Annotated in this window: 69 protein-coding genes (2 of these 69 cut by a window edge); 33 read left to right on the top strand and 36 right to left on the bottom strand. The window is 58.2% G+C overall.

Annotated features, from left to right (window positions below):
• The 7 genes from acpS to folK form a co-directional block, all read right to left on the bottom strand.
• Positions 1-252: the 5' portion of a holo-ACP synthase gene (gene acpS, locus AC2FJF_RS21190; protein ID WP_496727062.1), read on the bottom strand. 168 nt of this gene lie to the left of the window's left edge; the window shows 252 of its 420 coding nt (coding positions 1-252); its start codon is at positions 250-252; the stop codon falls past the left edge of the window.
• A complete protein-coding gene (locus AC2FJF_RS21185) occupies positions 249-872 on the bottom strand; it encodes a LysE family translocator (RefSeq protein WP_496727061.1) in 624 nt (207 codons plus the stop codon). Before AC2FJF_RS21185 ends, acpS begins: the two co-directional genes overlap by 4 nt.
• Positions 869-1,615, bottom strand: a complete 747-nt coding sequence (locus AC2FJF_RS21180; protein ID WP_496727060.1) for a pyridoxine 5'-phosphate synthase — start codon at positions 1,613-1,615, stop codon at positions 869-871. Before AC2FJF_RS21180 ends, AC2FJF_RS21185 begins: the two co-directional genes overlap by 4 nt.
• Positions 1,608-2,306: a DUF2062 domain-containing protein gene (locus AC2FJF_RS21175; protein ID WP_058273282.1), complete on the bottom strand. Its 699-nt coding sequence runs from the start codon at positions 2,304-2,306 to the stop codon at positions 1,608-1,610. The genes AC2FJF_RS21180 and AC2FJF_RS21175 overlap by 8 nt, the downstream gene beginning before the upstream one ends.
• A gap of 16 nt (positions 2,307-2,322) precedes the next feature.
• Positions 2,323-4,455, bottom strand: coding sequence for a RelA/SpoT family protein (locus AC2FJF_RS21170; protein ID WP_170561209.1), 2,133 nt, complete (start codon positions 4,453-4,455; stop codon positions 2,323-2,325).
• A 26-nt stretch (positions 4,456-4,481) separates the two neighbouring features.
• Entirely contained in the window at positions 4,482-4,835 is a 354-nt protein-coding gene (rpoZ, locus tag AC2FJF_RS21165; protein WP_010437681.1) for a DNA-directed RNA polymerase subunit omega, read from the bottom strand.
• Positions 4,836-4,929: 94 nt separating this feature from the next.
• Complete coding sequence (gene folK / locus AC2FJF_RS21160; RefSeq protein WP_496727059.1) at positions 4,930-5,487, bottom strand: 2-amino-4-hydroxy-6-hydroxymethyldihydropteridine diphosphokinase; 558 nt, start codon at positions 5,485-5,487, stop codon at positions 4,930-4,932.
• A gap of 154 nt (positions 5,488-5,641) precedes the next feature.
• On the opposite strand from folK, the gene AC2FJF_RS21155 reads away from it, so the two are divergent.
• The 7 genes from AC2FJF_RS21155 (at position 5,642) to AC2FJF_RS21125 (ending at position 10,128) form a co-directional block, all read left to right on the top strand.
• Positions 5,642-6,214: a LabA-like NYN domain-containing protein gene (locus AC2FJF_RS21155; RefSeq protein WP_058278950.1), complete on the top strand. Its 573-nt coding sequence runs from the start codon at positions 5,642-5,644 to the stop codon at positions 6,212-6,214.
• A 193-nt stretch (positions 6,215-6,407) separates the two neighbouring features.
• Positions 6,408-7,358, top strand: a complete 951-nt coding sequence (gene ispH, locus AC2FJF_RS21150; RefSeq protein WP_496723282.1) for a 4-hydroxy-3-methylbut-2-enyl diphosphate reductase — start codon at positions 6,408-6,410, stop codon at positions 7,356-7,358.
• Entirely contained in the window at positions 7,355-7,807 is a 453-nt protein-coding gene (locus AC2FJF_RS21145) for a DUF3429 domain-containing protein (RefSeq protein WP_496723284.1), read from the top strand. The genes ispH and AC2FJF_RS21145 overlap by 4 nt, the downstream gene beginning before the upstream one ends.
• Positions 7,804-8,391: a class I SAM-dependent methyltransferase gene (locus AC2FJF_RS21140; protein ID WP_496727058.1), complete on the top strand. Its 588-nt coding sequence runs from the start codon at positions 7,804-7,806 to the stop codon at positions 8,389-8,391. The genes AC2FJF_RS21145 and AC2FJF_RS21140 overlap by 4 nt, the downstream gene beginning before the upstream one ends.
• Positions 8,384-8,851, top strand: a complete 468-nt coding sequence (gene rnhA / locus AC2FJF_RS21135; RefSeq protein ID WP_496727057.1) for a ribonuclease HI — start codon at positions 8,384-8,386, stop codon at positions 8,849-8,851. The genes AC2FJF_RS21140 and rnhA overlap by 8 nt, the downstream gene beginning before the upstream one ends.
• On the top strand, positions 8,848-9,471 hold the full coding sequence (locus AC2FJF_RS21130) for a trimeric intracellular cation channel family protein (RefSeq protein WP_058273289.1): 624 nt from the start codon (positions 8,848-8,850) through the stop codon (positions 9,469-9,471). The genes rnhA and AC2FJF_RS21130 overlap by 4 nt, the downstream gene beginning before the upstream one ends.
• A 54-nt stretch (positions 9,472-9,525) precedes the next feature.
• Positions 9,526-10,128, top strand: coding sequence for a COG3904 family protein (locus tag AC2FJF_RS21125; RefSeq protein WP_496727056.1), 603 nt, complete (start codon positions 9,526-9,528; stop codon positions 10,126-10,128).
• 6 nt (positions 10,129-10,134) lie between these two features.
• Here AC2FJF_RS21125 and AC2FJF_RS21120 read toward each other — a convergent pair whose 3' ends face one another.
• Genes AC2FJF_RS21120 through def (AC2FJF_RS21100) form a run of 5 tightly spaced genes read right to left on the bottom strand, consistent with a single transcriptional unit; the run spans position 10,135 to position 12,559 of the window.
• Positions 10,135-10,371: a GlsB/YeaQ/YmgE family stress response membrane protein gene (locus tag AC2FJF_RS21120; RefSeq protein ID WP_058273291.1), complete on the bottom strand. Its 237-nt coding sequence runs from the start codon at positions 10,369-10,371 to the stop codon at positions 10,135-10,137.
• Position 10,372: 1 nt separating this feature from the next.
• Positions 10,373-10,627: a hypothetical protein gene (locus tag AC2FJF_RS21115; RefSeq protein WP_058278955.1), complete on the bottom strand. Its 255-nt coding sequence runs from the start codon at positions 10,625-10,627 to the stop codon at positions 10,373-10,375.
• Positions 10,628-10,641: 14 nt separating this feature from the next.
• The gene (fmt, locus tag AC2FJF_RS21110; protein WP_496727054.1) at positions 10,642-11,547 is read right to left on the bottom strand and encodes a methionyl-tRNA formyltransferase; all 906 of its coding nucleotides are present in this window, start codon (positions 11,545-11,547) and stop codon (positions 10,642-10,644) included.
• A gap of 2 nt (positions 11,548-11,549) precedes the next feature.
• Positions 11,550-12,044 (bottom strand): peptide deformylase, encoded by a 495-nt coding sequence (def, locus tag AC2FJF_RS21105; RefSeq protein WP_496727053.1) that lies wholly within the window; start codon positions 12,042-12,044, stop codon positions 11,550-11,552.
• Positions 12,041-12,559 (bottom strand): peptide deformylase, encoded by a 519-nt coding sequence (gene def, locus AC2FJF_RS21100; RefSeq protein ID WP_496727052.1) that lies wholly within the window; start codon positions 12,557-12,559, stop codon positions 12,041-12,043. Before def (AC2FJF_RS21100) ends, def (AC2FJF_RS21105) begins: the two co-directional genes overlap by 4 nt.
• A gap of 94 nt (positions 12,560-12,653) precedes the next feature.
• On the opposite strand from def (AC2FJF_RS21100), the gene AC2FJF_RS21095 reads away from it, so the two are divergent.
• Positions 12,654-13,826 (top strand): MalY/PatB family protein, encoded by a 1,173-nt coding sequence (locus AC2FJF_RS21095; protein ID WP_496727051.1) that lies wholly within the window; start codon positions 12,654-12,656, stop codon positions 13,824-13,826.
• 36 nt (positions 13,827-13,862) lie between these two features.
• Here AC2FJF_RS21095 and AC2FJF_RS21090 read toward each other — a convergent pair whose 3' ends face one another.
• The gene (locus AC2FJF_RS21090) at positions 13,863-14,216 is read right to left on the bottom strand and encodes a hypothetical protein (RefSeq protein WP_496727050.1); all 354 of its coding nucleotides are present in this window, start codon (positions 14,214-14,216) and stop codon (positions 13,863-13,865) included.
• 211 nt (positions 14,217-14,427) lie between these two features.
• On the opposite strand from AC2FJF_RS21090, the gene AC2FJF_RS21085 reads away from it, so the two are divergent.
• Positions 14,428-15,417 carry a glutathione S-transferase family protein gene (locus AC2FJF_RS21085; protein ID WP_496727093.1) on the top strand — a complete coding sequence of 330 codons (990 nt, stop codon included), beginning with the start codon at positions 14,428-14,430 and terminating at the stop codon, positions 15,415-15,417.
• Here AC2FJF_RS21085 and AC2FJF_RS21080 read toward each other — a convergent pair.
• Positions 15,399-15,761, bottom strand: coding sequence for a response regulator transcription factor (locus tag AC2FJF_RS21080; protein WP_108861296.1), 363 nt, complete (start codon positions 15,759-15,761; stop codon positions 15,399-15,401). The two genes, AC2FJF_RS21085 and AC2FJF_RS21080, sit on opposite strands and share 19 nt — an antisense overlap.
• 182 nt (positions 15,762-15,943) lie before the next feature.
• On the opposite strand from AC2FJF_RS21080, the gene AC2FJF_RS21075 reads away from it, so the two are divergent.
• Genes AC2FJF_RS21075 through AC2FJF_RS21065 form a run of 3 tightly spaced genes read left to right on the top strand, consistent with a single transcriptional unit; the run spans position 15,944 to position 19,001 of the window.
• Positions 15,944-16,909 (top strand): threonine-phosphate decarboxylase, encoded by a 966-nt coding sequence (locus tag AC2FJF_RS21075; protein ID WP_496727048.1) that lies wholly within the window; start codon positions 15,944-15,946, stop codon positions 16,907-16,909.
• Positions 16,906-17,826, top strand: a complete 921-nt coding sequence (gene cbiB / locus AC2FJF_RS21070; RefSeq protein ID WP_496727047.1) for an adenosylcobinamide-phosphate synthase CbiB — start codon at positions 16,906-16,908, stop codon at positions 17,824-17,826. Before AC2FJF_RS21075 ends, cbiB begins: the two co-directional genes overlap by 4 nt.
• 11 nt (positions 17,827-17,837) lie before the next feature.
• Entirely contained in the window at positions 17,838-19,001 is a 1,164-nt protein-coding gene (locus tag AC2FJF_RS21065; protein WP_496727046.1) for a lytic murein transglycosylase, read from the top strand.
• 45 nt (positions 19,002-19,046) lie between these two features.
• On the opposite strand, the gene AC2FJF_RS21060 is transcribed toward AC2FJF_RS21065, so the two are convergent.
• The 5 genes from AC2FJF_RS21060 to AC2FJF_RS21040 form a co-directional block, all read right to left on the bottom strand.
• Positions 19,047-19,385, bottom strand: a complete 339-nt coding sequence (locus AC2FJF_RS21060; RefSeq protein WP_113791500.1) for an acyl-CoA thioesterase — start codon at positions 19,383-19,385, stop codon at positions 19,047-19,049.
• Between the two features lie 224 nt (positions 19,386-19,609).
• On the bottom strand, positions 19,610-19,960 hold the full coding sequence (locus AC2FJF_RS21055) for a hypothetical protein (protein WP_496727045.1): 351 nt from the start codon (positions 19,958-19,960) through the stop codon (positions 19,610-19,612).
• Between the two features lie 54 nt (positions 19,961-20,014).
• Positions 20,015-23,470 (bottom strand): chromosome segregation SMC family protein, encoded by a 3,456-nt coding sequence (locus tag AC2FJF_RS21050; RefSeq protein ID WP_496727044.1) that lies wholly within the window; start codon positions 23,468-23,470, stop codon positions 20,015-20,017.
• A gap of 139 nt (positions 23,471-23,609) precedes the next feature.
• Entirely contained in the window at positions 23,610-24,005 is a 396-nt protein-coding gene (locus AC2FJF_RS21045) for a hypothetical protein (RefSeq protein ID WP_496727043.1), read from the bottom strand.
• A gap of 45 nt (positions 24,006-24,050) precedes the next feature.
• Complete coding sequence (locus AC2FJF_RS21040; RefSeq protein ID WP_496727042.1) at positions 24,051-25,250, bottom strand: aminotransferase-like domain-containing protein; 1,200 nt, start codon at positions 25,248-25,250, stop codon at positions 24,051-24,053.
• A 156-nt stretch (positions 25,251-25,406) separates the two neighbouring features.
• On the opposite strand from AC2FJF_RS21040, the gene AC2FJF_RS21035 reads away from it, so the two are divergent.
• Positions 25,407-26,177, top strand: coding sequence for a FadR/GntR family transcriptional regulator (locus AC2FJF_RS21035; protein ID WP_496727041.1), 771 nt, complete (start codon positions 25,407-25,409; stop codon positions 26,175-26,177).
• A gap of 200 nt (positions 26,178-26,377) precedes the next feature.
• On the opposite strand, the gene AC2FJF_RS21030 is transcribed toward AC2FJF_RS21035, so the two are convergent.
• The 7 genes from AC2FJF_RS21030 to AC2FJF_RS21000 all read right to left on the bottom strand — a co-directional run bounded on the left by AC2FJF_RS21030 (position 26,378) and on the right by AC2FJF_RS21000 (position 30,145).
• A complete protein-coding gene (locus tag AC2FJF_RS21030; RefSeq protein WP_496727040.1) occupies positions 26,378-27,235 on the bottom strand; it encodes a glycosyltransferase family 2 protein in 858 nt (285 codons plus the stop codon).
• Between the two features lie 29 nt (positions 27,236-27,264).
• Positions 27,265-27,483 (bottom strand): hypothetical protein, encoded by a 219-nt coding sequence (locus tag AC2FJF_RS21025; protein WP_496727039.1) that lies wholly within the window; start codon positions 27,481-27,483, stop codon positions 27,265-27,267.
• A gap of 91 nt (positions 27,484-27,574) precedes the next feature.
• The gene (locus AC2FJF_RS21020) at positions 27,575-28,135 is read right to left on the bottom strand and encodes a F0F1 ATP synthase subunit B (protein WP_496727038.1); all 561 of its coding nucleotides are present in this window, start codon (positions 28,133-28,135) and stop codon (positions 27,575-27,577) included.
• 5 nt (positions 28,136-28,140) lie between these two features.
• The gene (locus AC2FJF_RS21015) at positions 28,141-28,692 is read right to left on the bottom strand and encodes a F0F1 ATP synthase subunit B' (RefSeq protein ID WP_496727037.1); all 552 of its coding nucleotides are present in this window, start codon (positions 28,690-28,692) and stop codon (positions 28,141-28,143) included.
• 86 nt (positions 28,693-28,778) lie between these two features.
• Entirely contained in the window at positions 28,779-29,003 is a 225-nt protein-coding gene (locus AC2FJF_RS21010; RefSeq protein WP_005981269.1) for a F0F1 ATP synthase subunit C, read from the bottom strand.
• A gap of 48 nt (positions 29,004-29,051) precedes the next feature.
• Positions 29,052-29,810 (bottom strand): F0F1 ATP synthase subunit A, encoded by a 759-nt coding sequence (locus AC2FJF_RS21005; protein ID WP_496727036.1) that lies wholly within the window; start codon positions 29,808-29,810, stop codon positions 29,052-29,054.
• Positions 29,811-29,812: 2 nt separating this feature from the next.
• Positions 29,813-30,145 (bottom strand): AtpZ/AtpI family protein, encoded by a 333-nt coding sequence (locus AC2FJF_RS21000; RefSeq protein ID WP_496727035.1) that lies wholly within the window; start codon positions 30,143-30,145, stop codon positions 29,813-29,815.
• Positions 30,146-30,376: 231 nt separating this feature from the next.
• Here AC2FJF_RS21000 and AC2FJF_RS20995 point away from each other — a divergent pair, with 231 nt between their 5' ends.
• Positions 30,377-30,712 (top strand): ArsR/SmtB family transcription factor, encoded by a 336-nt coding sequence (locus AC2FJF_RS20995; protein WP_058273314.1) that lies wholly within the window; start codon positions 30,377-30,379, stop codon positions 30,710-30,712.
• 2 nt (positions 30,713-30,714) lie between these two features.
• On the opposite strand, the gene AC2FJF_RS20990 is transcribed toward AC2FJF_RS20995, so the two are convergent.
• The 4 genes from AC2FJF_RS20990 to AC2FJF_RS20975 all read right to left on the bottom strand — a co-directional run bounded on the left by AC2FJF_RS20990 (position 30,715) and on the right by AC2FJF_RS20975 (position 33,365).
• Positions 30,715-31,128, bottom strand: coding sequence for a universal stress protein (locus AC2FJF_RS20990; RefSeq protein ID WP_496727034.1), 414 nt, complete (start codon positions 31,126-31,128; stop codon positions 30,715-30,717).
• Positions 31,129-31,234: 106 nt separating this feature from the next.
• Positions 31,235-31,513, bottom strand: a complete 279-nt coding sequence (locus AC2FJF_RS20985) for a hypothetical protein (RefSeq protein ID WP_496727033.1) — start codon at positions 31,511-31,513, stop codon at positions 31,235-31,237.
• Positions 31,514-31,575: 62 nt separating this feature from the next.
• On the bottom strand, positions 31,576-32,490 hold the full coding sequence (locus tag AC2FJF_RS20980; RefSeq protein WP_496727092.1) for a DMT family transporter: 915 nt from the start codon (positions 32,488-32,490) through the stop codon (positions 31,576-31,578).
• On the bottom strand, positions 32,487-33,365 hold the full coding sequence (locus AC2FJF_RS20975; protein WP_058273318.1) for a LysR family transcriptional regulator: 879 nt from the start codon (positions 33,363-33,365) through the stop codon (positions 32,487-32,489). Before AC2FJF_RS20975 ends, AC2FJF_RS20980 begins: the two co-directional genes overlap by 4 nt.
• Positions 33,366-33,483: 118 nt before the next feature.
• On the opposite strand from AC2FJF_RS20975, the gene AC2FJF_RS20970 reads away from it, so the two are divergent.
• Positions 33,484-34,065, top strand: a complete 582-nt coding sequence (locus AC2FJF_RS20970) for an FMN-dependent NADH-azoreductase (protein ID WP_496727032.1) — start codon at positions 33,484-33,486, stop codon at positions 34,063-34,065.
• Positions 34,066-34,136: 71 nt separating this feature from the next.
• The gene (locus AC2FJF_RS20965) at positions 34,137-34,877 is read left to right on the top strand and encodes an aspartate/glutamate racemase family protein (RefSeq protein ID WP_496727031.1); all 741 of its coding nucleotides are present in this window, start codon (positions 34,137-34,139) and stop codon (positions 34,875-34,877) included.
• On the opposite strand, the gene AC2FJF_RS20960 is transcribed toward AC2FJF_RS20965, so the two are convergent.
• Positions 34,878-35,408 carry a prolyl-tRNA synthetase associated domain-containing protein gene (locus AC2FJF_RS20960; RefSeq protein WP_496727030.1) on the bottom strand — a complete coding sequence of 177 codons (531 nt, stop codon included), beginning with the start codon at positions 35,406-35,408 and terminating at the stop codon, positions 34,878-34,880.
• An 89-nt stretch (positions 35,409-35,497) separates the two neighbouring features.
• Here AC2FJF_RS20960 and AC2FJF_RS20955 point away from each other — a divergent pair, with 89 nt between their 5' ends.
• The 13 genes from AC2FJF_RS20955 to AC2FJF_RS20895 all read left to right on the top strand — a co-directional run bounded on the left by AC2FJF_RS20955 (position 35,498) and on the right by AC2FJF_RS20895 (position 43,537).
• Positions 35,498-36,016, top strand: coding sequence for a hypothetical protein (locus tag AC2FJF_RS20955; protein ID WP_496727029.1), 519 nt, complete (start codon positions 35,498-35,500; stop codon positions 36,014-36,016).
• Between the two features lie 161 nt (positions 36,017-36,177).
• Complete coding sequence (gene ffh, locus AC2FJF_RS20950; protein ID WP_496727028.1) at positions 36,178-37,683, top strand: signal recognition particle protein; 1,506 nt, start codon at positions 36,178-36,180, stop codon at positions 37,681-37,683.
• Positions 37,684-37,724: 41 nt separating this feature from the next.
• Positions 37,725-38,237, top strand: a complete 513-nt coding sequence (locus AC2FJF_RS20945; protein ID WP_496727027.1) for a GNAT family N-acetyltransferase — start codon at positions 37,725-37,727, stop codon at positions 38,235-38,237.
• Positions 38,234-38,785, top strand: a complete 552-nt coding sequence (locus AC2FJF_RS20940) for a GNAT family N-acetyltransferase (protein ID WP_496727026.1) — start codon at positions 38,234-38,236, stop codon at positions 38,783-38,785. The genes AC2FJF_RS20945 and AC2FJF_RS20940 overlap by 4 nt, the downstream gene beginning before the upstream one ends.
• A complete protein-coding gene (locus tag AC2FJF_RS20935) occupies positions 38,782-39,333 on the top strand; it encodes a GNAT family N-acetyltransferase (RefSeq protein WP_496727025.1) in 552 nt (183 codons plus the stop codon). The genes AC2FJF_RS20940 and AC2FJF_RS20935 overlap by 4 nt, the downstream gene beginning before the upstream one ends.
• The gene (locus AC2FJF_RS20930) at positions 39,330-39,626 is read left to right on the top strand and encodes a chorismate mutase (protein ID WP_170561253.1); all 297 of its coding nucleotides are present in this window, start codon (positions 39,330-39,332) and stop codon (positions 39,624-39,626) included. Before AC2FJF_RS20935 ends, AC2FJF_RS20930 begins: the two co-directional genes overlap by 4 nt.
• Positions 39,627-39,668: 42 nt before the next feature.
• On the top strand, positions 39,669-40,055 hold the full coding sequence (gene rpsP, locus AC2FJF_RS20925; RefSeq protein WP_496727024.1) for a 30S ribosomal protein S16: 387 nt from the start codon (positions 39,669-39,671) through the stop codon (positions 40,053-40,055).
• A gap of 12 nt (positions 40,056-40,067) precedes the next feature.
• The gene (gene bluB, locus AC2FJF_RS20920) at positions 40,068-40,703 is read left to right on the top strand and encodes a 5,6-dimethylbenzimidazole synthase (protein ID WP_496727023.1); all 636 of its coding nucleotides are present in this window, start codon (positions 40,068-40,070) and stop codon (positions 40,701-40,703) included.
• Positions 40,704-40,709: 6 nt separating this feature from the next.
• On the top strand, positions 40,710-40,859 hold the full coding sequence (locus AC2FJF_RS20915; protein WP_496727021.1) for a hypothetical protein: 150 nt from the start codon (positions 40,710-40,712) through the stop codon (positions 40,857-40,859).
• Positions 40,852-41,355: a ribosome maturation factor RimM gene (gene rimM / locus AC2FJF_RS20910; RefSeq protein ID WP_496727020.1), complete on the top strand. Its 504-nt coding sequence runs from the start codon at positions 40,852-40,854 to the stop codon at positions 41,353-41,355. Before AC2FJF_RS20915 ends, rimM begins: the two co-directional genes overlap by 8 nt.
• Positions 41,355-42,170 (top strand): hypothetical protein, encoded by an 816-nt coding sequence (locus AC2FJF_RS20905; protein ID WP_496727019.1) that lies wholly within the window; start codon positions 41,355-41,357, stop codon positions 42,168-42,170. Before rimM ends, AC2FJF_RS20905 begins: the two co-directional genes overlap by 1 nt.
• Positions 42,167-42,976, top strand: a complete 810-nt coding sequence (gene trmD, locus AC2FJF_RS20900) for a tRNA (guanosine(37)-N1)-methyltransferase TrmD (RefSeq protein WP_496727018.1) — start codon at positions 42,167-42,169, stop codon at positions 42,974-42,976. Before AC2FJF_RS20905 ends, trmD begins: the two co-directional genes overlap by 4 nt.
• Positions 42,977-43,174: 198 nt before the next feature.
• Entirely contained in the window at positions 43,175-43,537 is a 363-nt protein-coding gene (locus tag AC2FJF_RS20895; RefSeq protein ID WP_147235301.1) for a hypothetical protein, read from the top strand.
• Here the strand turns inward: AC2FJF_RS20895 and AC2FJF_RS20890 are convergent.
• Positions 43,534-44,337, bottom strand: a complete 804-nt coding sequence (locus AC2FJF_RS20890; RefSeq protein ID WP_496727017.1) for a glycoside hydrolase family 25 protein — start codon at positions 44,335-44,337, stop codon at positions 43,534-43,536. The genes AC2FJF_RS20895 and AC2FJF_RS20890 overlap by 4 nt on opposite strands.
• Before the next feature lie 378 nt (positions 44,338-44,715).
• Between AC2FJF_RS20890 and rplS the strand changes: the two genes are divergently transcribed.
• Together rplS and rpmE are read left to right on the top strand one after the other, a co-directional pair.
• Positions 44,716-45,099, top strand: a complete 384-nt coding sequence (gene rplS / locus AC2FJF_RS20885) for a 50S ribosomal protein L19 (RefSeq protein ID WP_058273331.1) — start codon at positions 44,716-44,718, stop codon at positions 45,097-45,099.
• Between the two features lie 11 nt (positions 45,100-45,110).
• A complete protein-coding gene (gene rpmE, locus AC2FJF_RS20880) occupies positions 45,111-45,332 on the top strand; it encodes a 50S ribosomal protein L31 (RefSeq protein ID WP_010437577.1) in 222 nt (73 codons plus the stop codon).
• 79 nt (positions 45,333-45,411) lie between these two features.
• Here rpmE and AC2FJF_RS20875 read toward each other — a convergent pair whose 3' ends face one another.
• The 3 genes from AC2FJF_RS20875 to AC2FJF_RS20865 form a co-directional block, all read right to left on the bottom strand.
• A complete protein-coding gene (locus AC2FJF_RS20875; protein WP_496727016.1) occupies positions 45,412-45,819 on the bottom strand; it encodes a GNAT family N-acetyltransferase in 408 nt (135 codons plus the stop codon).
• A gap of 116 nt (positions 45,820-45,935) precedes the next feature.
• Entirely contained in the window at positions 45,936-47,531 is a 1,596-nt protein-coding gene (locus tag AC2FJF_RS20870) for an MFS transporter (RefSeq protein ID WP_496727015.1), read from the bottom strand.
• A gap of 81 nt (positions 47,532-47,612) precedes the next feature.
• Positions 47,613-48,500, bottom strand: coding sequence for an AEC family transporter (locus AC2FJF_RS20865; protein WP_496727014.1), 888 nt, complete (start codon positions 48,498-48,500; stop codon positions 47,613-47,615).
• Positions 48,501-48,717: 217 nt separating this feature from the next.
• On the opposite strand from AC2FJF_RS20865, the gene AC2FJF_RS20860 reads away from it, so the two are divergent.
• Positions 48,718-49,527, top strand: coding sequence for a division plane positioning ATPase MipZ (locus AC2FJF_RS20860; protein WP_496727013.1), 810 nt, complete (start codon positions 48,718-48,720; stop codon positions 49,525-49,527).
• Positions 49,528-49,848: 321 nt separating this feature from the next.
• Complete coding sequence (locus tag AC2FJF_RS20855; protein ID WP_108861328.1) at positions 49,849-51,315, top strand: uracil-xanthine permease family protein; 1,467 nt, start codon at positions 49,849-49,851, stop codon at positions 51,313-51,315.
• 77 nt (positions 51,316-51,392) lie between these two features.
• On the opposite strand, the gene AC2FJF_RS20850 is transcribed toward AC2FJF_RS20855, so the two are convergent.
• Positions 51,393-52,284, bottom strand: partial view of an adenylate/guanylate cyclase domain-containing protein gene (locus AC2FJF_RS20850; protein WP_496727012.1) — the 3' portion only. 353 nt of this gene lie beyond the right edge of the window; 892 of the gene's 1,245 nt are visible here — the last part of the coding sequence; the start codon falls outside the window, past its right edge — the gene reads right to left on this strand; it ends in the stop codon at positions 51,393-51,395.

Raw genomic sequence — 52,284 nt, 5'->3', positions numbered from 1 at the left:
ACCCGTGCGCAGATTGGTCACCGACATGTCCTTCCAGGCGATGCCCATGGCCAAACCGGTGCCCAGCGCCTTGGAGCAAGCCTCTTTCGCGGCCCAGCGTTTGGCGTATGTTCCCGCAACATCAGCGCGACGTTCCGCTTTGCTCTGTTCGATTTCGGTGAAGACACGATTGCGGAATCGATCTCCGAACCGGTCCAATGTGCCCTGAATGCGGTCGATATTTGCAAGATCTGTGCCGATGCCGAGTATCATGACAGCCGCACAGTCAAAATCTTGTAACTCGCGACCCCAAAGAACCCGGCAAAGGCGAAGTCGAACCACCGGCGAGCGCGGCGGTAGGCCTGCACCATACGCTCAGAGGAAAAGAGGAAGGCGTAGCCGATGAAGATCAACAACGATCCGGCGTAAAGCATGGCGAAACAGCCCAGCAACATCGAAAGGCTGGCATCATTCGGGGCGACGATGGCATAGATCGAGCCCCAGCTCAGAATCGCCTTGGGGTTGGTCAGGTGGATAGTTGCGCCCTTTGCAAAGATTGTGCGTAGTAAGCCGGTCACCGGGTTGCCGATAGCAACCTCATCAGACGTCAGTGCTCGGCGCAGCGCTTTGAACGCCAACCAACCCAGATAGGCCACACCAACATAGCGGATGACCTCGAACACCCAGACATTGGCCAGCATGATTGCTGATAGGCCCAGCGTTGCGGCGATGCCCCAAGCGGCAGAACCAGCGCAAATGCCCAAAGCAAACACCAGACCAGCGCGGCGACCTTCGTTCATTGCCGTTCCGGCAATCCCCATTGTTGCAGGCCCCGGAGAGCCACCGGCCATCAGCCAGGCAAACCAGATCGCAACAAATCCGGGTGTGATCATCCGCGCGCCTCATCCATTAGACGCCGCATCTCGGCCATGGCAGGTGTGAGGCCGCGAAAGATGGCCTCGCCAATAAGGAAATGGCCGATATTCAGCTCGCGCACTTCTGGGAACGCCGCAATTGGTTGTACGGTGTCATAGGTCAGGCCGTGGCCCGCGTGGACCTCAAGGCCCAGTGAATGGGCAAATGCAGACATTTCGCGCAGGGCTTCCAACTCACTGTTGGCCTTGTCCGCGTGGCCTTCGGCCATGGCATCGCAATATGCACCGGTGTGCAGCTCGATCACTTCGGCGCCGATACGGTGCGCGGCCTCGATCTGGCGCTGATCAGCAGCGATAAAGATCGACACACGACACCCGGCATCGCGCAGCGGCGCGATAAAATGAGCCAGCTTGTTTTCCTCGCGCGCGACCTCCAGCCCGCCTTCGGTGGTGCGTTCTTCGCGCTTTTCAGGGACGATACAAACGGCATGCGGCTTATGGCGCAAAGCAATTTTCTGCATCTCAGGCGTCGCAGCCATCTCAAAGTTCAACGGCACCGACAGGACCTCCATCAGGCCATCGATATCGGCGTCCGAGATATGGCGACGGTCTTCGCGCAGATGCGCGGTAATCCCGTCAGCCCCAGCCTCTTCTGCCAACTTGGCGGCACGCAGCGGATCAGGATAGGCCCCGCCCCGCGCGTTGCGAACCGTGGCCACGTGGTCGATATTCACGCCAAGACGCAGGTGGTTGTCAGACATCGCTCGAATCCTTCTTAAGGCCTTGATCTGAACCTAGGGCATTCATCAATGGAACGGCAGGCTTTGTTTCGGCCAAGCGTTTGATTTCGTCAAACTTTGCCTTGATCTTGTCGCGACGGCGTTGCTGATAGGTGCGGATCAGCGGCAAACTGAGATAGGAGCAGATTACACCCGCCAGAATGCCCGGAAGAACGCCGCCAATCATGTAGGGAAAGAACACTTCGTTATAGAAGATGCTGAGCCCATGCCAGTCCGCGACACGGTCGGTGAACATGGCAATAAAATTGTTCTTCAGATCACCCATTGCATCTGTGAACTTGCCCATCAGCCCATGTGTATCACCCTTGTGGAATTTGGTTCCCAGCAGGAAATGCCCGGTCTGCAGGCAAACCACGCCGATTGGCACATAGGTGAGTGGGTTGCCGAAGAATGTTCCACTCAGAGCCGCCAGAATATTGCCGTTCAGCAGGCGCGCCACCACGGCAGCGACAAGAAAATGCAATCCGTAGAACGGAGTGAATGAGGCAAAGACGCCTGCCCCGATGCCACGCGCAATGCGCTCGGGGGAATCCGGCAGCCTACGAACACGATGCTTGACGTAGTGAAAGGCCCGCGTCCATCCACCACGGGGATAGACGAATTCAGACGCGATCTGGACAGGCGAGCGTCGGTCTCGGCGCTTAAATACCACTCCTGATCACCCCTTCTCAGCCAGCCGCAACTGCGGTTTTTGCCCTGTCCCGATACCGCTCCACAGCCGCCACGTCGCTTTCGGCCTCGAGCATCAGCATGAGCGAATGCAGCTGCTCCAGGTCACGCAGTTCGACATTGATCAGCAAGCGGTAAAAATCCGGTTTGCGGTCGACGAATTCGAGGTTCGAGATATTGGCCTTTTTCTCGCCGATCAACGTGCAAATGCGTCCCAGAACACCGGCATCGTTGCCAATGGTCATATCCAGCGTCGCACCATAGACAGCCGGGTGCGTTCCCGAGTGCCAGTGCAAATCGACCCAACGATCGGGCTCACTTTCGAACTCGGACAGGCGGTCGCAGTCGATGGCATGCACGACAACGCCTTTACCACGATAGGTGATGCCGACGATGCGTTCACCCGGCAAAGGCTGGCAACAGGGGGCGCGGTCGAATTTCTGTCCCGGCTCAAGGCCGATCACCGCGCGGCGTGGGGAAATGGCATCCCCTTCATCCTGAGTCAGTTCAGGATACACAGCGCTGACCACATCATGGGCTGTCAGCTCGGCACTGCCGAGACGCGCCAACAATTCGTGACGATCCTTCAGACGCAGGTGTTTTGCGGCTGTATCCAAGGCCTTCTCTGTGGCCTTTCGACCAACATGTTCAAACCCAGAACGCGCAAGTTCCTTGCCCAGCTTAATAAACCGCTCGCGGTCGACCTCACGCAGCGCCCGCCGGATCGCGGTGCGGGCCTTGCCTGTCACTGCAATCTCAAGCCACGTAACCTGAGGCGTCTGACCGTCAGCGGTGATCACATCCACCGACTGACCGTTCTTGATCCGTGTCCACAATGGCACGCGGATACCGTCCACCTTGGCGCCAACGCAGGCATGGCCAATACGGGTGTGGATGGCATAGGCGAAATCAATCGGCGTGGCCCCGCGCGGTAGCTTGACCACGTCACCTTTGGGCGTGAAGCAAAACACTTGGTCCGAGTACATTTCCAGTTTGACCGCTTCGAGGAAATCCTCGTGATCCTCCTCGCTGTCGAACTGTTCAGTCAGGTTTGCAATCCACTTCGCCGGATCAACGGCAAAAGGGTTTTCCGAGCGGACACCGTCGCGGTACGACCAATGCGCCGCAACGCCGGTTTCAGCCACATCATGCATCTGACGGGTGCGGATCTGAACCTCGACCCGTTTCCCGTCGCGCCCCGAAACTGTAGTGTGGATCGAGCGATAGCCGTTTGATTTCGGCTGACTGATGTAATCCTTGAACCGTCCCGGCACCGCGCGCCAGCGCTGGTGAATGGCACCCAGCGTGCGATAACAATCTTCCTCGGACCGGGTGATGATGCGGAAACCATATATGTCGGACAGGCGCGAAAAGCCCTGATCCTTTTCCTGCATCTTGCGCCAGATCGAGTAAGGCTTTTTGGCACGCCCAAACACTTCGGCCTCGATGCCCGCCTTTTCCAGCTCGTGCCGCATGTCGCCAGTGATCCGGTGGATCACGTCGCCGGTTTCGCGCTGCAAGGTGATAAAGCGGCGAATGATCGACTGGCGACCTTCGGAATTCAGAACGCGGAAAGCAAGATCCTCAAGCTCTTCGCGCATCCACTGCATACCCATGCGACCTGCGAGCGGCGCATAAATATCCATCGTCTCGCGTGCCTTCTGCACCTGCTTTTCCGGGCGCATTGCCTTGATCGTGCGCATGTTGTGCAGACGGTCAGCGAGCTTGACCAGAATAACCCGCAGATCCTTGGACATGGCCATGAACAGCTTACGAAAGTTCTCGGCCTGTTTGGTTTCGCGGCTGGACAGTTGCAGGTTGGTCAGTTTGGTGACGCCGTCGACCAGCTTGGCAACCTCTTCCCCGAACAGTTCGGACACTTTGCCATAATTGGCTTTGGTGTCTTCGATCGTGTCATGCAGCAACGCTGTAATGATCGTCGCATCATCCAGGCGCTGTTCGGTCAGGATGGCGGCCACGGCAACGGGATGTGTGAAATAGGGTTCGCCTGAATGGCGGAACTGACCGTCATGCATCTGCTTTCCGAACTCATAGGCCCGGGCGATGCGGTCAGCATTTGTCTTGGGGTTGTAGTTGCGGACCAGCGCAATCAAGTCGTCTGCAGAAATCATCCGGTCCGCACCTTCATCTTTGGGGCTTACCCCTGGCCTTGAGCCTCCATCAGAGCGCGCAGCAGCTTCTCTTCCGACATATCGTCATCGGCCGGTTTGTCCGATTCCGCACCCATCAGCAGAGCCATCTGATCTTCTTCCGGCTCATCGACCTCAATCTGGGTCTGGTTGGCCTCGATCAGGCGCTCGCGCAGTTCATCCGCGCTTTGGGTTTCGTCCGCAATCTCACGCAGCGACACGACGGGATTCTTGTCATTGTCACGGTCGACGGTGATCGGGCCGCCGGCAGAAATCTCGCGCGCACGATGGGCGGCAAGCATCACCAGTTCAAACCGGTTAGGAACCTTGTCTACGCAATCTTCAACCGTCACGCGGGCCATGGGGCGCTCTCCGTTACTGAATCCATGTCAGGAAGAGGTTTATCTAAGGGCGAATCCCCGCCTTGACAAGCAAGAAATGCTGCAAATGCACCGTTCACACAGCCGTGACTGCCGCAATATCCGACGCGGGCAGGTCTGCCAGCATTTCGGTTACCGTCCGGCCCAGCACCGGATGCCGCCAATCCGGGGCGACGTCCGCCATCGGAACAAGGACGAAAGCACGATCCTGCAGGCGCGGATGTGGAATAATCAGCCGGTCCGGCGCCTTTTGCGTCTGCTCCTGTACTGGCAGGGTCAGCCAGCTGTCAAATTCGGTGCGATCTGGCAGAACCAGATCATCATAGCAGACCAGATCCAGATCCAGCGTTCGCATACCCCATCGCTGCACCCTTTCGCGCCCAAACTGATGCTCAATCTGGTGAAGCAGGTGCAACAAATCGGTCGGCGTCCTGTCCGTTTCGATCAAAGCAGCCGCATTGACGTAGTCAGGCCCGGCACCTGCCGGGAAGCACGGGGTCTCAAAAAAACGGCTGACGGCACGAATCACCACCCCGTGACGCAAGATCGCGTCAAGTGCGCTTTGAAGTGTCACCTTGGGGCCAATACCTCTCAATTTGAGATTTGCGCCCAGCGCGATAACCGCTTTTGACATAGATTTGTACGTTCCATTCACTATATTCGGCGAATTGCATACTTGCGATACGACCGAAATGGCCTAATTATAGAAGATCAGCGCGCCGCCTATTTTTCAAACACCCACTCACGTAACACCACGGCGCTCTGTATTGTACCGGAAGGACCTATTTATGTTCTATAAAGACGAACGGCTAGCGCTGTTCATCGACGGCTCGAATCTTTATGCAGCCGCAAAAGCACTGGGGTTTGACATCGACTACAAATTGCTGCGCCAGGAGTTTATGCGCCGCGGCAAGATGCTTCGGGCTTTTTACTATACGGCGCTATTGGAAAACGATGAGTATTCCCCGATCCGCCCCTTGGTTGACTGGCTGCATTACAACGGCTTCACCATGGTGACAAAACCGGCGAAGGAATACACCGACAGCATGGGGCGTCGGAAAGTCAAAGGTAACATGGATATCGAACTGACGGTCGACGCCATGGAACTGGCACCGCGTGTCGATCATATCGTGTTGTTCTCGGGCGATGGGGATTTCCGCCCGCTGATTGCCAGCTTGCAACGTCAGGGCGTGCGCGTTTCGGTGGTTTCGACCATCCGCAGCCAGCCGCCGATGATCTCGGACGAGCTGCGCCGCCAGGCTGACAACTTCATCGAACTTGAAGACCTGCGCGACGTGATCGGGCGGCCTCCGCGTGAAATGCCCATGGAGCCACGCAGCGTTGCTGCGGGTGGACAGTAAGACCGGGCCACTTACCAAACCCTGGGGAAGAAATTAGCGCGGTCAGGCTGTACCAACCTGACCGCGCTTCTTTAACTAAAAGCAGGTACTGAAACACCTGCTGGCTAGCAGTGATTCATGTCATATCAATGACAATGTCCTGTCTGGACCATAGCCGGGAAAAGACTTACCTGTGGCCTATGGAGACCAAGACATGACCAAGCCGCCCCTTACCCTATACCTCGCCGCGCCGCGCGGGTTCTGCGCCGGTGTCGACCGGGCGATCAAGATCGTTGAAATGGCGCTGCAGAAATGGGGTGCTCCGGTGTATGTGCGGCATGAAATTGTGCACAACAAATTCGTCGTAGATGGTCTGCGCGCCAAGGGGGCCGTTTTTGTCGAAGAGCTGGACGAGTGTCCTAACGACCGACCCGTTATTTTTTCAGCGCATGGCGTACCGAAATCCGTTCCCGCGTCGGCGGCCCAGCGCGAGATGATCTATGTCGATGCCACCTGCCCGCTGGTCTCCAAGGTTCATGTGGAGGCTCAGCGCCATGCTGAGGCCGGATTGCAGATGATCATGATCGGGCACAAGGGCCATCCGGAAACCATCGGCACCATGGGCCAGTTGCCCGACGGCGAAGTGCTGCTGGTTGAAACCGTCGATGACGTGGCCTCGGTTCAGGTACGCAATCCGGAAAAGCTGGCATTTGTCACCCAGACGACGCTTTCGGTGGATGACACCAAGGATATTATCGCAGCCCTCCAAGTCCGGTTCCCGGCCATCGTTGGCCCGCATAAGGAAGACATCTGCTACGCCACCACCAACCGGCAAGAGGCCGTCAAAGCCGTGGCTCCAAAATCGGATGCTTTGCTTGTTGTTGGCGCACCGAACTCTTCGAACTCGCGCCGACTGGTCGAGGTTGCGGCCCGCGCCGGGTGCAACTATGCGCAATTGGTGCAGCGCGCCCACGATATCGACTGGCGGGCGCTGGAAGGCATCTCAACCATCGCCATTACCGCGGGCGCGTCAGCACCCGAAGTGCTGGTGAATGAGGTGATTGACGCTTTCGACACCCACTATGACGTGACGGTTGAACTGGTCGAAACCGCCGTCGAAAATGTCGAATTCAAAGTGCCCCGCGTCCTGAGGCAAACCGCATGAGAGGCGTCCCCAGGGCGCCACTGGTTTTAGCGCTGGCGGGGTTGATCCCGTTCATTTGGGGCGCGCTGACCTCCTTGAACGGCGATTTGCAGGATTGGGGCAGGCAAGAGCTTGGTTCGCGGTTCGTCGGGCCGTATATTCAACTGTTCTACGGCTCGGTGATCTTAAGTTTTATGTCCGGTGTTCTGTGGGGGTTCGCCACCAAGACCTCGGGCAGTAAGGCAGCGACATGCTATGTGCTGTCAGTCCTCCCGGCGCTTTGGGCGTTTTTCATGACCGGCGGTGGACCTGTCGAGGCGGGCATCAACCTGATGTACGGCTTCGCTGGTTTGCTGATGTTGGATGCGATATTTGCATATTGGCGGCTGACCCCAACATGGTGGCTGAGGCTGCGCGTTCTGCTGACAGCCATCGTCCTGATATGCCTTGCCGTAGGAGTGTACCTGTGACCGATCGCAAGACAATTGATGCCTACACCACGCGTGTTGCCGAGTATCTGAGCGTCCCATTGCCGCCCGAACAGATCGAAGCGCGTATGGCCTTTGCCGAAGCGGTTGCGCCGGGTGGCTATGTGCTGGACCTCGGCTCAGGCCCTGGGGCGGATAGCATGTTTTTCCTGCGTGAGGGGCTGCGGGTTCGGGCATTGGATGCGACGCCGACCTTTGTGGAACACGCCCGCGAAAATGGCGTAGATGCGCATGTCGGTACATTTGACGATGTGACCGATACGGCCACGTTTGACGGCATCTATGCCAGCTTTTCGCTGCTGCATGCACCGCGCAAGGATTTCCCGCGCCATTTGGCGGCCATCCACCGGGCATTGAAGCCCGAGGGTATCTTTTTCCTTGGTCTGAAACTGGGAACCGGTGAACACCGTGACGACATTGATCGCTATTACACCTATTTCTCACAGACCGAGATCGAAGAGGCGCTGGCCGAGGCAGGGTTCACAATTGACCGGATTACAACCGGAGTCGGCAAAGGTCTGGCCGGGTCTTATGACGGCTTTATTCTGGTGATCGCCCATGCCTGAGTTGTTTGCCTACTCCGATGGTGCCTGTTCGGGCAATCCTGGCCCGGGCGGCTGGGGCGTGCTGATGCGCGCAATGGACGGCGAAAAAGTCCTGAAAGAACGCGAGCTGAACGGCGGCGAAGCTGAGACCACCAACAATCGCATGGAATTGCTGGCCGCGATCAGCGCGCTGGAAACCCTGGAACGGGCCTCGAAGATCACTGTGGTGACCGACAGCGCCTATGTAAAAAATGGCGTGACCGGCTGGATTTTCGGCTGGAAACGCAACGGCTGGAAGACCTCGAACAAGAAACCGGTCAAGAATGTCGATCTGTGGCAGCGACTGGATGAGGCACAGGCCCGCCATGACGTGACCTGGGAATGGGTCAAAGGCCATGCTGGCCATCCCGAAAACGAAAAAGCCGACGAGCTGGCCCGCGCGGGCATGGCCCCGTTCAAACCAAAAAAGGCGCAAACGTGAGCGGTCTGGCACTGCTCGACTATGCCTCAGTTCTGGTTTTTGCCCTGACAGGCGCATTGGTGGCCAGCCGGGCACAGCTGGATTTGGTTGGCTTCGCCTTTATGGCCTGCCTGACTGCTGTGGGCGGCGGAACCGTCCGCGACCTGCTGCTGGACCGGCATCCGGTGTTCTGGGTCGGCCAGCCAGACTATATCCTGATCGCCACAGCGGCTGCCGTGGTTGTGTTTTTTACTGCTCATTTGGTGGAAAGCCGATACAACTTGCTGGTCTGGCTGGACAGTTTCGCCCTGTCGATTGCCGCAGCAGCAGGTGCTGGCGCAGCCTTGTCGCTGAACCAATCCGGTGTGATCGTTGTGCTGATGGGCGTCACAACGGGCTGCCTTGGCGGCTTAATGCGGGACGTGGTCTGCAACGAAGTGCCACTGGTCCTGAAACAGGGTGAGCTCTATGTCTCTTGCGCGTTTGCCGGGGCTTTTGCCGCTGTGATCGCGACCCGACTTGGTTTCGACGAGCTGGCCACACTGGCCGCATGTGCGTTGATCTGCTGGGCATTGCGGGCGGGATCATTGGTGTTTGGCTGGCGGCTTCCGGTTTACAAAGCACGCCCGCCACGGCAGTAATTGGGTATAAAATGTTCGATCTGCATTTCCTGTGCCACAGATGTGAGAACTGAAATGAATTTCACTTTCCCTATTTTTGTCGCCTCACTGGCTCTTCTGGGTGCTTGTGCAGCGCAATATGACCCTGTCAGCTTCGTTGTGCAGGGGGACGAAATCGTTGCTTCGGGGTCCATTGATCACACGACGCTCGATGCTTTCGAAGAAATCACTGCCTCGAACCCCGGGATTAAAACACTTGTGCTGCAGAACATCGAAGGCTCGGTCGATGATGATGCCAATGTAATTTTCAGCCGCGTTGTCAGGGAAGAAGGGTTCGATACAGTGGTGCCCTCAAACGGCTTGGTCGCCTCTGGTGGCACTGATCTGTTCCTGGCCGGCAATCGACGCACTCTGGAACCTGGCGCATGTGTCGGGGTTCATAGCTGGGGCGGCGGCGGATATGTGGCTGCCAACCTGCCCGAAAACCACCCCGAGCACGATCGCTATCTCGACTATTTCAATGATATTGGTGTCGACCCGGCCTTTTATTGGTTCACGCTTGATGCAGCGTCCGAGGACGAAATGCACTGGATGTCAGCAGAGGAAGCCAATCGCTTCAAAATGGCGACGCGCAATTCGAAATCGTTGGGATCAACAGTGATTTGCGACGAGCGGTAGCCCCGCTCAACGACGCAGATAGGTCTGCCATATCCAGATTACCAGCAGCGCGCCCAGAACCGCGCCTACAAATCCGGACAACCACCCTGCCACGGTGATCAAGGCCCGCAACAGAAATCCGCCAACCAGTGCACCAACGATGCCAATCAACATGGTTGTGGGGATGTTGGCCTCGATCCGCATTAAACGGGTGGCCAGGAACCCTGCGGCGGCTCCGATGACGATCAGGGCGATGACAGGCATGTCACTTCCTCCAATGGGTCGGCACGATGATCAGCGCGCCGACGGATGACACAATAGCGTTCAATCCCGGGGACCCAAAAGCAAGGTTAAACCCGAACATCCTGCCAAACATGATCTGAGCAAAGAAAAACAGAAAGGCACCGCCGATACAAATGATGATAGATTGCAGATAGCCGTTTCGGGTAAACCCGGTTTTTTCCGCAAGGCTTCCAACGACGGCTGCAATCAACACCGTCCCCATCAAAGTCATGTACAAGTCTGTTATTCCTTCTAAATCCGACTTCCCTTGGCCACAGGCCAGCCCCGCAGAAAGGTTTCCTTATCCTGTGCGCCTTTGCCCGCCCGTTGCAGGCGCAACAGATCAACGGCACCCTCGCCGCAAGCTACTGTCAAGGCATCGTCCAGAGCTTCGCCGGGTACGCCCTGCCCCTCGGCCAGACGCGACGCCAGTAGTTTCACGCGGTCTCCGTCAATCTCGGTCCAGGCACCTGGGAACGGGGACAGACCGCGGATCTGCCGGTCCACCTCTGCTGCGGGCCGGGACCAGTCAATCCGTGCCTCTGATTTGTCGATCTTGGCGGCATAGGTCACACCGACCTCGGGCTGCGGCTCGGGCGTCAGATTCGGCAGGTCATGCAAAGCCCCAACGATCAGTTTGGAGCCCATTATCGACAGCCGGTCATGCAACTGGTCGGTGGTTTCCTCGATCCCGATATCGGTTGCTTCGCGCATAAGAACCGGGCCTGTGTCCAGACCGGCCTCCATCTGCATGATGCAGATACCGGTTTGCGCATCGCCGGACATGATGGCGCGATGGATCGGGGCCGCCCCGCGCCAGCGCGGCAACAGGCTGGCATGGATATTCAGACATCCCTGGGCAGGCGCGTCCAGAATGGGCTGCGGTAGGATCAGGCCATAAGCGACCACCACAGCCACATCTGCGTTCAGTGCAGCAAAGGCATCCTGTTCATCTGACGATTTCAGAGACACCGGATGGCGGACAGTCAGGCCTAACGCTTCGGCCCGTGCGTGAACCGGTGTCGGTCGGTCCTTTTTGCCCCGGCCAGCCGGGCGCGGGGGCTGGCAATATACGGCGACGATATCATGCCCAGCTTCGACAAGCGTATCCAGAACCGGAACCGAAAAGTCGGGCGTACCCATGAATACAACGCGCATCTCTACCCCAGCTTTTTGGCTTTGCGCAGCAGCATGTCCCGTTTGACCTTGCTGAGCCGGTCGAAATACATCTTCCCGTTCAGATGATCGATCTGGTGCTGTACGCTTGTGGCCTCGATCCCGACAAAGTCGCGGCGATCCACCATGCCCTGTTCGTTCAGAAACTTGATCGTCACCGCGCGCGGGCGTTTCAACTTGGCCGAGACACCGGGCAGGTTCGGGCTGGCCTCATCATGTTCGCGCAATTCGATTGAGCTGTGCAGGATTTCTGGGTTCGCCAAACGCACAGCCTTACCGCGTTCGACCGAGCCGTCCACCACAGCCAGCCGCAACATGACACCGATCTGCGGTGCGGCAAGGCCAACACCGGGCATCGCCTCCATCGTGTCGATCATGTCGTCCCAAATGGCGTGGATTTCATCGGTGATCTCGGCGACGTCCTCCGCCTTGGTGCGCAGGCGTTTATCGGGCCATGGCAGGCGGGTGCGAGAGGTCATGCGCGGGCCTGCTCGCGCTTTAGTTTCTGCATCTTGCGCGTTATCATCTGACGCTTAAGCGGCTTGAGATAATCGATGAACAGCTTGCCGTTCAGGTGGTCGATCTCATGCTGGACACAGGTCGCCCACAGGCCATCGAATGTGTCCTGCTGCAAGTTGCCATCCCGGTCGATCCACGTGACATCAACAACTTTGGGGCGCGTGACTTCGGCGAATTGATCGGGGATCGACAGGCAGCCTTCCTCGTAGACATTGGTCTCATCGGACGAGGCGATGACCTCGGGGTTGAACATGATCAGCGGACGCGGGGCTTCGCCCTCTTCCTTAACGCAGTCCAACACGATCAACCGATCCAGCACACCGATCTGAGGCGCGGCCAGACCAACGCCAGGCGCGTCATACATCGTCTCCAGCATGTCGTCTGCCAGCTTGCGCAGCTCGTCGCTGATATCTGCCACAGGCGCGCAGACCTTTTTCAGGCGGGGGTCGGGATGGATCAGGATATTGCGTTTCATGGGGTTGATTTAGGCCATCCCGACCCGCGCCGCAACGCCCCCCTTGCACCCGCCGGAATTGTGGCTAGCTTTCGACCGGACAGATGGAGCAGACATGACTTTCAACGACCTGATCGACCGCCGGGGAACCAACAGTTCAAAATGGGATAAGATGGAGCAGCTCTACGGCGTGTCGCCGCAGAATGGGCTGGCCATGTGGACCGCGGATTCCGATTACCCAACAGCACCATGCGTGATAGATGCCGTTCGAAAAGCGGCTGACCATGGGGTCTTTGGGTATTCGTGGATTCACCCGGACTATCTGGCATCGATTCAGTGGTGGATGAAGAACCGCCATAGCTGGGACATCGACACCGATTGGGTGCTGACTTCACAGGGGTTAGGCAATGCGATCGCCCTGTCTCTGGATGTCTGGAGCGAACCCGGCGACGGCGTCGTCATCTTCAGCCCCGTCTACCATGAGTTTGCCCACAAGGTGAACAAATCGGGACGTCGCGTTGTCGAGTGCCCGCTAGTTCGCCAAGGCGAAACCTATGGCCTGGATCTGGACGACGCTCAGTCGCGTCTGGACGGGTCGGAAAAGCTGTTGCTGTGGTGCTCGCCGCAAAACCCCTCGGGCCGGGTGTGGACACCGGATGAACTGCGCGCCGTGGCCGCATTCGCCGAACGTAATGGGTTGATTTTGGTCTCGGATGAGATCCACCACGATCTGGTCTATCCCGGCAATACGTTTGTGCCAATGGATGTCGCCGCGCCGGATGCGCGGCCGTGGACCGTGACGCTGACCGCGGCGTCCAAGACATTTAACATCGCTGGTCAGCGCACCGGTAACATGATCATTCCGGACCCCAAACTGCGCGCGGCCATGCGGCACCGCATTCAGACGTTGGACTATGATCCCAGCGCTTTGGGCGTGGCGATGATAACTGCCGCCTATTCGCCCGAGGGTGCGGCATGGGTTGACCAACAGGTCGCGCATCTGGCGGGCAACTGCCAAGTCTTTGACGCAGCGATCGCCGAGATCCCTGGTCTGTGGTCCATGCCGTTGCAGGCTACTTATCTGGCTTGGGTAGAATTCTCAGGAACCGGCATGCCCCATGAAGAGTTTGTCCGCCGCCTGCGCGAAGATGCCAAAATCGCAACGTCCTCAGGCCCCGGTTTCGGCGCAGGGGGTGAGACCTTCGAACGGTTCAACCTGGCTACTCAGCGTGCGCGGGTCGAAGAGGCATGCGAACGGCTAAAGCGCGCATTTGCTGATTTGCAGTGAAAGAGGCGGCCAACGGCAATGTCGTTGGCCCTGCCCTCAATCCTTGTGCCCAAGTAACGCAATCGGCGCGTCTGGCGCGCGGTAGAAATCCAGCGGAGCCTTGTCGGCAGCGGCCGTGCTGCGCTTGAATTCGTATCGCATTTCGCCTGCTTCATCCTCATCCGCGATGATCAGACATTGGTACAGGTGGTTGGCGCCATCATAGATGTCGACGAGCCCGCGCAGTTGCGGCGTAGTTTCGGCTTCAACCGTAAAGCCATCTTTCCACAATCGAAGAATTTTATAGGAATTGTCGCCAATTTCGACACGCAGGCGGCTGGTTTTCTTCAAACCGGCGATTCGGGCCGCATCCAATTCGGCAGTAATTTCCTTTGAAACATACGTACTCATAAAAATTTCCCCCAACAGAGTACTCTATTGTGAGGCGCAAATTGTAAAAATCCAGTGAACCCGGTCACAGTCAGCGCCGAGAAATCAATTTGTTGCACAGAAATCCCAATCCAACTTGTGCGTGTGCGCAGGCAGATTGCGCGCGTCCTCGCATAGGAACGGCACTTGCGACCGCCTATGTTTGGCTAAATCGCTTTTCGGAGGGCATGAGATGGGCCTGTTGGTCGACGGTAAATGGCACGACACTTGGTATGACACCAAATCTACTGGCGGCGCGTTCAAACGCAGCGCCGCGCAGTTCCGCAACTGGCTGACTACAGATGGCAGCGCCGGACCATCGGGCAAGGGCGGGTTTAACGCTGAATCCGGGCGCTATCATCTTTACGTAAGCCATGCCTGCCCCTGGGCACACCGAACTCTGATCTTCCGGGAACTGAAGGGTTTGACCAGTCACATCTCTGTTTCTGTTGTGCATTCCGACATGCTGGATAAGGGCTGGACCTTTGAGACTGATGGCAATGGGGCAACCGGGGACACTCTCTATGGTCTGGACTTTGCCCACCAGATTTACACCAAGGCCGACACTTCTTATTCGGGCCGGGTCACAGTGCCGATCCTGTGGGACAAGAAACAGCAGACGATCGTTTCGAACGAAAGCTCGGAAATCATCCGCATGCTCAATTCGGCCTTTGACGGGATCACCGGAAATACCGATGATTACTGGCCCGAGACAATGCGGGATGAAATCGAAGAAGTGAACGCGCGCATCTATTCCAACGTCAACAACGGCGTCTACAAGTCAGGCTTTGCCACCAGCCAACAGGCCTATGACGCCGCCGTGGATCCGCTGTTTGAAACACTGGACTGGCTGGAAGACCGTTTGACTTCAAACCGTTATCTGATGGGTGATCGCATGACCGAGGCTGACTGGCGGTTGTTCACGACGCTGATCCGGTTCGATCCCGTCTATCATCTGCATTTCAAATGCAATCGGCGGCGGCTGATCGATTATCCGAATCTTTGGGCTTATACGCGCGAGTTGTATCAATGGCCGGGCGTCGCTTCGACGGTGAACATGCATCACATCGTGCGCCACTATCACTATAGCCACGAAAGCATCAACCCGCATCGGATCATCCCGACCAACCCGGTTTTGGACTACATGGAACCGCACGGGCGCGGTCAGCGGCCCGCCGCGTAATGCTCGACCATCGCCGCCAGATCTTCTGGCGGCGTGCCGCTTTGCACATAAGCGCACGCATTTGGGCTGTGGGCAAAAATCGATCCGTCTGAAAAAAAGGTGGTGTTGGTGACAAAGATCACCCGCGCCTCGGGGCGGCGATAGCTGGCGAAATCAGCCACTGCCAACGCGCTGCCATTTTCCAGCACCAGATCCAGCACGATGATATCGAAATCCGTGCCGTACAGCGCAAGGATCGCAGCCTCTTGCCCGGCAACAAGCGTCACTTCGGCGCCTTGCCGTTCCAGATGTCTTTTCCAGACCCGACCAAGGTCGGGGTTACTCTCAACAATCAGTACATTCATTTGCAACAACCTCGGCACTTGGTAGAGTGTGCGGTGCCGACCCCCGTGGTTTGTGATCACGCTTATTCCTTAACAAAGTGTTAATGGTGCCGGTCATCCGGGCCGATCACGCGGATTTGCTTGTGTAAGCGGCGAAAATCCGCTTGAAGCACAACAAACGCGCAATTCCGGCGAGAACATCGATGGCAAGCCCAAACGCAGATTTGAACCCCCGTGCCGCGCGCGACCATGGCGGCGGACTGGACGGTGCTATCGCCCGGTTCGGCGGGGCACGCGACAACTGGCTGGACCTGTCCACCGGCATCAACCCACACCCGTATCCGGTGTCGGGACTGACCCCATCGGATTGGGCCGCGCTGCCGGATCACGGTGCGTTCGAACGGCTGTCTGCCGCAGCACGCCAGTTCTGGTCCGTTCCCAAAGGTGCAGCGATTCTGCCCGCGCCCGGCGCTTCAGCAGTAATCGCCCGCATGCCTGCACTTGCTGCGACGGGTCGGGTTCAGATCACAGCACCTACCTACAACGAACACGCGGCAGCTTTCTCCGCGCAGGGTTGGACAGTTCAGTCGAACGGCCCAGCCGAGGCGCGCGTCCTTGTGCACCCGAATAATCCGGATGGACGTATCTGGACCGTAGAGGACGCCGATGCCCCGCTGACCGTGATTGATGAGAGTTTTTGTGACGTTTGCCCTGACGCATCCCTAATTCATCTGGCCGAGCAGCCCGGTGTGATCGTGTTGAAAAGTTTCGGCAAGTTCTGGGGTTTGGCCGGGTTACGACTGGGATTTGCGATTGGCCGCCCTGACCTGATCTCAAAGCTGAACGATCTGACCGGGCCGTGGTCCGTCTCGGGCCCTGCCCTTCGGATCGGGGAACAGGCGCTGCAGGACATAGACTGGGCCAAGGCGACCCGTCAGCAATTGGCGGATGCGGCAGATCGGCTGGACGGGTTCGTTACGGGCAAAGGTGCAGAACTGGTCGGCGGCACCACATTGTTCCGCCTTTATGACGTCGACGATGCCGCCGCTTGGCAGGCCAAACTGGCCCGCGCCCATATCTGGAGCCGTATATTCCCCTACTCAAACACCTATCTGCGCCTTGGCTTACCGCCCGCAGACGGGTGGAGCCGGCTTGAGGCCGCGTTGTGAGCACAGCTTTCCTGCTGGTTTGCGCCATGTGTCTGGACGCGGCGCTAGGAGAGCCAGATTGGCTCTGGTCGCGCATTCGTCATCCGGCAGTGATGATCGGCACCGCCATCGGCTGGCTGGATCAGCGTCTGAACCACGGAACGAATAGACGCCTGAAAGGCGTGGCCATCGTGGTGCTGCTGATCTTTGGCGCAGTGACTCTGGGCCGCGCGCTGACCGTGTTTGGGCCAGTGATCGAGATCATCCTTGCCGCAATTCTGCTGGCACAGAAGTCACTGGTGACCCATGTCCGCGACGTGGGCGAAGGGTTGCGCGCCTCGTTGGTCGACGGGCGCGCCAAGGTTGCCATGATTGTTTCGCGCGATACGCGGGATATGACTGAAGCGCAGGTCGCCCGATCAGCGATTGAGAGCGCCGCTGAAAACCTCAGCGACGGAGTAATTGCGCCCGCGTTTTGGTTTCTGGTTGCGGGCCTGCCTGGATTGCTGATCTACAAGGCGGTCAACACCGCCGATAGCATGATCGGCTACCGATCAGAAAAGTACCGCGATTTCGGCTGGGCCGCTGCGCGTCTAGACGATGTGTTGAACCTTATTCCCGCCCGTCTGACCTGCGTGATGATCGTGGCGTACTCCGGCCAATGGGCGCGCTGGCCCGAAATGGTCGCGGATGCGCGCCGCCATATCTCACCCAACGCAGGCTGGCCCGAGGCCGCCATGGCGCGCGCCTTAAACGTCGCCCTAGCCGGGCCACGCAGCTATGATGGTCAGGTCCGCGATCTGGCCTGGGTCAACGGTGATGCGTCACGTAACATCGGCGCGCCGGAGATTTTCCGCGCATGTGACATGCTTTGGCGGGTTTGGGGGCTTGCACTGGGCCTCGTGTCGGTGTGGGTTGGGGCAAATTTCATTTTCTGAGGGACCTAAAAATGCGTTTTCTCTCCGGCATCATTGCCGCCACCCTGCTCGCCTCTCCCGCCCTGGCCCAATGTGGCGGCGGGTTCAATTCCTTTGTGAAGGGTCTGAAGGCCGAGGCCGTTCAGCAAGGGTTCGACAAATCCACCGTGAACAGCTTTTTCAAAGGTGTTCAGCAGGACAGCGCGGTTCTAAAGGCGGATCGGGCGCAAGGCGTATTCCAAATACCGTTCATCGATTTTTCACGCCGCCTGATCTCGCAGAACCGGATAGATCGCGGCAAATCCATGTCTCGCAAATACGATGCGGTGTTCGACCGGATAGAGCGGGAATATGGCGTGTCGCGCGGTGTACTGCTGGCATTCTGGGCGTTCGAGACCGACTATGGCGCGGTACAAGGTGACTTCAACACCCGCAACGCTCTGGTCACTCTGGCGCATGACTGCCGCCGCCCTAAGCTGTTCCGCCCACAGGTTTTTGCTGCCATCGAACTCTACAGCCAAGGGGATTTTGACCCCAACCGCACGACCGGTGCCTGGGCAGGTGAGATCGGCATGGTGCAAATGCTGCCCCGCGACATTCTGGAAAATGGCGTGGACGGGGATGGCAACGGCAAGGTCTCGTTAAAAACCTCGGCCCCGGATGCGCTGATGTCGGGCGGCAAGATGCTGTCGCATCTGGGCTGGCGTCCGGGTGAACCATGGCTGCAGGAGGTGACTGTTCCCGCCCAGATGGACTGGTCCCTGTCCGGACCCGGCAAGTCGCGGTCCGTATCAGAGTGGCAGGCGATGGGCGTTCAGGCGCGCAGCGGATCATTGGCCAACCTGCCCGCATCGCTGATCCTGCCGCAGGGTCGCAACGGCCCCGCATTTTTGGCCTATCCAAACTTTGACGTCTATTTCGAATGGAACCAGAGCTTTGTTTATGTCCTGACTGCCGCCTATTTCGGCACGCGGTTGGAGGGAGGGCAAATCTACGACGCAGGTTCCCCGCCACAAGGCCTGTCGGGTGCGCAGATGAAGCAGCTGCAGACAAAATTACAAGCGCGTGGGCATGATGTCGGCAAAATAGACGGCATCCTCGGTGCAGGAACGCGCGCAGCTGTTCAGGCGGAACAAGCCCGACTGGGGCTACCAGCAGATGCGTGGCCGACGGCAGAGTTGTTGAACAGCCTCTGACGCAACGCTCAAATGTCGGCCGGGGCGTATTTGCGCCCCGCCGACTTATGTCTCGTCAAATACCGGTCGCGGCGCACCATTTTCGTCCAACGCAACAAATACGAAATCCGCATCCGTGACCTTTTGCGCCTTTTCCGAATACCTCGGGCGAGCCCATGCATCCACGTGAATGCGCATCGATGTGCGCCCAACTTTCAACAGCGTCGCATAAAGTGTGACTTCATCCCCTACCTTAACCGGACGCAGGAATTGCATCGCCTCAACCGACACAGTCGCACCACGCCCTTGCGAAACCCGCCCGGCCATGTTTCCGGCAGCTAAATCCATCTGCGACATCAGCCACCCGCCAAAAATATCCCCTGAAGGGTTCGTGTCTGCCGGCATCGCGATACTTCGGATCACCAGCACACCATCGTCCTGCTGACGCCCATGAGAGCTGCGTTGTTTTCCAAGAGCCAGTGTGTCTTTGGATGCTTCGCTCACTTACTTTTCCTTTTTTGGCCACCGCGGTCTGCGCACCTCTGTCGCCCCATGATCTTATTGCATGCCCAGGCAATCACAAACACAATGCCAGATGCTGTTTTGAATGCGCTGGGAAGTCTGCCGAATTACTCGGGCCGGACCGGGTATCGGTTGCCTTTCTCGTCAATCAAAACCAAACGCTTACCGCTGCGTACATAGAGATCACAGCGGCTGAATCCGTTTCGATAGGCAATGCAGACGCTGCCGTCATCGGCGATGGAATATGTCCCGAACGCGGATTCCCCGCTGGCGTAGGTAAAGGAATAGGCCCCACCAGCAGAAAACTTGGACTGTCCGTCGTCATAGAAGGTCAGCGTTCGCCCCGCCAGGGCATCCAGATCGGCAGATGAAAGCGGGACATCTCCGGGTTTTGTTGGCCATTCCGCCGCCACAACCGGGCTGGCAGTCAACAGGGCAAGGATCAGATATCGGGTCATACGGCCACCTTAACCCGCCACCGGGCGATTGGGGCATAACGTTGCAGTGAACGATCAGGCGACCATCTGTTCGGCCTTTTTCAGATCGACCGAAACCAATTGACTGACGCCCTGTTCCTGCATGGTCACGCCAAACAACCGATCCATCCGCGCCATGGTCACCGCGTGGTGGGTGATGATCAGGAACCGAGTGTCCGTCTGGCGGCACATTTCGTCCAGCAAATCACAGAAACGGGTGACGTTGGCGTCATCCAGCGGCGCGTCGACCTCATCCAGCACACAGATCGGCGCGGGGTTGGCGAGGAAGACGCCAAAGATCAGCGCCGTGGCGGTCAGGGTCTGTTCACCGCCCGACAACAGGCTAAGCGTCGACAGCTTCTTGCCTGGCGGTTGGCACATAATTTCCAGTCCGGCATCCAGCGGATCATCGCTTTCAACCATGACCAGATTGGCCTCGCCACCGCCGAACAGATGCTTGAACAACATGGCGAAGTTAGAATTCACCTGTTCGAACGCAGTCAGCAGACGCTCACGACCCTCGCGGTTAAGACTGGCGATGCCGCTGCGCAGGGCCTTGATCGCCTCTTCCAGATCGGCCTTTTCGCTGTTCAGTGTGTCAAACTCTTCCTGAACTTCTTTGCTGTCTTCTTCGGCGCGCAGGTTCACCGCACCCATTGCGTCTCGTTGACGCTTGTGGCGGTTCACTTCGGCCTCCAGCGCGTCGGCGGCAGGCATCTGGTCGGGGTTCACATCCAGTTGGTTCAGCAACTGGTTCGGCGTCAGCTGCTGGTCTTCAGCGATCCGCTCAGCGGCGGCCACGACGCCTTCCTTGGCTGCGTCACAGCGCGCCTCGGCCGCCGCGCGGGATTCGCGGGCTTCCGACGCCAAACGTTCAGCCTCACGCTCGGCCAACACAACCTCGCGCTGCTGCGTTTCAGCCTCGGCAAGCTTGTCGGCGGCCTCGGCGCGCCGGGCCTCGGCTGTTTCGATCAACTCGTTCAGTTCTTCACGCGCCTCGGCGATCTCACCCGGGGCGGCCATCGCCTCAGACAGTTCCCCCTCAGAGCTTTCCTTGCGCTCGACCAATTCCGAGATACGTTTTTCTGCTGACTCCAACCGGTGCCGCCACCCACTGAGGTCCTTTGTCACTTCTTGAGCCCGCCGCGTCCGCGCCTCGCCTTCGCGGCGCAGCTCATCATGGGATGAACGATGGGTCAGCATGGTGATCCTTGCGGCCTCAACCGTTTGCTTGATGTCCTCGACCTGCGCACGCGCGCTATCGACATCACCCAGGCCATCCAGCGCTCCCTCGGCCTCGCGCAGTTGCGCGCGGGCTGACATGGCATCTTCCTTGTGCCGGTCAACAGCAAGGGCGAGAGTTTCCAGCTTACCCTGCGCCAGATTGCGGTCGGCCTCGGCCCGGCTCAGCTGACGCGCGGTTTCCGCCATCCGCTGGTCGGCTGCTCGGCGGGCTTCGCGGGCCCGGCGGTCTGCTTCGGTGACGTCCGCCAATTGCTGCGACAGCGCTTCATGCGCGGCGCGGGCACCATCAGCCTGCGCTTCGGCGCGGGTAAGTTCCTGTTTCAGAGCTTCAAGCTTGTTGAGCTGCTCCAACCGCAAGGCTGCAGCGCTTGGCGCATCCTCGGCCCATGCCCGAAATCCATCCCAACGCCACAAGTCACCTGAACGGGACACCAGACGCTGCCCCGGCTTCAATGAGGCTTGCAGCTGCGCGCCCTGATCCGCATCAACCAACCCGATCTGAGCGATCCGGCGGCTCAGACGGTCTGGGCCCGAGACATGCAGCGCCAATGGTTCGGCCCCGTCGGGCAAGGGCTGATCTGCATCATAGCCCGAAACTTGTACCCAGCCCGACGGTCCGTCGGCGTCGACCAACGGTGTACGCAGGTCGTCAGCCAGTGCCGCCCCCAGCGCCTTTTCATAACCGGGCTCGACCCGCAGCAGATCCAGAACCTGCCCGCCTTCGGCCGTATCCCGTTCGACCAGTTTGGCGAGGGCCGATGTCTCAGCGCGGATTGCACCCAATTCACCCTCTGCCTCGGATCGCTGAGCGCGCGCCTCGGCCTCGCGCGCCTGCGTTTCGTTGCGCAATTCATCTGCCGCAGCCAGCGCTTCTTCGGCGGCCTCTGCAGCCTCGCGCGCTTCTTCCTCGCCTTCCTGCGCTTGTTCGTATGCTTCGCTGGCGCGGGTCAAAGCATCTCGGGCTTCGTCTACTGCACCACGGGCTTTCTCTTCCTCACCCTCGGACCGGGCCAGTGTCTTACGGCTGTCTTCGACCAATCGTTGCGCCGACTGGTGACGGGCTACAAGACGCGCCATATCCTCGGTTTCCTGCGACAAGTGATCTTCACGATCCTGCAGCACAGATGCGGCTTCGCGCGCGATCTCGGCGGCCTTAGCCACTTTGTCGTCATGCCCTTCTGCCGCTTTGGCCAGTTCGCGTGCTTCCCATTCCAGACGCTCGATCATCTGGCCCGCGTCCCGGTTCAGGCCGGTTTCGCGTTCGATATCGTTGGCCAACTGCTGAATTCGGTTGGCCAGCGTCTCGATCGTCTGACACGCGCGGGTTTCTTGATCAGCCAGCTGATCACGCTGCACCTGCTGACGTTGCAAGACGGCGGCGGCGATTGCCTCCTCCTCGCGCAACGGTGGCAGAGTTTCCTCGATTTCAGACCGCTTGGTACTGGCGGCGCGCGCTTCGGCCTCGGCACGGGAAGCTTCGGTGATCCGCTCGCGCAAGACGTCTTCGGCTTGCTGGCGGGCCATGTCGGCCTCTTTCCAGCGTCGATAGAGCAGCATGCCCTCGGCCTGCCTTAGCTGCTCGCCAATCTCGCGGTACCGCGCCGCCTGACGCGCCTGACGCGCAAGCTGCGCTAATTGGGTGCCCAGTTGCTCCAGCACGTCATCGACACGGGTCAGGTTGGATTCGGTGCCCTTCAGCTTAAGCTCCGCCTCGTGGCGGCGCTGATAAAGGCCCGAAATACCCGCCGCCTCTTCCAGAATGCGGCGGCGTGCACGGGGCTTGGCGTTGATCAACTCGGCAATGCGGTTCTGCCCCACCAGCGCCGGTGAATGCGCACCGGTCGAGGCGTCAGCGAACAGCATCTGCACGTCACGCGCCCGCACGTCCTTACCATTGGTTTTGTAGGCGCTGCCCACATCACGCGTAATGCGGCGAACGATTTCCAATTGGTCGCTGTCATTGAACCCCGAGGGCGCCAACCGCTCCGAGTTATCCATTGTCAGGACAACTTCGGCAAAATTGCGTGCCGGACGCGTCGCGGCCCCGGCAAAGATCACATCTTCCATCGCGCCACCGCGCATGGATTTGGGGCGATTTTCACCCATCACCCAACGCAACGCTTCCAGAAGATTGGACTTGCCGCAGCCATTTGGGCCCACCACACCGGTCAACCCATCCGCGATGATCAGATCGGTCGGGTCAACAAAGCTTTTGAAGCCGGTGAGTTTGAGTTTGCTGAAACGCAAAGGCCGCTCGTCCCATGATTCCTATATCTGGAAGTCTGCGCAACCCATTGGGGGTGAGTCAACGGAGTAACGCAGGATATGGGATTTCATGCCAAGTTATCCACAATATCTTGCCAAAATACGCAAAAAAGCGCGTATCTCAGTAAGGAGCACACTCAAAAACCTGATAGCCATAGTCTTCGTAGTAGCCATAGTCGGAACATTCATAGGGACCGCGAAGAAGGCTGCCGAAAATCAGCTTTTTCCCAAGTTCCCGGTCGCAACCCAGAATGCCCACAGTGACCGCAGCGTCGCCCAGAACATCCAGCAACGGGCAACCCGACACCTGTGCCATAGCCAGTGCGGCCCGGTCGCGTACGGGGCCAAGGCGCGGAGCATATTGAGAATTGATGCGTACAGCCTCAGCCAGTTGATCGCGGATCCGCACGTCAAATACACTGCCGTTCACCGCCACACGGGTCGCAGGCACATCGCGAAAGTGGGGCGTGCCGGCCGAGCAAGCGGCCAGCACTAGGAGGGACAGATACCGGATCATACCCCCAGCATTGCGCCATCAAGGTTAACAAAACCTTTCCGCCGGTCAGGCGCGCAGAACCTCGCCCAATCGCTGAATACCTTCGCGGATTGTATCCTCATCCGAGTTTGAGAAACTCAGCCGGATCGTGTTGGTCCCGCTGCCGTCCGGGAAAAAGGCTCCACCCGGGACAAAGGCGACTTTGACCGTGTCCAGCGCCCGGGCTAACAGTTCGGCCCCGTTTGTACCGACCGGCAATGTCAACCACACGAACATGCCGCCTTCGGGCTTGGTCCACTGCACGCCATCGGGCATATGGTCCTGCAACGCCTGCAACATGGCGTCGCGGCGGGCACCATAGACACGACGCAGCATCGGGATATGCGTGTCGAAGCAAGCCCGTGCCACCTGGTCAATGGCCATCTGGTTGATGGTCGCCGAATGAAGATCGGCAGCCTGTTTCATCAGCACCAATTGAGAAATCACCGGCTTTGCCGCCACGACCCAACCAACCCTCAACCCCGGTGACAGGGTTTTCGAAAAGCTTCCGCAATAGATCGTGCGGCAATCTTCAATCGACCCTTTACGCGCCAATTCCAGTGCCAGAACCGAGGGGATGGCATCCCCGTCATAACGCAGGGCCTGATAGGCGCCATCCTCGATCACCGCACAGTTCAACTCATCTGCCAGATCCAGCAGCGCCTCCCGCCCCCGCAGATCCACGGTTTCGCCTGTCGGGTTGGCGAAGTCGGGCGAGAGATAGGCGAATTTGACCGCGCCTTCGCCCGCTGACGCCGCGTATTCTGCCGCGCCCCGATTGCCATTGATGCTGAGCCGGTCAAACCGCGGTTCATAGGCATTGAATGCGGCCAGCGCGCCCAGATAAGTCGGCCATCCGACCAACGCAGTATCGCCCGGCGACAGATAGAGTTTACCCAGATAATCCAGCGCCTGCTGCGAGCCCGATGTGATCAGAATGTTCTCAAGCCCGCATTCCACTCCGATTGAACGCATGTGGTCGACGAGCCATTCCCGCAGCGGGACGTAGCCTTCGCTGACGGAATATTGCAGCGCCTGGGCCTGCTGGTCCGGCCCCAACGCAGCTTGAAAGGCGGCAGAGAACCCTTCGGCTGGAAACAACGCGGGATCGGGGATGCCGCCTGCAAACGAGATGATCCCCGGCTGATCCAACAGCTTTAACAATTCGCGTATCTCAGACGCTTTCATCCGGGATGTCCGCGTGGCGAACAATTCGTGCGTAGACATGAGTCTCCTCCGCTCTCATTCACGGCTAGCGTAGAGAGGAACAGTATAAAGTCAACAATACTGACCTAATCTTTTCAAGCCGCGTGAACCCGAATTCTTGAACCTCGCCGCCATCCATGGTCATATCATTTGACCAATTTCCGGAATGACGCCTGTATGCCTTTTCAAAAAGTTCAGACCGAAAAGCTTTCAATCGCGGTGGTTCGCCAGATTGAACTGCTGATACTGCGCGGCATACTGCGCCCCGGCGAACGTCTGCCCGCCGAACGCGAATTGGCCGAGCGGCTGGGCGTATCCCGGCCGTCCCTGCGCGACGCGATCGCGGACCTGCAAAGCCAAGGGTTGCTAACAGCAAAAGCAGGATCCGGGATCTATGTGGCCGAGGTTCTGGGCTCAGCCTTCTCCCCGGCGCTGATCCGGCTGTTCGGCAGTCATGACGAGGCGGTATTCGATTACCTCTCGTTCCGGCGCGACATGGAAGGGTTGGCCGCCGAACGCGCGGCCCGGTTGGGGTCGGACAGCGACCTGAAGGTGGTACAGACGATTTTTGCAAAGATGGAAGCCGCCCATACCAGCAATGCGACCGAAGATGAGGCGCAGCTGGACGCGCAATTCCACATGGCTATCATCGAGGCCAGCCATAATGTGGTCATGTTGCATATGATGCGGTCAATGTTCGATCTGTTGCGGCAAGGCGTGTTCTATAACCGCCAGATGATGTTCCAGCAGCAAACTACGCGCGAGGCCATCCTGGACCAGCACCGCGCCATCAACACCGCGCTTCAGGCACGCGACCCGGCCGCTGCCAGACAGGCGGTTCAAGAACACCTGAGCTTTGTTGAACGCTGCATGGCCGATCAACAAAAAGCAAAAAGAAACGAACAAATCGCTCAGCAACGCCTTCAACACGAGGCAGGCACCACTTAACGCTTGCGCTGAAGGTCCCTGACACGCCGCGTCATTTCGTGATTGTTCTGCCGGACAAGACTTGCGCCGCAATACAATATTTCATGGTTTCGGCGCAGCCACCTAAGCGGCCATATGGCGCTCAACGAATTCTGCATCGGACAAGAACGTACCCAGCTGCCCGGTAAGCATTTATTTTGGCATCGACGTTTTATCCCTGGTCACAATCCACGCAACCTGCTGACCAACCTGGACTTCCACAAATCTAAAGGTTTCAAAGGCTTCGGATCAGAGCGACGAAGCGTTGGAAATGCCTGATCTGCTTCCTCGCGCGTCCTGAGTTTCAGCGGTTCCTTCAGAACCGATTCTACAATGTCACCAACGATAATCGGCCTTTGTCGCTCGCGTTCAATAACCTCAAGCATCTCGGCGTGGTAAGCATCCATCGCCTCAGAGCGTTGTCCCGTACGAAAGCGAAACGCGCCGATGCCGGTATGAACCGGAACCAGGTCCGCGTGACGCAAAAAGCGCAGCCACAATTCCCCATCCACCGCCAATTTCAAAGATTCGTCCAATCCGCTGCCTGCCTTGTCCCACAGGCTGCGCCGCCAAAAGGTCGACTCTTGTTGAATCCATTGATAGTCGCCCGCCAGAAGCCGAGGGTATGAAACCGGCCTGGGCCGGCCCGCGCGCAGAACGTGCCCGGATTCGTCAATCGTCGTGAGTTTGCCGGTGATCCACTCGGGACCCGAGTTTCCCGCGAACAGGGACCCCACTGTTTCCAACCCTCCGGGCATAAGCATATCGTCGGAATTGATCCACCCCATGACCTCGCCCGTGGCCACGGCAAAGCCCTTGTTGACAGCATTAGCCTGCCCGGTATCCGGCCCGGACAACACGTGGCTGAACGCATCCCGGTAGCGTTCGACAATCTCCAGCGATCCGTCTGTGCTGCCGCCATCGGACAGGATCAATTCAAGATCTGGGTAGGATTGATCCAGCACCGAGGTAATGGTCTGCTCCAGAAACCCGGCACAGTTCAGATTGGGGATGACCAGGCTAATCTTTGGCAAATTCATTGGCGATCTAGTCCTTCCACCCCGGAACGTTACATCTCGAGGAGCCGAGGCAAACAATTAGGAACCAATACATAGACATCCGAGTTCTTCTCGACAAACGCCTTCAGAACCTGATCCGTTTCGCCGGAATTGTCGTTTGTGGCGATGATTACGTGGCTGCGGGGCAGTTGTCGTCTCAGACGGTCAATGCGGGCCAGCGTTGCAACCAGTGCGTCCCCACCAAAGCGGACACTTCCTAGAATGTTCATGGGACCTCCAATTGACTGAAAAACAGAGGCGCAAAAACACTTTGACCCGAAAGCAAGCTTCCGGGTCAAGATTCTTCAACGGTTGTGAAAATCAGTGCAGTTTGTCACCAACATCCGCAATCGCTGCGTCGATCAGTTTGTTCGCCTGTGCGGCCGTCATCTGCTTGGCCAGAACCGCGTTGGCAGCCGATACCGCAACGGTGATGGCCTGATCACGGACTTCCTTGACAGCTGACGCTTCAGCCGAAGCGATCTGGTCCTGAGCTGCAGCCAGACGGCGGGCGATGGATTTCTCCAAATCGACCTTTGCCTGTTCTGCCGCCAGAACAGCATCTTCTTTGGCTGCAGCCACGATGGCATCCGCTTGGGTCTGCACTTCACGCTGCTTGCGCTCGTACGAGGCCAACAGGCTGCGTGCCTCTTCATGCAGGGCGCGGGCTTCATCCAGTTCGGATTTGATGCCGTCGGCGCGGTTGTCCAGCGCGCCACCAATCATACCCGGAACCTTGAAGTAGAACAGGACCGCGATGAAAACGATGAAGCCCAGAAGGACCACAAAGTCGGTGTTGCCAAGCGAGAAGAACGGGCCACTTGCGGCCAGCGCGGGGCTGGCGGTGCCGACGGTCAGGATAAGGGCAAGAGTATTCCGCATGTCACTTATCCTTTCGTCTGCGCGTCAATTGCACTGTCGATGGCTTTGGCATCCGCCTCGCCGCCCAGAGCTGTGACCAGTTCAGCTGCCGTGTCCTTGGCAACCACTTGAATGCTTTCCAGCGCGCCGGCTCGGATATCGGCAATTGCCTTTTCCGATTCAGCCGCCTTTGCAGCGATTTCCGCGTCTGCCTTGGCAATCGCGTCATCCAGACCAGACTGAATTTCAGCGCGGGCTTCTGCTGCGATACGCTGTGCCTCAGAACGGGCATCGGCCAGCGCCTTGTTATAGGCCTCTTCAGCCTCGACCGCTTTGGCCTTCAGATCTTCGGCCGCAGCCAGGTCATTTGTAATGGTCCCCTGACGTTCCGCCAGGATTGCCGCGATGCGGGGCAAGGCCACGCGAGACAGGACCAGAAAGATGACGACCAGCGTAATGACCAGCCAGAAAATCTGGTTGGGGAACCAATCGAAGCAGAGCTGGGGCATCCCGATCGCCGACCCATGAGAGTCAACGCAGGTACCTGCAATCTCTTCGTATACGGGTTCTGTCGCCATGATGTCCTCCGTCGGAACGTTGTCTTTACAACAGGTGGGCCGCTATGGCTTGGACCCACCTGCGCGTAAGGATCAGGTTCCGCAGATTAGACGGCGAACATCAGCAGCAGCGAGACCAGGAATGCGAAGATCCCCAGGGCTTCTGCGAATGCGATACCGATGAACAGGGTTGCGGTCTGCGAAGCAGCCGCCGAAGGGTTGCGCAGGGCGCCGGCCAGGAAGTTGCCTGCAACGTTGCCCACCCCGATTGCGGCTGCGCCGGAACCGATTGCTGCCAGGCCTGCGCCGATGTGTGCGAGATCGCCTTCCATGATGTTTCTCCTTACGAATTGGAAGTTTCGATGTTTGGGTATCAGACCTTAGTGCGAAGGATGCAGCGCATCTTTCAGGTAAACACAGGTCAGAATGGTGAAGACGTAGGCCTGAATGAAGGCCACCAGGACCTCAAGACCGTACATAGCGGTGATCGCCAGAACCGACACGGGCGAGATCACGGCAATCGCGGCGAATCCTGCGAAAACCTTGATAACCGCGTGGCCTGCCATGACGTTACCGGCAAGACGAATGGAGTGGCTGACCGGGCGCACGAAGTACGAGATCAGCTCGATGATCGCCAGGATCGGACGTAGCGCCAGTGGCGCGCTTGAAACCCAGAACAGTCCCAAAAACGCGGCACCGTTCTTGACGAAACCCAGGATGGTCACGGTCAGGAATACGGCCAACGCCAACGGAATGGTGACGGCGAAATGGGATGTCGTCGTGAACGACGTCGGGATCAGACCCAGGAAGTTCGCGGTCACGATGAACATGAACAGGGTCATGACATAGGGGAAGTATTTGACGCCTTCCTTACCGCAAATGTCTTCGAGCATCTTGTAGATGAAGCCGTAAGCCAGTTCCGCGATCGATTGCATACGGGTCGGAACGATAGCGCGCTTCGAGGTGCTCAGGACCAACAGGCCGATGATGGCCAGAATGGCAAGGAACAACCACAGGGTCACATTGGTAGGTGTGTACCAGGCAATCGTGTCACCGCCAAAAAGCGGCTTGACGATGAACTGATCCATCGGATGAAAAACCAGGCTGCTGCCTTCTGCTGCGGTGGTCTCAGTCGCCACGTTCAGTCCCTCTCGTCCTTGTCGGCTGCCTCAGCCGCCGTTTGCTTTTCCTGAGCCTGCTGTGCGCTGCGGAGCATAACCTTCACCCCGGCGATCAAGCCCAGTATTGTAAACAGCACCAGAAAGATCGGGATTGTCCCGAGCAGGCTGTCCAGCCCGTATCCGATGCCAAATCCGATCCCCAGACCGGATACCATTTCGATGACCATCCTCCAGGCTAGCTCGCCCCCGGATACGTCAGCATCCGCACGAGGTTTCGGCGCTTTGGCCTTTTTTGCCGCGTCGATCTTGGCCTCCAGCTGCGCCATACGCTGCTTTTGGTCGTCATCGGTCACGGGCAATTCCCTCGCACAGTCTTGAGTAGGGTGCTAAGGGGCGCGGGGCACAGAGTCAACGGTGTTAAATGTTCGATTTGCCGCACGTTAAACAATTGTTTTTAGGTGATTTATTCATGAGCTCGAGGCACCCTGAAGTTGCCCTCTTCCATCGGCGCACGTAAAAACCACTCAATTCATATATTCAACCAAATGGTTGACCAAAACCGGGCGCTGTGATTGAGCGATGGCATGTCCAATGACCTCGATACCGTTTTCGCGGCCCTCGCCGACCCGACCCGCCGCGCCATCCTTGCAATGCTGCTTGAGGATGATATGGCCGTCACCGACGTCGCCGACCCGTTCGAGATGTCGCTAGCCGCGATCTCGAAACATCTGATCATTCTGACCAAGGCCGGGTTGATCAGCCAGGAAAAGCGCGGGCGAGTGAAGTGGTGCAAACTGGAACCGGATGCGCTGCGCGCAGCATCCGTCTGGATGCAGGGGTTCGGTCAGTTCGAACCAGTCAATCTGGATGCGTTTGAACGATTTCTGGAAGTCGAACTGCCCGCAACAGACGATCCCTAGACCTATCTAACGACAAACACCGATACTTTGGCGTGTTTGGCCAGATATCCGGCATGGCTGGAAAAAATGTGGTCAGTGATACGCGGTGCGTGCGTCCCAACAACGATCAGGTCGGCCCCAATCTCTTCGGCGGCGCGCGTAAGGTCACCATCTACCTCGGCAGCTACATCTACGGAATGGATATTGCGTGCCGAAACTTCAGTACCGCTCTGCTCAGTAAGTTGATCCACAATGGCTTGCAGCTCGGTGCTGATCGCCGCATTTGAATGCGTGACGTCGCCTGGCTGTGTTCCGGTCACGCTGACGATCGTGATCCGGGCGCCTTGCCATTTCGCCATCTGCGCCGCGACATCCAGAGCTTTGCGAATTTCCGGTGGCAAGTGAATATCGACCGGGATCATAATATGACTAAACATGGCATCTTCCTCCTCCCGCCGATGTTAACGGGCTCAGGAAAAGAGCACATTGATCTGCCTCATGTAGAAGACCGCGACCATTTCAGTCGGTTTGGCCCGTTCTCAGCTAGCCTTCCTGACTATACTCGACACCGATGATCACACCCGTTGCATCCGCAAGACACAACCACGGTGCTTGAGCGCCAGTGACCTCAATTGTCGTGATTGTTCCAGTCGGCACGGATTCGGTCGAGATCGCGCTGACGTCAGCGGCCTGAACACCCGTCTCAGCCGATACGAGCGCCTCACAACTGCCTTGAAGGTCGGTCTCTGAAGACACCTTCCCGCCTCCTTGCGTACAGGCGGATAACATCGCACCGGCGACGAATAGAACAGCTTTCTTCATCATTTCCTCCGGGATGGTCCATCAGACCCGAGGGTTGTTGGATTACGGCCAAAAGACAAGGGTCATTCCGAGACCGGCACAGTGTCTTTCGCAGGTTGCTCTTCGCTTTTGAGCAGCAGAACCAGCGCGATCGCGGTTAAAACCACACCGACCAGCACCATGACGGTTGGCGCAGGCCGACCAAGCGCGATTTCCCACAGGATCACCCAGCTGGGGATCAGATAAGTATAGGCCATAACCTTGGCCGAAGGCAGGCGTAGCGCTGCAAACTGGACCAGAACGAAACTGGAGGCCGTTGCGAAGATAGAAAGATACAGCAGACTGACCCAGACGATCAACGGCAGGCTCGCCCAATCGGTTGCACGGATGTCCGACCAACCGACCACCGTCAGGATCACACAACCAGCAACCAGTGTTCCAAATGTAAAGACGACTGCGGGCTCGCCCCGGTTCAGTTTACGCACCATCGGCGTGTAGATTGCATGCGCCATGCAGCCCCAGAAAAAGATGATCTCTCCGCCACCGATCTCGAAGGCGCGAAAGGACTGCCAATCGGCGCGAAAGATAACCCACAAAGCCCCGGTAGCCCCCACCGTCAATGCAAAAGCCATGCGCGGCGTGGTGATCTGGCGCAGCAGAACCCATCCGGCGATGGCCGACATGATCGGCGTCAGGGTGAAGACCGCGGATGTGCTGACCGGATCGGCGGTTTTCAGGCCGTAGAACATAAGAACAAAGTAAGTGGCGAACAGCCCGCCCAAAACAGCGTATCGCCACGGCGCGTGCGCAGCGCTGCGCGGCAACCCGGTGGTGGCAAGCGCCGCAATGCCGATGATGACGGCCGCAATCAGAAACCGTCCGGCTGTAATCGCCAACGGTGCAATCTGGTTGGCAACAATCGATCCCAACGAGAAACTACCCGCCACCAGCAGAGTGAATGTGATCATTGCCAAATGACCACGCCCCTGCGGTGTCACGAGAGCCAACCTTTGGATTCTTTCTTAAGGAACGATAGGAAGGCCTGCACTTTGGTCGTGCGATGCAGGTCGACATGGGTCACCAGCCAAAGTTTGCCGAACCATTCGGGCAAGGGCTCAATAACTTCGACCAACTCCGGATCGCGCGATGCCTCCCACCGGGCCATGAAACCGATCCCGGCCCCGGCCAGAACCGCCTCGCGCAAGCAGAAATTGTTGGTACAGCGGAATGCGATGGCCTCGGCCGGGACAGTAGCACGCAACCACTTGGAAAACGGAGCGCGGCTGTTTTCATCGTCCGTGCCGACAAACAAGTGGTCTGCAAATTCGTCAATGCTCGCTGGTTTGCCTCGGCGCTCGATATATGACTTGCTGGCAAACAAGCCGACCTCCTGTTCGATAAACGGCTGCACAACATTGTCGGGTTGGTCCGGGGCGGCACCCGCACGGATGGCCACATGCGCCTCGCCGTATTCCAGGCGGAACAGGCGGTCTCCGGTGAGGTAACGCACGATCAGACCCGGATGCATTGATTGAAACTCGGACAGGGCGGGAACGACCAAGGGCGCCAGCGAGGCCAGAGACGTCACAACCAATTCGCCCGACACATCATCGCCACGCCCTTTCATTCGGCCCACCAACTGATTGAACTGATCTTCGGTGGCCTGAGCCACGCGCAGAAGGTCCTCTCCGGCATCGGTTGGGGTATAGCCACGGGCGTGGCGCTGGAACAACTTGACGCCCAGCCGCGCTTCGATCGCGTCGATATGGCGGATCACGGTGGCATGGTGAACGCCCAAGATTTCGGCCGCGCCGCTGACAGTACCCATCCGAGCGACCTGATACGCGGTTTTGACTTCGTCCCAATTATCCATGCTCAAGCCTACTGTGCAAAATCCAACAATACCTGTTGGTATATCTGCGTTTCGTTCGCTGACGCAACACTCATATTGGGACCGGAAGCAGATTCCCCGCCAAAAAGGAAACCCTGACATGACCAAGACCATCCTGCATATCGACGCCTCGGCCCGCCGCACCGGATCCGCCACCCGCGACCTTTCCGGCCAGATTATCGGGCACCTTGGAGCCCAACGCATTATCCGCCGCGATCTTGCCAGCCCCCTGCCCCTGCTGACCGAAGACTGGATCAACGCCAACTTCACCCCCGCCGATCAACGTGACGAGGTTCAACGCGATCTGTTGGCCCTGTCCGACGAGTTGGTTGGCGAGCTACAAAACGCCGACACCATTGTCATTGGCCTGCCGATCTACAATTTCTCGGTGCCTGCGGCCTTCAAGGCCTGGATCGACCTTGTCGCCCGCGTGGGTCTGACCTTTGCCTATTCGGAAACTGGCCCCAAAGGCCTCCTGGAAGGCAAGCGCGCCGTGCTGGCAATCGCGTCCGGCGGCACCGAAGTAGGGTCTGAGATCGACTTTGCCACCAACTATGCCAAGCACGTTCTAGGATTCATCGGCATCCACGACGTCGACGTGATTGCGGCTGACAAGATGGCGCTGGATGCGGACGCCGCGTTGGCGAATGCCCAAAAAGCGGTAACTCAACTCGCCGCCTGATCCACCTCTGGCCTTTGTCTTATATAACGTCCAGTCTGCCTTAAGCGAGATTTGCAGACTGGACGTCTATCATGAAGAAAATCGGCATTCTGGGCGGTGTGGGCTGGGCCTCGACCGTGGATTATTACCGAGCGATCGCAGAAGGGGCCAGCAGGCACTTTGCCAATCGCGGCCACGGCTCGCCCCTGCCGATCCCGCCCATGACAATCGAATCCGTTACGCAGGCCAAAACCCGCGCCCTGCGGGGAACCGCCGGGGACGAGGCAAGTTGGTCCGGGTTCGACTCGGTGTTTCGCGAGGCATTGCTAACGCTTGAAAACGCGGGCTGCGACTTTGGCATCATCGCCTCGAACACTCCGCACGCGCGGCTGCATGCGATCCGGCAAGGTATCACCATGCCCATTCTCAGCATTTTCGATGCAACGGCTGAGGCCACGGCATCTGCCAAGGCGTCCACAGCCCTGGTTCTGGGAACGACGGTGACCATGCAGGCCAGCAATTATTCAGACCGATTGGCCGCTGAAGGGATCACTGCAAATGATCGCTTGCCCGAAACGGAAATTGCCGAGATGCAGGCTATGATCGACAGTGACTTCTACGGCGGCGCATCAGACACGGCGCGTGCTCGTTTACTAACTTTGTGCGACAAGCACGCAAAGCCTGGAACTGCGATCTTGCTGGCGTGCACCGAACTACCGCTGGCCTTTCCCGACCATCTGGATGACCCTGTTTTTGAGGCTGACGGCCACCTGTTCGTCAATCCGTCCGCCGCCCATGTCGCCGCAACCCTCGAAGAGGCGCTGAGCGATTGATCACGGCAGCCAGGTGATCTCGCATCCGATCTGATCGAAGAATGCCATCAGGTCATCGCGTGTCATGGCGACAGTCCGGTCATTTACCAATGGATGCATATAGATGACGTCCGCCGTTTGCGCGGCGGCGTCCATGAAGAACCGCACATCGTTTGACGCCCCGTTGATCATGGCCAGCGGACTGACCGCGCCGGGGCGGATGCCAAGGTTCTGAAACAGCCGATCCGCCGATCCAAACGACAGATTACCGATCCCCAGCTCTGTGCCCAACGCCTTGAGGTCAATCTCGCGGCTTTGTTCCAGCGTCACCAGATAGTTCCGCTTTTTCTTGTCGCGCAGGTACAAGTTCTTGAGGCGCAAGGCGTTTTCGCCTGGTACCAGGAATTGCTCTTCAACGCCTTTGGCATCCTCAACCGTGCGCAGGGGGATATGCGTGTGCAGACGATAGCTCAGCCCCCCGTCATCCAGCCGCTGCAACAGCGCGTCTGAACTGATCGGCAGCGTGTCTTGAAAAGCGGATGACGCATCCATGGGTACCTCCTCGTTTGAGGCGCTAATCGCGCAATGCGCTGACAGATTCAAGCCACGACAGGCCTGAAAATCGATGCTAGCGTGCCGCCATGAAAGTCACGCGCAATTCTCCGAACCAACTGATCTTGTCCGATACGCCATGGTTTATCGGCATCACGCTGGTCTTCTTCATTCTGGCTTTTGTCGGCGCGGGCCTGTTCATGGTCAGTGAGGGCGGTGAGGGCATCTTGTTCGGCATCTTCTTTGCCCTATTCGGCGGTGGGATGGGTCTTGGGGCCTTCTGCGCCTTTGTGCGCCGCGTTCAGGTTATCTTGGACCGGAACAAAGACAAAATAATGATCCGCAGGCAGTCCGTCTTTGGCTATGATACCGTCGAGCATTTGCTTTCAAACTTGTCCCATGCGGAGATCGAAAGCACGGCATCGAGAAGCAATAAGGGGACATCCACCCTATATCGGCCTGTGCTAATATTGGGCAAGGGAATGAGCGAGGGCCGGCATCCCATCGTCGAGGCATTCTCAAATGGTCGGGGTGCGCATCGGCTGGTTGATGCGGTCAATGACTGGCTTCCGGCGCGCAAGGTTGACTCTGCCAGCCGATCGGCCTAAAGCCCAACCCAACATCCGGAAGCGTCTGATCTTCCGGTCCCTTGAGTCGTTCAGGGATCGCCCCCCACCAGCGTGTTACGCCCGTGGGGGCGTTTGTGCATTTAACCGGCGCATCCTATCTAGGGCACGCCACCAGATAACCGGCATAGGAGGCCGAAGGCATGTTTGAAAATCTATCCGAACGCCTTTCTGGCGTCTTTGACCGGCTGACCAAACAGGGTGCCCTGTCCGAAGAAGACGTCAAAACCGCTCTGCGTGAGGTTCGGGTTGCGCTGCTTGAGGCCGATGTCTCGCTGCCGGTTGCCCGTGAATTCGTCAAGAAAGTGCAGGATCAGGCCACCGGCCAGGCGGTGACCAAGTCGATTACCCCCGGACAGCAGGTCGTCAAGATCGTGCATGACGCGTTGGTCGACACCCTGCGCGGTGAAGAAGATCCAGGTGCGCTGAAGATCGACAACCCGCCTGCCCCGATCCTGATGGTCGGCCTCCAGGGCTCGGGTAAGACGACCACAACCGGTAAGCTGGCGAAGCGCCTGAAAGAGAAAGAGGGCAAGAAGGTCCTGATGGCCTCGCTGGACGTTTATCGCCCGGCCGCGATGGATCAGTTGGCCGTTCTGGGCACGCAGGTTGGCGTTGACACCCTTCCGATTGTCCCCGGCCAGAAACCGGTCGATATCGCCAAACGCGCTAAGCAGCAGGCGACGCTTGGCGGTTATGACGTCTATATGTTGGATACTGCTGGCCGTCTGCATATCGACGAAGTCCTGATGGACGAGGTCGAGCAGGTCCGTAACGCGGTTGACCCGCGCGAGACCCTGCTGGTCGTCGATGGCCTAACCGGACAGGTCGCTGTTGAAGTCGCCGAAGAGTTCGACGCCAAGGTCGGCATTTCCGGCGTCGTCCTGACCCGAATGGACGGTGACGGGCGCGGCGGTGCGGCGCTGTCGATGCGCGCAGTCACCGGCAAACCCATCCGCTTTGTCGGTCTGGGCGAGAAGATGGACGCGCTCGAAACCTTCGAACCGGATCGGATTGCCGGCCGGATTCTGGGCATGGGCGACATCGTAGCCCTGGTTGAAAAAGCCCAGGAAACGATGGAGATGGAACAGACCGAGCGCATGATGAAGCGCATGGTCAAAGGTCAGTTCAACATGAACGACCTGAAAATGCAGCTGGAACAGATGATCCAGATGGGCGGTATGCAGGGCATGATGGGCATGATGCCGGGCATGAGTAAAATGGCCAAGCAGGTCGAAGAAGCAGGCATGGATGACAAGGTGCTCAAACGCCAGATCGCCATGATCCAGTCCATGACCAAACGCGAACGCGCCAACCCGCAGTTGCTGCAAGCGAGCCGTAAGAAACGGATCGCCGCCGGTTCGGGGATGGAGGTCAGCGACCTCAACAAGCTGCTCAAGATGCACCGGCAGATGTCCGACATGATGAAGAAGATGGGCAAAATGGGCAAAGGCAAGATGCTGAAGCAGGCCATGAAGGGCATGTTTGGCAAAGGTGGCCCCAGCCCTGAGGAAATGGCCGCGGGTATGGACCCCAAGGCACTGGAACAAGCCGCCAAAGCGATGGGCGGCAAAATGCCCGGCATGCCCGGAATGGGTGGCGGCATGGCTCTGCCTCCGGGTCTGAGCGGATTTGGAAAGAAAAAGTGACGCCAGCACGCTGCACCCAGCCCCCGTCCGGAAAGGCGGCGATGGCAGCAGCGCAATATCGCGCGGCCCTGCCGGTCATTCAGACCCGGCGGCTGGTCCTGCGTGCGCCCACTTTGGACGACCTGCCGGTGTGGACGTCAGTCTGCGCAGAAAGCTTTGGTGACACTGAGCAAGAAGCCTGGACCGAGTTTTCCTACTATACCTCCGGCTGGCTTCTGCATGGTCATGGCCTGTTCTCAGTCACTTTAAAAGACGGCGGTCAGGTCATTGGCTTTGTCATTCTGGGCTTGGAATGGGACGATCAAGAACCCGAGCTTGGCTATGTTTTAAGCGCCGAATACCGCAAGCAAGGCTACGCTATTGAGGCCTGCACTGCCGTTCGCGACTTCGGTTTTGACCTGCTCGGGTCCGGCCAGTTCGTCAGCTATGTATCGGCATCCAACGTCCGCTCGAATGCGCTGGCTCAACGCCTTGGTGCGTCCCGTGACGCCATGGCTGAGAGCGCCTTTGGCGCAGACCAACATGTCTGGCGCTATGGCGAGGTGCAGGCATGACACTTTCCATGGCGATCCCGACGCTGGAAACCGAGCGCCTGATCATGCGTGCCCCCTGCGAAGCTGACTTCGCAGCCGAGGCCGAGTTCTTTGCCAGCGATGCCTCAAAATTCGTCGGCGGCCCAAAACGCCCGGACGAAACTTGGCGCGCAATGGCGATGCTGCTGGGTCACTGGGCCATGCGCGGATATGGGTTCTGGGGCATCGAAGAAAAGGGCACCGGCACCTATGTCGGCCATGTGGGCCTGTGGTTCCCCCATAGCTGGCCCGAGCCCGAAATCGGCTGGACGTTGATGAATAACGCCACCGGCAAAGGTTACGCGACCGAGGCCGCTCTGGCCGCGCGTGCGCATGCCTATGATGTGCTGGGGTGGGAAACGGCGATTTCTCTGATCGATCCGGACAATCTGGGCAGCAAGGCCGTGGCCGAAAGGCTGGGCGCGCAGTTTGATTATACCTACGAACACCCGGGTTTCGGCACAATGCAGGTCTGGCGGCACCCTGCGCCGGCCGATCTGGTGAATGGCGGGATCGAGGCCTACGCATGACGTCGTACACCATCCCCACCGTTGAAACAGAAAACCTGATCCTGCGGGCACCACAAGAGGGTGATCTGCCCGCGATGACAACCTTCTTCGCGTCGGACCGCAGCCGTATGGTCGGTGGACCAAAAACGCCGCTGGAGGCATGGCGGTCGCTTTTGGGCCGGATCGGGCACTGGGCCATCATGGGTTACGGCGGTTGGCACATCGTTGAAAAGGCAAGCGGCGCGTTTGCAGGCTGGACCGGGATCATCAACGCCCCGGGCTGGGATGAGCCGGAATTGGGTTGGGTCGTTTTCGACGGCTTCGAAGGCAAGGGCATTGCATACGAAGCTGCGATGGCTGCCCGCGCCTATGCCGCCCAACACCAGGGGGTGAACGGTCCGATCTCATACATCGCCCACGCGAATGACCGCTCGCGCGCATTAGCCGAACGTCTTGGTGCCACTTATGAGCGCGAAGGCGAGGTTGTCGGCGAACGCTGCCAGGTTTGGCGGCACCCGATAATCGACATTTCCGACACCGCTTTGACCGCTGAGAGGACCGGCCAATGAACAACCCTGTGACACGGGCTGCGACGTTGCTGAAAGAGCATCGCGAAAGCATTGATCGGCTGGACGCGATCCTTGTCTACACGTTGGGCGAGCGGTTCAAGCACACCCAGGCCGTTGGCAAGCTCAAGGCCGAACACGAACTTCCCCCGTCCGATCCTTCGCGCGAGGCCGCGCAGATCGCACGGTTAGAAGAACTGGCGAAAGAAGCCGATCTGGACCCCGATTTCGCCAAGGCTTTTCTGAATTTCATCATTCAGGAAGTCATCCGACACCACAAGAAACACCAGAACTAAACCGGTGAACCACCGGATACGCCATTCAAAGGAGATACCACCATGGCAATGAAAATTCGTCTCGCCCGCGGCGGCTCGAAAAAGCGTCCTTTCTATCGCATCGTAGCGGCTGACAGCCGTATGCCCCGCGATGGTCGCTTCATCGAAAAGCTGGGCACCTACAACCCGCTGCTGCCCAAAGACAGCGAAGAGCGCGTGAAAATGAACATGGAGCGCATCCAGTACTGGCTGGACCAGGGCGCACAGCCCACCGACCGTATCACACGGATGCTGGAAGCTGCCGGCACCCGCGACAAGGCCGAGCGCAACAACCCCAACAAGGGCACCCCGGGCAAGAAAGCTCAGGAACGCGCAGAAGAAAAAGCTGCAAAGGCTGCTGAAGCTGCCGAAGCGGCTGCTGCGCCGGCTGAAGAAGCAGCAGAAGAGTAAGCAGGTCGGCGCGTGCAGGATCAGGACTTCACCGACGATTTTCGCACGCAGTTCGAACTGTTGATGCGGCTCCGGCGCGATGTGCGCCGGTTCCGCACCGATCCCGTGGACGAGGCGGTGCTGACGCGCTGCCTCGACACATTTCGACTGGCCCCTTCAGTGGGGCTGAGCGAACCCTGGCGCGTCATTCGCGTCGAAAGCGAAGCGGCGCGTGCCGCAGCGCTGGAGAATTTCCAAAACGCCAACGAAGAGGCCCTTGCGGGATACTCGGGGGACAAGGCACTTAAATATAGCCGCCTCAAGCTGTCCGGCATGCAGGAAGCGCCTGTTCAGCTGGCTGTTTTCTCAGACGAGACGACCAACAAAGGTCTGGGGCTGGGCGCGGGCACGATGCCCGAGATGCGCCGCTATTCCGTCGTTGCCGCAATCACCTTGTTTTGGCTCGCTTTGCGGGCCGAGGGGTTGGGTCTGGGCTGGGTCTCGATCCTTGATCCAGAACAGATGAAACGCGATCTGGCTGTGCCTGACGATTGGTCTCTGGTCGGCTACTACTGTGTGGGCTGGCCGGAAGAAATGTCTGAAAGACCCGAACTTGAGCGTGCCGGCTGGGAACAGCGCAGCGCCCGGCTGCATATCGAAACGCGGTAAATCCAGATGTTCGGATTGATACGACTTCCCATCCTGCTGCTGATCGCATTTATTGTGGGCGTGTTCTTTGAGCGCAACAATCAACGCGAGGCATGTGTCCCGCTGGGCGACTGGCAGGACGGATTATGTGTAACGACGGAAGGGCCAAATGAGTGATCTGATCTGCGTCGGCAGCGTTGCGGGGTCTTACGGCGTGCGCGGCGAAGTGCGGCTGAAAAGTTTTTGCGCAATCCCCGAGGATATCGAAGCCTATTCGCCCCTAACTGACGAAGACGGCAAGGAACGCTATCCGCTGGTCCTGACCCGCCCAATCAAAAACGGCTTTGCGGCGCGTCTGGGGGGGATCGAGACCAAAGAACAGGCAGACGCCATCAACGGCTTACGCCTGTTCGCGCGGCGTGATCAGTTGCCATCATTGCCTGATGATGAATTTTACCACACCGACCTGATCGAGCTTGAGGTCTATGACACCGGCGGAACGCTTCTGGGTCGTGTAAAGTCAGTGCAAAACCACGGTGCTGCAGATCTTCTAGAACTGCACGGGCCGGGGCTGAAAGGCACCGTTTTGCTGCCCTTCACGCTTGAGGTTGTTCCGACCGTGGATCTGGACAAAGGCCGCATCATCGCAGACCCGCCCGAGGGGCTGATCTGATGCGACGCGTACTGCTGCATCTGGGGCTGCACAAAACCGGAACCACTGCAGCACAGTCGTTTCTGTATGAAAACCGCGAGTTGATCTGGCCACATTTTGCGCTGTTGCTGCCTTACAAGACGCGCAAGTTGGGGCTGTCAGGTGCCGCGACCCGCCATTCCATCTATGGAACCGTGGGAACACTGCCCGAATTCAGCTCGCAGGCCCGAGAGTATCTGGCCACGCGGAACTTCGGAACGAAACGCGGCCTGATCGTCAGTGAAGAAAATTTCAGCGGCCTGCGACCCAGCCGCAATATCGAACAGGGGTATGCAGCTGCACCCGATCTGGCCGCTTGTCTGGTGGACGCCGTCCGCGATCGATTCGAGGATCAGGAGGTCGATATCACGATCTACCTGTCCCTGCGCCAGCGTGGAGCGTGGTTGCGCAGCCTGTGGGCGCACGATCTTCAAAGAACCCGTGAAGTCCAGGATTTCGAAACCTTCCGCACGAACATGGATCACCTGCCCCCACTCGAGGAAACGGTCTCGGACATTCGCAAGAAACTGCCGTCGGTCACCGTGATCCAAGAGTGGCTGGAAGAGACGCATTTGCGCCGCTTTGGTCCCGGTACGCCTTTTGCCGAATTCCTGAACTTGCCTCGGGAAAAAGCGCAGCTTTTGGTGCCGCCCACAAAATCCAACAGCAGGCTGCCGGAAAGCGTGCTGGCCGAATTGCTGACGCTGAACCGATCCCATCTGGACGAAGCTGAGCTGACCCGGCAAAAAGCTCTGGTAGTAGAGCGGGCAAAGAACGCGATGGTCGGCACAATATGACAGACAAGCCAGGCAAATCTCACGGACGCAAGGCAATCCGACCCACGCTGAAGCCGCGTGAATTGATGACTCCGACACCTGACCTGCACGGGGTCTGGAAGGCGAAAATCATCACCCTGTTCCCTTCGGCCTTTCCCGGCGTTCTGGGCGAAAGCTTGACAGGCAAAGCCCTGCAAGAAGGGTTGTGGCAGTTAGAGACCGTGGATCTGCGCCAGTTCGGCGTTGGCAAACATCGCAATGTCGACGACACGCCGACCGGCGGCGGCGCGGGTATGGTGTTGCGCGCAGACGTGCTGGGTGAGGCAATCGAACACACAATGGCTGGTGTGCAAGGCAACTGGCCGCTGATCTACCTCAGCCCGCGCGGTCGCCGCATGGATCAACGTATGATGCAAAACCTAGCCCGCTGCGACGGCATGACCTTGCTCTGCGGTCGGTTCGAAGGCGTCGATGAACGCGTGTTGGAGCATTACGGCATTCAGGAAGTCAGCCTTGGGGATTTCGTGATGACCGGCGGCGAGATCGCAGCCCAAGCGCTGATTGACTCAACTGTGCGGTTGATTCCCGGCGTATTGGGCAACCAGGCCTCAGCCGAAGACGAGAGCTTTTCCTCGGGTCTTTTAGAGCACCCGCAATACACCCGACCCGCAGATTGGAAAGGCCGTCCGATCCCCGACATTCTGATGTCTGGTCATCATGGGCGCATTGCCGAATGGCGGCACCAGATGTCTGAAGAGATCACCCGCAAGCGACGCCCTGATCTGTGGGAACGCTATGAGGAATCCGGGGACGACACACAGGATTGATACCCCGAGTGTGGCTTGTATGCAGCACGTTCCTGTATTTAGCGAACACCACTTGAAGCTGATGTTCTGAAAAAATACTCATCTTGAAGATATTGCAAAATGCGATTTCAATTGAACGCATAACAGGCTGCTAAATTAAAAAAAATCATATGCTTAGCTGTGCTTGCCCTTTCAGCTTGCACAACCAAGCCTCTTGAGATGGCAGTGCCCACTCAGGCGGGCCATAACCTGCACTCCGCAAAGGTCGCCGTGCAATCATGCGCCACCGAGGAAGATATTGGGGGCAACAGCGCGGTGATTGGTGGATACGCCACGAATATCCTGCTGTGGGGCGTGATCCTTGGCCCCATCGTTACGGCGCCCTTCGACGATAAGCTTCGCTCACAGGGTGAAATTGACCAGGTGCATCGCTGCATGACCGAACTTGGCTTCGAACGACGCGAACTGACTGATGGAGAGCGGTTCTGGCTGCATCACACATCTGGCCAAGAACGGGTACGCCGTCTGGATCACCTTGTGGCCGGGGGAACCATTGAAACTTATGGGGCACCAAGCGGCTAAGCGCCGCCCGCCTTCCATCTGGCCCAGATTTCCGGCGGGCCGTTGAATGTGTTGATGTCCACTTTCCCCTGAACGCCAGGAACCAAACCCGTGCCCGTATACTGCCAAAACCGCCATGCGGCCTTGGGGTAAACGTTGCGCGGATGCCCGGCGACCGACCGTAGCCAAAATTCCGTCTTGGGCAGACGGGAGATATCGGTGTCACCGTAGAAATCCACGGTCGTGTAGACGATCGGGCGGCGGCCATAGTGGCGTTCCAGGATATCAAGGAACCGCTTCGCCTCGGACCGAACCGTCGCGCCATCAGGCCGGATGGTGCAGGTCTTGGAATGTGGCGTCCATTCCATATCCAGCACATGCGGCAGATCTGCACCCTTGGGCACATTCTCGATGAACCATTTCGCCTGCTCATGCGCCGGTCGGCAGAAATAGTAGTAGTGATAAGCCCCCCAAGGAACGCCCGCCGCTTGCGCGCCGCGACGATGATCTTCAAACAAGGGATCGGCGACGTCGCCCCCTTCGGTGGCCTTGATGAACACGAAACTGACGCCAGATGACTTGGCCTTTCGCCAGTCAATCGGGCCCTGCCATCGCGAAACATCGAGCCCGTGAACCGGATAATGCCCCGGATGCCGGCCTTCCCACTCGTGCGGCTTGGCATCCCCAAAGCTTGGAAAAATGACCGAAGGCGACGTGGTGCTCAGAAATGCCTTTGGTTCAACCTGTTGGGGCGGCGGGCTGCTGCGACCGCAAGACAGGGTCGCGAAGGCCATAACAGCCAGCATCAATGCTGTACGCATGGTATGTTCCTGTTCCAAATTTCTGCTCTTATAATTCCCTCTAGAATGCCCGATCTGCCTGACAAGGCAACGGTGTTGTTGACAAGCGGCGAAAACCTACCATTCCGCCCCGATCTTTATAGCGATTCAGACTTGATCCCTGACCACAAAGCCCGTAAAGCAGCGCAATCCGGTGCCGCGACATGCGACTCCGGTGTTTTGGTTTGCATCATGGCGTGACGCCCGGCTTTCTTCGGCCACGGCGCGGCAGGGCGGACCAGGCATAAGGAACATTCGATCTGACCTCTGGCGGGCTGTTCGCAGGACCCGGTGAAGACCAAGAGCTCTCAGGCCGTGCTTAACTTCGTGGACCAACCACGAGCAGATAGGAGAAATGCGATGGACCTGATCGCACAGCTTGAGGCGGAACAGATTGCCGCCCTGGGGAAGGACATCCCCGATTTCAAAGCCGGTGACACCATCCGTGTCGGCTTTAAAGTGACCGAAGGGTCGCGCACCCGTGTACAGAACTACGAAGGCGTCTGCATCGCCCGCAAAGGTGGCAACACCATCGCCGGTGCGTTCACCGTTCGCAAAATTTCGTTTGGCGAAGGTGTGGAGCGTGTGTTCCCGCTGTATTCGACCAACATCGACAGCATCACCGTTGTCCGCCGTGGCCGCGTTCGTCGCGCCAAACTGTACTATCTGCGCTCGCGCCGTGGTAAATCCGCGCGTATCGCAGAAGTCACCAACTACAAGCCCAAGGCTGGCGCCGAAGCGTAAGGAACGGAAAGATGAAAAAAGACATCCATCCCGATTATCACGTCATCGACGTCAAAATGACCGATGGCACCGTAGTTCAGATGAAATCCACCTGGGGCGCCGAAGGCGATCAGCTGGCTCTGGAAATCGACCCCTCTGTGCACCCTGCATGGACCGGTGGTTCGTCGCGCCTATTGGACGCCGGCGGCCGTGTGTCGAAGTTCAAGAAGAAATACGAAGGTCTGGGCTTCTAAGCCAGACCCGTTTGAGATGCGAAAGGCCGCCCACCGGGGCGGCCTTTTTTGTGGGTAGAACGTTGCCAAAAATAAGTGGCTAAGCCAGCCGCATGATCAATTCGACCTCACCATCGACAAGCCGGCCAGTCGGCGCAAACCCGAACGATTGATAAAGCGGCAGCGCACTGCCGGGTTCGTCGACGACGCTGATCACCAGATTAGAGCGACCTTTTTTCAAAGCCACGGATTTTGCAAAATCCAATGCGGCCATTCCATAGCCCCGGCCCTGACGAGATTTGTCGACCATCAGCCGCCAGATATAGACGCCATCAGGGTCGTCCCCGTCATCCAAATCTGCGTCGGGATGTGCCATGTCGATTATGGCAAGCAAACCCACCGCATCGCCGCTTTCCCAAATGCCATAGATTTCTGACCCCGGTTCGAAAATCGACTGCGCCATCGTCATTAGATTTGTCGCGACAAACCCTGCCTGATCTTCGCGCACAGACAATGCCGCCAAAGGGCGCAAAGTTTTTTGAGAGAGTAACGCAAACTCAACCATGGAGACCTACTATCACAGCCAGATTTCTAGTAGAAGATTTCCGAACGGTTGAAGCGCACTCAACTCTTCGCACGCGTCAGCTCGGCTGCGCTGTGTACGGGCGGAACCGGGCCCCGAAGCAACATCAGCGCCAAAGCCATCCCGACTAGAGCCGCCGCAGCAGCAACAAGCATCGCGCTGTCAAAGGCGTTGTCCTGCAAGTCCCGAAGGGCCTTGGCCAAAGCGCTGCTAGTTTCAGGATCCATTTTAGCGATCAGTTGTTGGATTTGACTCGGCGTCCCATGGGTTAGGGCATGGGCCAGATCTTCTCGCTGGTCGGAACCGGCGGGCAAAGCATTCATGACCTCGGAAATACCTCTGCGGGTCGTTATCGCTTCGGCCAAACCTCCGACCACGGCGCCCAGTGTCGCGCCAAAATACAGGCAGGCGTTAATCACCCCGGACCCCTGCCCCACATGCTCTTCCGGCAACACGCGCAGACCGAGGCGGGGTAACAGTGAAAAACAGATACCTAATCCAATGCCGACGATCATCAGCTTCCACCAGATCTCGGCGTATAGGGTGGAGTTCGAAGTTGTCATCAACAGCAAGAACCCACAGGCCATCGCCCCCAAGCCGATCACGATAGGCCATTGAAAGCTGTAGGGCGCCAGAAACCGGGGTGCGGTGACCGAGATTACGAACATGCTGAGGCTAAGCGGCATGATCGCCAAACCTGCGCCGATCGGCGAGTATCCGAAGGCATCCGGGGATTGAACGAACGTGTTGAAGTACACAAAGAAACAGAACAGCGTGAAGCCGGTGAAGAACATACCAACGGCGGCCATAAAATAACGCGGATGCTTGAAGTATCGCAGCTCGATCAACGGATCGTCGCTGCGGCGGGACACGATAACAAGGATGATTGTCGCAACCGCCGCAACACCCAGCGGCATCAATGTCATCGGCGTTGCCCACCCGCTGCTTTCCCCATTGCTGAGCGCAAAGGACAGCGGGCCAAGGAACAACAGCAACGCAAAAGCGCCCGGATAATCAAACTTGGCACCGGCTTGACGCGTGTCCGGCACGTACCCGCGTCGGCTAACATGTAGCCCAATCAGGAAGGCGAACACCAGCAACACCAGATCGGTCGCAAACACCGCACGCCAGCTGATATAGTGGGCAAAGGCTCCGCCGACGATCGGCCCGACGCCAATGGCAAGACCGACAATTGCACCCCATGCGCCGGTGACACCTGCGCGCTGCTCTTCGGGTGTGGCAGCGGTGAGCAATGACAGAGATGTTCCAAACAAGGCCGCAGCCCCTGCACCCTGCGCCCCGCGCCCAAACAAAAGCATCGCGCCATCTTGCGCAAACAGGACCGAGGCGGACCCAATGCCAAAGACAATCATACCAGCAAAGAACACGCCCATCTTGCCGGTGATATCGCCCAACCGGCTGACGATTGTGACCAGCGTAGCGCTGGCCACGGTATAGGTTGCCATCACCCATTGCAGACCGGATGGTGTCAAATCGAACTCGGCCTTGAGGTTCGGCAGGATGGTCGCGACGGCCGTTGTGTTAAACCCAACAACCATCATGCAGATTGCCGTCATCGCCAGCACAACGCGGGCACCCCCCTCGTGCGTTGGGTCAGAAGACGTCTTGTCGGTCATAATTCCACCCCAAAACTCATTGTTCTTAAATGCAATTAATGAGCAGTTTAACGATTTTTGTCGCTGCGCAAAGGGTCGGCTTTAGATCCAGTAGGACAGAGCCACCGGCAGGACGATGATCGTGGCCAGCGTCGACACAAGAATGAAACCAGCAACATCCGGCCCGTATTCCGGAACGTGCTGGTCAATGAAAAGGTAAGTCGCAACCGAGGATGGCATCAGGCAACACAGGATCACCGCGCCACGCTCAGCTCCGGTGAAACCGAACGCCCATACCAAAGTGCTGGCGATTGCAATCGCCATGACCAGATGCAGAACGGTCAACAGCACCGCCCGACCCAGGCTTTTGATCCGCAACGTCGCCAGCGTATGGCCCAATGTCAGCAGCATCAGCGGGATCGACAGCCCACCGAGAATGTCGAAGGATTTCGCCAACGGCTGAGGCAAGCTTGATCCGCTCGCCAAAAGCACCAGCGATAGGATCACAGCATAAATAATCGGGGACGTGACGAGCTTTCTGGGCGAAAACTCACCCGCCGGGATCCACATGCCGATGGTGAAAATGCTGATCAGCACGACTACGACAAATCCCATCGTATAGGCCATTCCCGCATCACCCAACGCAAGCAACGCGATAGGCAGCCCGACATTGCCCACGTTCCCATGCATCAGCGGCGTCAAAAAAGCCCGAACGGGCAGACGCATGGCTTTCAGTGCCAGAAATCCCAACACTCCGAACCCCGCAATGGCCAGCGCTGCGGCCGTCATGACGTCCAGAAAGGTGCCAACCGCAACTTGGGTCGTGGACAGATGCGAGATGATCAGCGTCGGGTACCCAACGCGTGAGACGATCCCACCGATGACTTTGTTGTCGAACGGCGCCTTGATCACAGCAAGGGCATAGCCGATCCCGGCACAGATCAGCACCGGCAGAACCACGTTCAGAACGTTCAAAAACAGATGGTCCAACCGGTTCCCCTATCGCCAAACCCTGATTTGAACTGTGAAACACCCCATCCGCTTTGACAAGCACGCGTCCTAACCAACACACCCGGTTGAGTTTTCCAAATTAGAGCCTGATATTGCCCTTCGATGGCGCTTGGGGTTCTTCCATTCCCGGCCTCCACAACATATAGTGGGTCGCAACAACGTGTGGTTAAGCACGGCGGGACGTGGGAATACAAGCATGGCACATATTATCGTAGTGGGGAACGAGAAGGGCGGCGCAGGCAAATCGACCGTGTCGATGCATGTAGCGACCGCACTAGCGCGATTGGGTCACAAGGTCAGCACACTGGACCTTGATCTTCGGCAGCGCAGCCTTGGCCGGTACTTTGAGAACCGCGGTAATTTCCTGAACGGGTCCGAGGTCACTTTGCCTAGCCCTCGCCACCACGATCTGCCCGAGATTGATGCCGCCAAGCTGAAACCCGGCGAAAACATCTATGACCACCGCTTGTCAGCTGCCGTGTCCGAGCTGGAAAGCGACAGCGATTTCATCCTGATCGACTGCCCCGGATCGCACACACGCCTAAGCCAGGTGGCACATTCGCTGGCCGATACGCTGATCACGCCACTGAATGACAGCTTTATCGACTTTGACTTGCTTGCACGGATCGACTCGAAGGGCGAAAAGATCCTAGGCCCGTCGGTCTATTCGGAAATGGTGTGGAACGCGCGTCAGTTGCGCGCGCAGGCGGGACTAAAACCCATCGACTGGGTGGTCGTGCGCAACCGCGTCGGCACCCAGCGCATGGTCAACAAGGAAAAGATGCAGCGCGCGATTGAGATGCTGTCCCAGCGCATCGGCTTCCGCGTCGCCTCGGGTTTCTCCGAGCGGGTTATCTTCCGCGAGCTTTTCCCACGCGGCCTGACCTTGCTGGACCTCAAGGATATCGGGGTCAAACAGCTGAACATTTCGAACATCGCTGCACGGCAAGAGCTGCGCGACATGATGAAAGAGCTTAACCTGCCGGGCGTAGAGATCGACTTCTAACTGCCACGTTCGGGCGTTCCAGTCCCAGCGCTACTATACCTCGCTAAAATCGTAGATCGGGTGCGCCCCTGCCCTTTTGGGCAATGAGTTTTGACAATACCGGCAGCCTGACGCTTCAGCGTCGAGTTAGGGCTGACTCTGGACCGCCATTGGTTTCTTTACCAAAAATACAACCATCCAAAACACCTTTTTGGTATTTTTGATAATCCCAGCTATCTGCTTGCTCTAATAATAGACAACTTTGAATGGATCAGGATGTGAATTCCACACCAGGCTATCAAAGGACAGGACGCCAAAGCGCGCGTTTACGGGAGGACAGCCATGACCGATTCATCCATTGGGACGCCGGAGCAACTCCGCGATCCAAATTACTTTCCAGCCATATACCGGGCCGTGCCGTTGGGGATTCAGCACGTGCTTGCAATGTTCGTGTCAAACGTTACTCCGGCGATTATCGTCGCTGGCGCGGCGGGCTTTGGCTTTGGCTCAAACAGCCCGGATTTTCCCGAATTGCTGTACCTGATCCAGATGTCGATGCTTTTCGCCGGTGTTGCCACGCTGTTGCAAACGGTAACGCTTGGCCCGGTTGGCGCGGCGCTTCCGATCGTACAGGGCACATCATTCGCCTTCATTCCGATCATGATCCCTCTGGTTGCCGGAAAAGGCGTGGACGGTCTTGCCGCCCTGTTTGGGGGCGTGATTATCGGTGGCTTGTTTCATGCCCTGTTGGGCACGGTAATCGGCAGGATACGCTTTGCATTACCGCCTCTGGTCACCGGATTGGTTGTGACGATGATCGGTCTTGCACTGGTAAAGGTCGGCATCGAATACGCGGCCGGAGGCGTACCAGCCAAAGCATCGGGTGCGGAAAGTTATGGTTCATTGTCCAGCTGGACACCTGCGCTGATCGTTGTGTTTGTCACGCTGGGGCTAAAGTTCTTCGCGCGTGGCATGCTTTCCGTTTCGGCTGTCCTGGTCGGTATTTTGGTGGGCTATGTTTATTGCCTACTGGTTGGGAAGCTGCCCGTCGAAGTGATCTCCGGCTCGTGGGAACGCTCTGCGGCTTTCGCACTGCCGCAGCCTTTCAAATACGGTTTCGAGTTCTCGTTCGCCGCAGTAATCGGTTTCTGCCTCATGGCCTTTGTCTCTGCGGTTGAGACGGTCGGAGATGTCTCGGGAATCACCAAAGGTGGCGCCGGTCGCGAGGCGACCGACAAAGAGATTCAGGGGGCCACATACGCGGACGGTTTCGGCTCTGCCATTGCGGGTGTCTTTGGCGGCTTCCCGAACACCTCGTTCAGCCAGAATGTCGGTCTGATCGCTATGACCGGCGTCATGAGCCGCCACGTGGTCACCATTGGTGCCATTTTCCTGATTGTGTGCGGTCTGGTGCCGAAGGTCGGCGGGTTGATCCGAACGGTTCCGATCGAAGTGCTGGGCGGCGGCGTCATAGTCATGTTCGGCATGGTTGTCGCCGCAGGCGTATCCATGTTGTCGGATGTTGTGTGGAACCGTCGCAACATGGTGATCTTTGCGGTTTCGCTTTCGATTGGTCTGGGGCTTCAACTCGAAGTCATGAACGTGGCGCCCGGATCGGCAAATGCGCTGCAGCACCTGCCCGACACCCTGCGGGTCCTGGGCGCGTCAGGCATCCTTCCAGCTGCGTTCATCGCTATTGTGCTTAACCTGATCCTGCCAGAGACACTCGCTGATGAGGCGACAGAAGAAGTCTCAGGGGGTATGGCCGGCCACGGGCGCGGCGCGTTGGTTAAGGACGATCACGTCTGAGCCAGAAACCATTGCCTGGGCCTGTTCACAAATGGATAGGCCCAAGCCGTGATTAATTTCGGCCACAAAACGCAAACTTAATCCCGTGCGTCATTCGCCTTGTAAACCGTAAACAGTTCCTTCGGTTCCGGCACTCCACGCAGCATGTAACGACCTACAGAGACCAGCTCTGACGCGGCAGGTCGTGCAGCCTTAGCCACATCGTCCGAGATCAGGATCCGTTGCCCAAGTGATCGGTGCATTCCGGCAATCCGCGCGGTCTGGTTGACGGTCGGGCCGATGACGGTGAAGTCGAGGCGGTTCTCAGAGCCGATATTGCCGTACAGAATCTCACCCGCGTGCAGGGCCAGCGTATAGTTCGACACAGGTAGGCCATCGGCAGAACGTTGTGCGTTCAGTTTCGCCATCGATGCCTCCAATTCGGCGACGGCCGCCAATGCCGCACGCGCATCCGCATCAATCTCGCCTACATCGAACATGGCCATCAACCCGTCGCCCATGAACTTGAGGATGCTTCCGTCGCATTTGTGGACCACGTCTATCGCAGCGGCCAGATACTCGTTTAGCATCTCAATAAGGGCATCGCCCGGCAGCTCTTCGGACAGGCTGGTGAACCCCTCAAGGTCAAAGTTCCAGATCACTGCATCGATCTGCTGAAGCGACCCGCGCCTGATCTCGCCGGACAAAACGCGCCGGCCGGCATCACGGCCCAAATAGACGCGCATCAGGTCCTTTGAAATCCGCTGGTTGTTTGCCGATTTCAAAGCCAACCCGAGATGCGGCAGCGCTGTATTGATCAACGCCAGATCGCTGTCCTTGAACCCCTCGGGCGCGTTTGACGTCCAGGACAACAATACACCGTTCACCGCCTTTTTGGCGTCCTTCGGCTGATTATGAGTCGGAATGTCAAAGGACACACCCGTCGCGTAATATTCAGTGGCGCCATGTTCGCGCAGTTCATTCAGCAAG

It is taken from the genome of Ruegeria sp. CDSB013 (assembly GCF_059611165.1).
This window is presented reverse-complemented; position numbering and strand designations above follow the sequence as displayed.

Excerpts from the sequence above, each read along its gene's own strand:
- AC2FJF_RS21185 (WP_496727061.1), bottom strand. The coding sequence starts at position 872 with ATGATCACACCCGGATTTGTTGCGATCTGGTTTGCCTGGCTGATGGCC.
- AC2FJF_RS21180 (WP_496727060.1), bottom strand. The coding sequence starts at position 1,615 with ATGTCTGACAACCACCTGCGTCTTGGCGTGAATATCGACCACGTGGCC.
- AC2FJF_RS21170 (WP_170561209.1), bottom strand. The coding sequence starts at position 4,455 with ATGATTTCTGCAGACGACTTGATTGCGCTGGTCCGCAACTACAACCCC.
- rpoZ (WP_010437681.1), bottom strand. The coding sequence starts at position 4,835 with ATGGCCCGCGTGACGGTTGAAGATTGCGTAGACAAGGTTCCTAACCGG.
- folK (WP_496727059.1), bottom strand. The coding sequence starts at position 5,487 with ATGTCAAAAGCGGTTATCGCGCTGGGCGCAAATCTCAAATTGAGAGGT.
- AC2FJF_RS21155 (WP_058278950.1), top strand. The coding sequence starts at position 5,642 with ATGTTCTATAAAGACGAACGGCTAGCGCTGTTCATCGACGGCTCGAAT.
- ispH (WP_496723282.1), top strand. The coding sequence starts at position 6,408 with ATGACCAAGCCGCCCCTTACCCTATACCTCGCCGCGCCGCGCGGGTTC.
- AC2FJF_RS21145 (WP_496723284.1), top strand. The coding sequence starts at position 7,355 with ATGAGAGGCGTCCCCAGGGCGCCACTGGTTTTAGCGCTGGCGGGGTTG.
- rnhA (WP_496727057.1), top strand. The coding sequence starts at position 8,384 with ATGCCTGAGTTGTTTGCCTACTCCGATGGTGCCTGTTCGGGCAATCCT.
- AC2FJF_RS21125 (WP_496727056.1), top strand. The coding sequence starts at position 9,526 with ATGAATTTCACTTTCCCTATTTTTGTCGCCTCACTGGCTCTTCTGGGT.
- AC2FJF_RS21120 (WP_058273291.1), bottom strand. The coding sequence starts at position 10,371 with ATGCCTGTCATCGCCCTGATCGTCATCGGAGCCGCCGCAGGGTTCCTG.
- fmt (WP_496727054.1), bottom strand. The coding sequence starts at position 11,547 with ATGCGCGTTGTATTCATGGGTACGCCCGACTTTTCGGTTCCGGTTCTG.
- def (WP_496727053.1), bottom strand. The coding sequence starts at position 12,044 with ATGACCTCTCGCACCCGCCTGCCATGGCCCGATAAACGCCTGCGCACC.
- def (WP_496727052.1), bottom strand. The coding sequence starts at position 12,559 with ATGAAACGCAATATCCTGATCCATCCCGACCCCCGCCTGAAAAAGGTC.
- AC2FJF_RS21095 (WP_496727051.1), top strand. The coding sequence starts at position 12,654 with ATGACTTTCAACGACCTGATCGACCGCCGGGGAACCAACAGTTCAAAA.
- AC2FJF_RS21090 (WP_496727050.1), bottom strand. The coding sequence starts at position 14,216 with ATGAGTACGTATGTTTCAAAGGAAATTACTGCCGAATTGGATGCGGCC.
- AC2FJF_RS21085 (WP_496727093.1), top strand. The coding sequence starts at position 14,428 with ATGGGCCTGTTGGTCGACGGTAAATGGCACGACACTTGGTATGACACC.
- AC2FJF_RS21080 (WP_108861296.1), bottom strand. The coding sequence starts at position 15,761 with ATGAATGTACTGATTGTTGAGAGTAACCCCGACCTTGGTCGGGTCTGG.
- AC2FJF_RS21075 (WP_496727048.1), top strand. The coding sequence starts at position 15,944 with ATGGCAAGCCCAAACGCAGATTTGAACCCCCGTGCCGCGCGCGACCAT.
- AC2FJF_RS21065 (WP_496727046.1), top strand. The coding sequence starts at position 17,838 with ATGCGTTTTCTCTCCGGCATCATTGCCGCCACCCTGCTCGCCTCTCCC.
- AC2FJF_RS21060 (WP_113791500.1), bottom strand. The coding sequence starts at position 19,385 with ATGCCGGCAGACACGAACCCTTCAGGGGATATTTTTGGCGGGTGGCTG.
- AC2FJF_RS21055 (WP_496727045.1), bottom strand. The coding sequence starts at position 19,960 with ATGACCCGATATCTGATCCTTGCCCTGTTGACTGCCAGCCCGGTTGTG.
- AC2FJF_RS21045 (WP_496727043.1), bottom strand. The coding sequence starts at position 24,005 with ATGATCCGGTATCTGTCCCTCCTAGTGCTGGCCGCTTGCTCGGCCGGC.
- AC2FJF_RS21040 (WP_496727042.1), bottom strand. The coding sequence starts at position 25,250 with ATGTCTACGCACGAATTGTTCGCCACGCGGACATCCCGGATGAAAGCG.
- AC2FJF_RS21035 (WP_496727041.1), top strand. The coding sequence starts at position 25,407 with ATGCCTTTTCAAAAAGTTCAGACCGAAAAGCTTTCAATCGCGGTGGTT.
- AC2FJF_RS21030 (WP_496727040.1), bottom strand. The coding sequence starts at position 27,235 with ATGAATTTGCCAAAGATTAGCCTGGTCATCCCCAATCTGAACTGTGCC.
- AC2FJF_RS21025 (WP_496727039.1), bottom strand. The coding sequence starts at position 27,483 with ATGAACATTCTAGGAAGTGTCCGCTTTGGTGGGGACGCACTGGTTGCA.
- AC2FJF_RS21020 (WP_496727038.1), bottom strand. The coding sequence starts at position 28,135 with ATGCGGAATACTCTTGCCCTTATCCTGACCGTCGGCACCGCCAGCCCC.
- AC2FJF_RS21015 (WP_496727037.1), bottom strand. The coding sequence starts at position 28,692 with ATGGCGACAGAACCCGTATACGAAGAGATTGCAGGTACCTGCGTTGAC.
- AC2FJF_RS21010 (WP_005981269.1), bottom strand. The coding sequence starts at position 29,003 with ATGGAAGGCGATCTCGCACACATCGGCGCAGGCCTGGCAGCAATCGGT.
- AC2FJF_RS20995 (WP_058273314.1), top strand. The coding sequence starts at position 30,377 with ATGTCCAATGACCTCGATACCGTTTTCGCGGCCCTCGCCGACCCGACC.
- AC2FJF_RS20990 (WP_496727034.1), bottom strand. The coding sequence starts at position 31,128 with ATGTTTAGTCATATTATGATCCCGGTCGATATTCACTTGCCACCGGAA.
- AC2FJF_RS20985 (WP_496727033.1), bottom strand. The coding sequence starts at position 31,513 with ATGAAGAAAGCTGTTCTATTCGTCGCCGGTGCGATGTTATCCGCCTGT.
- AC2FJF_RS20975 (WP_058273318.1), bottom strand. The coding sequence starts at position 33,365 with ATGGATAATTGGGACGAAGTCAAAACCGCGTATCAGGTCGCTCGGATG.
- AC2FJF_RS20970 (WP_496727032.1), top strand. The coding sequence starts at position 33,484 with ATGACCAAGACCATCCTGCATATCGACGCCTCGGCCCGCCGCACCGGA.
- AC2FJF_RS20965 (WP_496727031.1), top strand. The coding sequence starts at position 34,137 with ATGAAGAAAATCGGCATTCTGGGCGGTGTGGGCTGGGCCTCGACCGTG.
- AC2FJF_RS20960 (WP_496727030.1), bottom strand. The coding sequence starts at position 35,408 with ATGGATGCGTCATCCGCTTTTCAAGACACGCTGCCGATCAGTTCAGAC.
- AC2FJF_RS20955 (WP_496727029.1), top strand. The coding sequence starts at position 35,498 with ATGAAAGTCACGCGCAATTCTCCGAACCAACTGATCTTGTCCGATACG.
- ffh (WP_496727028.1), top strand. The coding sequence starts at position 36,178 with ATGTTTGAAAATCTATCCGAACGCCTTTCTGGCGTCTTTGACCGGCTG.
- AC2FJF_RS20945 (WP_496727027.1), top strand. The coding sequence starts at position 37,725 with ATGGCAGCAGCGCAATATCGCGCGGCCCTGCCGGTCATTCAGACCCGG.
- AC2FJF_RS20940 (WP_496727026.1), top strand. The coding sequence starts at position 38,234 with ATGACACTTTCCATGGCGATCCCGACGCTGGAAACCGAGCGCCTGATC.
- AC2FJF_RS20935 (WP_496727025.1), top strand. The coding sequence starts at position 38,782 with ATGACGTCGTACACCATCCCCACCGTTGAAACAGAAAACCTGATCCTG.
- AC2FJF_RS20930 (WP_170561253.1), top strand. The coding sequence starts at position 39,330 with ATGAACAACCCTGTGACACGGGCTGCGACGTTGCTGAAAGAGCATCGC.
- rpsP (WP_496727024.1), top strand. The coding sequence starts at position 39,669 with ATGGCAATGAAAATTCGTCTCGCCCGCGGCGGCTCGAAAAAGCGTCCT.
- AC2FJF_RS20915 (WP_496727021.1), top strand. The coding sequence starts at position 40,710 with ATGTTCGGATTGATACGACTTCCCATCCTGCTGCTGATCGCATTTATT.
- rimM (WP_496727020.1), top strand. The coding sequence starts at position 40,852 with ATGAGTGATCTGATCTGCGTCGGCAGCGTTGCGGGGTCTTACGGCGTG.
- AC2FJF_RS20905 (WP_496727019.1), top strand. The coding sequence starts at position 41,355 with ATGCGACGCGTACTGCTGCATCTGGGGCTGCACAAAACCGGAACCACT.
- trmD (WP_496727018.1), top strand. The coding sequence starts at position 42,167 with ATGACAGACAAGCCAGGCAAATCTCACGGACGCAAGGCAATCCGACCC.
- AC2FJF_RS20895 (WP_147235301.1), top strand. The coding sequence starts at position 43,175 with ATGGCAGTGCCCACTCAGGCGGGCCATAACCTGCACTCCGCAAAGGTC.
- AC2FJF_RS20890 (WP_496727017.1), bottom strand. The coding sequence starts at position 44,337 with ATGCGTACAGCATTGATGCTGGCTGTTATGGCCTTCGCGACCCTGTCT.
- rplS (WP_058273331.1), top strand. The coding sequence starts at position 44,716 with ATGGACCTGATCGCACAGCTTGAGGCGGAACAGATTGCCGCCCTGGGG.
- rpmE (WP_010437577.1), top strand. The coding sequence starts at position 45,111 with ATGAAAAAAGACATCCATCCCGATTATCACGTCATCGACGTCAAAATG.
- AC2FJF_RS20870 (WP_496727015.1), bottom strand. The coding sequence starts at position 47,531 with ATGACCGACAAGACGTCTTCTGACCCAACGCACGAGGGGGGTGCCCGC.
- AC2FJF_RS20860 (WP_496727013.1), top strand. The coding sequence starts at position 48,718 with ATGGCACATATTATCGTAGTGGGGAACGAGAAGGGCGGCGCAGGCAAA.
- AC2FJF_RS20855 (WP_108861328.1), top strand. The coding sequence starts at position 49,849 with ATGACCGATTCATCCATTGGGACGCCGGAGCAACTCCGCGATCCAAAT.